This is a genomic window from Streptomyces sp. NPDC029216, assembly GCF_040648015.1.
In the GTDB taxonomy this organism is placed as follows: domain Bacteria; phylum Actinomycetota; class Actinomycetes; order Streptomycetales; family Streptomycetaceae; genus Streptomyces.
This window is the reverse complement of record NZ_JBEZWL010000008.1, coordinates 54,972-110,029: the sequence shown is the minus strand read 5'-3', so window position 1 is coordinate 110,029 and position 55,058 is coordinate 54,972. Positions and strand designations below refer to the sequence as shown.

General features: G+C 73.3%; 57 protein-coding genes and 1 pseudogene (2 of these 58 cut by a window edge). 37 read left to right on the top strand and 21 right to left on the bottom strand.

Going from position 1 to position 55,058, the window contains the following annotated elements:
* Nucleotides 1-977: the 3' end of an ATP-dependent chaperone ClpB gene (gene clpB, locus AB0F18_RS05675; protein ID WP_362055316.1), read on the top strand. 1,615 nt of this gene lie to the left of the window's left edge; the window shows 977 of its 2,592 coding nt (coding positions 1,616-2,592); the start codon falls outside the window, past its left edge; the stop codon is at nt 975-977.
* Between the two features lie 121 nt (nt 978-1,098).
* A complete protein-coding gene (locus AB0F18_RS05670) occupies nt 1,099-1,641 on the top strand; it encodes a YbjN domain-containing protein (protein ID WP_362055314.1) in 543 nt (180 codons plus the stop codon).
* Nucleotides 1,642-1,663: 22 nt separating this feature from the next.
* On the opposite strand, the gene AB0F18_RS05665 is transcribed toward AB0F18_RS05670, so the two are convergent.
* Both AB0F18_RS05665 and AB0F18_RS05660 read right to left on the bottom strand, forming a co-directional pair.
* The gene (locus AB0F18_RS05665) at nt 1,664-2,812 is read right to left on the bottom strand and encodes a hypothetical protein (protein WP_362055312.1); all 1,149 of its coding nucleotides are present in this window, start codon (nt 2,810-2,812) and stop codon (nt 1,664-1,666) included.
* 8 nt (nt 2,813-2,820) lie between these two features.
* The gene (locus AB0F18_RS05660; RefSeq protein ID WP_362055311.1) at nt 2,821-4,005 is read right to left on the bottom strand and encodes a pyridoxal phosphate-dependent aminotransferase; all 1,185 of its coding nucleotides are present in this window, start codon (nt 4,003-4,005) and stop codon (nt 2,821-2,823) included.
* A 244-nt stretch (nt 4,006-4,249) separates the two neighbouring features.
* Between AB0F18_RS05660 and AB0F18_RS05655 the strand changes: the two genes are divergently transcribed.
* The 10 genes from AB0F18_RS05655 to AB0F18_RS05610 all read left to right on the top strand — a co-directional run bounded on the left by AB0F18_RS05655 (nt 4,250) and on the right by AB0F18_RS05610 (nt 14,501).
* A complete protein-coding gene (locus AB0F18_RS05655) occupies nt 4,250-4,471 on the top strand; it encodes a hypothetical protein (protein WP_362055309.1) in 222 nt (73 codons plus the stop codon).
* 213 nt (nt 4,472-4,684) lie between these two features.
* A complete protein-coding gene (locus tag AB0F18_RS05650) occupies nt 4,685-5,203 on the top strand; it encodes a DUF2617 family protein (RefSeq protein WP_362055307.1) in 519 nt (172 codons plus the stop codon).
* A gap of 117 nt (nt 5,204-5,320) precedes the next feature.
* Nucleotides 5,321-6,961: a polyamine aminopropyltransferase gene (locus AB0F18_RS05645; RefSeq protein WP_362055305.1), complete on the top strand. Its 1,641-nt coding sequence runs from the start codon at nt 5,321-5,323 to the stop codon at nt 6,959-6,961.
* 79 nt (nt 6,962-7,040) lie between these two features.
* Nucleotides 7,041-7,937 (top strand): SRPBCC domain-containing protein, encoded by an 897-nt coding sequence (locus AB0F18_RS05640; RefSeq protein WP_362055303.1) that lies wholly within the window; start codon nt 7,041-7,043, stop codon nt 7,935-7,937.
* A gap of 80 nt (nt 7,938-8,017) precedes the next feature.
* On the top strand, nt 8,018-8,815 hold the full coding sequence (locus AB0F18_RS05635) for an aldose 1-epimerase (RefSeq protein ID WP_362055301.1): 798 nt from the start codon (nt 8,018-8,020) through the stop codon (nt 8,813-8,815).
* 20 nt (nt 8,816-8,835) lie between these two features.
* Nucleotides 8,836-9,399, top strand: coding sequence for an orotate phosphoribosyltransferase (pyrE, locus tag AB0F18_RS05630; RefSeq protein WP_362055299.1), 564 nt, complete (start codon nt 8,836-8,838; stop codon nt 9,397-9,399).
* A gap of 290 nt (nt 9,400-9,689) precedes the next feature.
* Nucleotides 9,690-10,712: a class II fructose-bisphosphate aldolase gene (fbaA, locus tag AB0F18_RS05625; RefSeq protein WP_362055297.1), complete on the top strand. Its 1,023-nt coding sequence runs from the start codon at nt 9,690-9,692 to the stop codon at nt 10,710-10,712.
* Nucleotides 10,713-10,936: 224 nt separating this feature from the next.
* On the top strand, nt 10,937-11,659 hold the full coding sequence (locus tag AB0F18_RS05620) for a ScbR family autoregulator-binding transcription factor (protein ID WP_362055295.1): 723 nt from the start codon (nt 10,937-10,939) through the stop codon (nt 11,657-11,659).
* A 79-nt stretch (nt 11,660-11,738) separates the two neighbouring features.
* Nucleotides 11,739-12,446 carry a BTAD domain-containing putative transcriptional regulator gene (locus AB0F18_RS05615; protein WP_362055293.1) on the top strand — a complete coding sequence of 236 codons (708 nt, stop codon included), beginning with the start codon at nt 11,739-11,741 and terminating at the stop codon, nt 12,444-12,446.
* Between the two features lie 105 nt (nt 12,447-12,551).
* Complete coding sequence (locus AB0F18_RS05610) at nt 12,552-14,501, top strand: helix-turn-helix domain-containing protein (protein WP_362055291.1); 1,950 nt, start codon at nt 12,552-12,554, stop codon at nt 14,499-14,501.
* Here AB0F18_RS05610 and AB0F18_RS05605 read toward each other — a convergent pair.
* Nucleotides 14,498-15,712: a transposase gene (locus tag AB0F18_RS05605; protein ID WP_362055289.1), complete on the bottom strand. Its 1,215-nt coding sequence runs from the start codon at nt 15,710-15,712 to the stop codon at nt 14,498-14,500. The two genes, AB0F18_RS05610 and AB0F18_RS05605, sit on opposite strands and share 4 nt — an antisense overlap.
* Before the next feature lie 235 nt (nt 15,713-15,947).
* Between AB0F18_RS05605 and AB0F18_RS05600 the strand changes: the two genes are divergently transcribed.
* From AB0F18_RS05600 to AB0F18_RS05580, 5 genes are all read left to right on the top strand, one after another.
* Nucleotides 15,948-17,135 (top strand): CE1758 family FMN-dependent luciferase-like monooxygenase, encoded by a 1,188-nt coding sequence (locus tag AB0F18_RS05600; protein ID WP_362055287.1) that lies wholly within the window; start codon nt 15,948-15,950, stop codon nt 17,133-17,135.
* Nucleotides 17,136-17,173: 38 nt separating this feature from the next.
* The gene (locus AB0F18_RS05595; RefSeq protein WP_362055286.1) at nt 17,174-17,587 is read left to right on the top strand and encodes a DUF3151 domain-containing protein; all 414 of its coding nucleotides are present in this window, start codon (nt 17,174-17,176) and stop codon (nt 17,585-17,587) included.
* Between the two features lie 129 nt (nt 17,588-17,716).
* Complete coding sequence (locus AB0F18_RS05590) at nt 17,717-18,565, top strand: tryptophan 2,3-dioxygenase family protein (protein WP_362055284.1); 849 nt, start codon at nt 17,717-17,719, stop codon at nt 18,563-18,565.
* Complete coding sequence (gene kynU, locus AB0F18_RS05585) at nt 18,558-19,760, top strand: kynureninase (protein ID WP_362055282.1); 1,203 nt, start codon at nt 18,558-18,560, stop codon at nt 19,758-19,760. The genes AB0F18_RS05590 and kynU overlap by 8 nt, the downstream gene beginning before the upstream one ends.
* 172 nt (nt 19,761-19,932) lie before the next feature.
* Nucleotides 19,933-20,808: an alpha/beta hydrolase gene (locus tag AB0F18_RS05580; protein WP_362055280.1), complete on the top strand. Its 876-nt coding sequence runs from the start codon at nt 19,933-19,935 to the stop codon at nt 20,806-20,808.
* Here AB0F18_RS05580 and AB0F18_RS05575 read toward each other — a convergent pair.
* Nucleotides 20,733-21,218, bottom strand: coding sequence for a hypothetical protein (locus AB0F18_RS05575; RefSeq protein WP_362055278.1), 486 nt, complete (start codon nt 21,216-21,218; stop codon nt 20,733-20,735). The genes AB0F18_RS05580 and AB0F18_RS05575 overlap by 76 nt on opposite strands.
* Nucleotides 21,219-21,482: 264 nt before the next feature.
* Between AB0F18_RS05575 and AB0F18_RS05570 the strand changes: the two are divergent.
* From AB0F18_RS05570 to AB0F18_RS05560, 3 genes and pseudogenes are all read left to right on the top strand, one after another.
* A pseudogene (locus tag AB0F18_RS05570) lies at nt 21,483-21,734 on the top strand (Scr1 family TA system antitoxin-like transcriptional regulator); the annotation flags it as partial.
* Nucleotides 21,731-21,976, top strand: coding sequence for a DUF397 domain-containing protein (locus AB0F18_RS05565; RefSeq protein ID WP_362055276.1), 246 nt, complete (start codon nt 21,731-21,733; stop codon nt 21,974-21,976). The pseudogene AB0F18_RS05570 and the gene AB0F18_RS05565, both read left to right, overlap by 4 nt.
* 20 nt (nt 21,977-21,996) lie before the next feature.
* Nucleotides 21,997-22,233, top strand: a complete 237-nt coding sequence (locus AB0F18_RS05560; RefSeq protein WP_362055274.1) for a hypothetical protein — start codon at nt 21,997-21,999, stop codon at nt 22,231-22,233.
* A 45-nt stretch (nt 22,234-22,278) separates the two neighbouring features.
* On the opposite strand, the gene AB0F18_RS05555 is transcribed toward AB0F18_RS05560, so the two are convergent.
* Both AB0F18_RS05555 and AB0F18_RS05550 read right to left on the bottom strand, forming a co-directional pair.
* Entirely contained in the window at nt 22,279-22,773 is a 495-nt protein-coding gene (locus AB0F18_RS05555) for a carboxymuconolactone decarboxylase family protein (protein WP_362055272.1), read from the bottom strand.
* Nucleotides 22,774-22,899: 126 nt separating this feature from the next.
* A complete protein-coding gene (locus AB0F18_RS05550; RefSeq protein WP_362055270.1) occupies nt 22,900-23,652 on the bottom strand; it encodes a helix-turn-helix domain-containing protein in 753 nt (250 codons plus the stop codon).
* Nucleotides 23,653-23,880: 228 nt separating this feature from the next.
* On the opposite strand from AB0F18_RS05550, the gene AB0F18_RS05545 reads away from it, so the two are divergent.
* Together AB0F18_RS05545 and AB0F18_RS05540 are read left to right on the top strand one after the other, a co-directional pair.
* Complete coding sequence (locus AB0F18_RS05545) at nt 23,881-24,552, top strand: DUF4097 family beta strand repeat-containing protein (protein ID WP_362055268.1); 672 nt, start codon at nt 23,881-23,883, stop codon at nt 24,550-24,552.
* 71 nt (nt 24,553-24,623) lie between these two features.
* Entirely contained in the window at nt 24,624-25,715 is a 1,092-nt protein-coding gene (locus tag AB0F18_RS05540) for a serine hydrolase domain-containing protein (protein WP_362055266.1), read from the top strand.
* Nucleotides 25,716-25,804: 89 nt separating this feature from the next.
* Here AB0F18_RS05540 and AB0F18_RS05535 read toward each other — a convergent pair whose 3' ends face one another.
* Entirely contained in the window at nt 25,805-27,088 is a 1,284-nt protein-coding gene (locus AB0F18_RS05535; protein ID WP_045945791.1) for an adenylosuccinate synthase, read from the bottom strand.
* A gap of 184 nt (nt 27,089-27,272) precedes the next feature.
* Here AB0F18_RS05535 and AB0F18_RS05530 point away from each other — a divergent pair, with 184 nt between their 5' ends.
* The gene (locus AB0F18_RS05530; protein WP_362055339.1) at nt 27,273-28,094 is read left to right on the top strand and encodes a diacylglycerol kinase; all 822 of its coding nucleotides are present in this window, start codon (nt 27,273-27,275) and stop codon (nt 28,092-28,094) included.
* Nucleotides 28,095-28,101: 7 nt separating this feature from the next.
* Here the strand turns inward: AB0F18_RS05530 and AB0F18_RS05525 are convergent, their stop codons facing one another.
* Entirely contained in the window at nt 28,102-28,590 is a 489-nt protein-coding gene (locus AB0F18_RS05525) for a MarR family transcriptional regulator (protein ID WP_362055264.1), read from the bottom strand.
* A gap of 63 nt (nt 28,591-28,653) precedes the next feature.
* Between AB0F18_RS05525 and AB0F18_RS05520 the strand changes: the two genes are divergently transcribed.
* On the top strand, nt 28,654-29,562 hold the full coding sequence (locus AB0F18_RS05520; RefSeq protein WP_362055262.1) for an ABC transporter ATP-binding protein: 909 nt from the start codon (nt 28,654-28,656) through the stop codon (nt 29,560-29,562).
* A complete protein-coding gene (locus AB0F18_RS05515; RefSeq protein WP_362055260.1) occupies nt 29,559-31,133 on the top strand; it encodes an ABC transporter permease in 1,575 nt (524 codons plus the stop codon). Before AB0F18_RS05520 ends, AB0F18_RS05515 begins: the two co-directional genes overlap by 4 nt.
* Before the next feature lie 36 nt (nt 31,134-31,169).
* Here AB0F18_RS05515 and AB0F18_RS05510 read toward each other — a convergent pair whose 3' ends face one another.
* The gene (locus AB0F18_RS05510; protein ID WP_362055258.1) at nt 31,170-31,784 is read right to left on the bottom strand and encodes a TetR/AcrR family transcriptional regulator C-terminal domain-containing protein; all 615 of its coding nucleotides are present in this window, start codon (nt 31,782-31,784) and stop codon (nt 31,170-31,172) included.
* A 116-nt stretch (nt 31,785-31,900) separates the two neighbouring features.
* Here AB0F18_RS05510 and AB0F18_RS05505 point away from each other — a divergent pair, with 116 nt between their 5' ends.
* A complete protein-coding gene (locus AB0F18_RS05505; RefSeq protein WP_362055256.1) occupies nt 31,901-33,019 on the top strand; it encodes a serine hydrolase domain-containing protein in 1,119 nt (372 codons plus the stop codon).
* 3 nt (nt 33,020-33,022) lie between these two features.
* On the opposite strand, the gene AB0F18_RS05500 is transcribed toward AB0F18_RS05505, so the two are convergent.
* From AB0F18_RS05500 to AB0F18_RS05470, 7 genes are all read right to left on the bottom strand, one after another.
* Complete coding sequence (locus AB0F18_RS05500) at nt 33,023-34,240, bottom strand: cytochrome P450 (RefSeq protein WP_362055254.1); 1,218 nt, start codon at nt 34,238-34,240, stop codon at nt 33,023-33,025.
* Between the two features lie 9 nt (nt 34,241-34,249).
* Entirely contained in the window at nt 34,250-34,909 is a 660-nt protein-coding gene (locus AB0F18_RS05495; protein WP_362055252.1) for a response regulator transcription factor, read from the bottom strand.
* Nucleotides 34,906-36,234, bottom strand: coding sequence for a histidine kinase (locus tag AB0F18_RS05490; RefSeq protein ID WP_362055250.1), 1,329 nt, complete (start codon nt 36,232-36,234; stop codon nt 34,906-34,908). Before AB0F18_RS05490 ends, AB0F18_RS05495 begins: the two co-directional genes overlap by 4 nt.
* An 87-nt stretch (nt 36,235-36,321) precedes the next feature.
* On the bottom strand, nt 36,322-36,993 hold the full coding sequence (locus AB0F18_RS05485) for a response regulator transcription factor (protein ID WP_362055248.1): 672 nt from the start codon (nt 36,991-36,993) through the stop codon (nt 36,322-36,324).
* Nucleotides 36,990-38,321, bottom strand: a complete 1,332-nt coding sequence (locus AB0F18_RS05480; protein WP_362055246.1) for a sensor histidine kinase — start codon at nt 38,319-38,321, stop codon at nt 36,990-36,992. Before AB0F18_RS05480 ends, AB0F18_RS05485 begins: the two co-directional genes overlap by 4 nt.
* Before the next feature lie 10 nt (nt 38,322-38,331).
* On the bottom strand, nt 38,332-39,534 hold the full coding sequence (locus AB0F18_RS05475; protein WP_362055244.1) for an acyltransferase: 1,203 nt from the start codon (nt 39,532-39,534) through the stop codon (nt 38,332-38,334).
* Nucleotides 39,527-40,462, bottom strand: a complete 936-nt coding sequence (locus AB0F18_RS05470) for an alpha/beta hydrolase (RefSeq protein WP_362055242.1) — start codon at nt 40,460-40,462, stop codon at nt 39,527-39,529. Before AB0F18_RS05470 ends, AB0F18_RS05475 begins: the two co-directional genes overlap by 8 nt.
* A 348-nt stretch (nt 40,463-40,810) precedes the next feature.
* Between AB0F18_RS05470 and AB0F18_RS05465 the strand changes: the two genes are divergently transcribed.
* Complete coding sequence (locus AB0F18_RS05465) at nt 40,811-41,290, top strand: diadenosine tetraphosphate hydrolase (protein WP_362055240.1); 480 nt, start codon at nt 40,811-40,813, stop codon at nt 41,288-41,290.
* A gap of 15 nt (nt 41,291-41,305) precedes the next feature.
* Here the strand turns inward: AB0F18_RS05465 and AB0F18_RS05460 are convergent, their stop codons facing one another.
* Together AB0F18_RS05460 and AB0F18_RS05455 are read right to left on the bottom strand one after the other, a co-directional pair.
* Nucleotides 41,306-41,935, bottom strand: a complete 630-nt coding sequence (locus AB0F18_RS05460) for a LysE family translocator (RefSeq protein WP_362055238.1) — start codon at nt 41,933-41,935, stop codon at nt 41,306-41,308.
* A gap of 37 nt (nt 41,936-41,972) precedes the next feature.
* Nucleotides 41,973-43,610, bottom strand: a complete 1,638-nt coding sequence (locus AB0F18_RS05455) for a serine/threonine-protein kinase (RefSeq protein WP_362055236.1) — start codon at nt 43,608-43,610, stop codon at nt 41,973-41,975.
* A 210-nt stretch (nt 43,611-43,820) separates the two neighbouring features.
* Here AB0F18_RS05455 and AB0F18_RS05450 point away from each other — a divergent pair, with 210 nt between their 5' ends.
* From AB0F18_RS05450 to AB0F18_RS05440, 3 genes are all read left to right on the top strand, one after another.
* Nucleotides 43,821-45,173, top strand: coding sequence for an aspartate aminotransferase family protein (locus tag AB0F18_RS05450; protein WP_362055234.1), 1,353 nt, complete (start codon nt 43,821-43,823; stop codon nt 45,171-45,173).
* Between the two features lie 108 nt (nt 45,174-45,281).
* Complete coding sequence (locus AB0F18_RS05445; protein ID WP_362055232.1) at nt 45,282-45,950, top strand: GntR family transcriptional regulator; 669 nt, start codon at nt 45,282-45,284, stop codon at nt 45,948-45,950.
* A 121-nt stretch (nt 45,951-46,071) separates the two neighbouring features.
* Complete coding sequence (locus tag AB0F18_RS05440; protein ID WP_362055230.1) at nt 46,072-46,722, top strand: hypothetical protein; 651 nt, start codon at nt 46,072-46,074, stop codon at nt 46,720-46,722.
* Nucleotides 46,723-46,740: 18 nt separating this feature from the next.
* Here AB0F18_RS05440 and AB0F18_RS05435 read toward each other — a convergent pair whose 3' ends face one another.
* Nucleotides 46,741-47,466: an SLATT domain-containing protein gene (locus AB0F18_RS05435; RefSeq protein WP_362055228.1), complete on the bottom strand. Its 726-nt coding sequence runs from the start codon at nt 47,464-47,466 to the stop codon at nt 46,741-46,743.
* 277 nt (nt 47,467-47,743) lie between these two features.
* On the opposite strand from AB0F18_RS05435, the gene AB0F18_RS05430 reads away from it, so the two are divergent.
* From AB0F18_RS05430 to AB0F18_RS05400, 7 genes are all read left to right on the top strand, one after another.
* Nucleotides 47,744-48,088, top strand: coding sequence for a YbaB/EbfC family nucleoid-associated protein (locus tag AB0F18_RS05430; protein WP_042816379.1), 345 nt, complete (start codon nt 47,744-47,746; stop codon nt 48,086-48,088).
* Nucleotides 48,089-48,147: 59 nt separating this feature from the next.
* Nucleotides 48,148-48,747: a recombination mediator RecR gene (gene recR, locus AB0F18_RS05425; protein WP_362055226.1), complete on the top strand. Its 600-nt coding sequence runs from the start codon at nt 48,148-48,150 to the stop codon at nt 48,745-48,747.
* The gene (locus AB0F18_RS05420; RefSeq protein WP_362055224.1) at nt 48,740-49,387 is read left to right on the top strand and encodes a DUF5063 domain-containing protein; all 648 of its coding nucleotides are present in this window, start codon (nt 48,740-48,742) and stop codon (nt 49,385-49,387) included. Before recR ends, AB0F18_RS05420 begins: the two co-directional genes overlap by 8 nt.
* A gap of 89 nt (nt 49,388-49,476) precedes the next feature.
* On the top strand, nt 49,477-50,751 hold the full coding sequence (locus AB0F18_RS05415; RefSeq protein WP_362055222.1) for an aspartate kinase: 1,275 nt from the start codon (nt 49,477-49,479) through the stop codon (nt 50,749-50,751).
* Nucleotides 50,748-51,824, top strand: coding sequence for an aspartate-semialdehyde dehydrogenase (locus AB0F18_RS05410; protein WP_362055220.1), 1,077 nt, complete (start codon nt 50,748-50,750; stop codon nt 51,822-51,824). Before AB0F18_RS05415 ends, AB0F18_RS05410 begins: the two co-directional genes overlap by 4 nt.
* A gap of 169 nt (nt 51,825-51,993) precedes the next feature.
* Entirely contained in the window at nt 51,994-52,779 is a 786-nt protein-coding gene (locus AB0F18_RS05405) for a SigE family RNA polymerase sigma factor (protein ID WP_362055218.1), read from the top strand.
* Entirely contained in the window at nt 52,776-53,951 is a 1,176-nt protein-coding gene (locus AB0F18_RS05400) for a hypothetical protein (RefSeq protein ID WP_362055216.1), read from the top strand. The genes AB0F18_RS05405 and AB0F18_RS05400 overlap by 4 nt, the downstream gene beginning before the upstream one ends.
* On the opposite strand, the gene AB0F18_RS05395 is transcribed toward AB0F18_RS05400, so the two are convergent.
* Together AB0F18_RS05395 and AB0F18_RS05390 are read right to left on the bottom strand one after the other, a co-directional pair.
* Nucleotides 53,929-54,741: an SURF1 family protein gene (locus tag AB0F18_RS05395; protein ID WP_362055214.1), complete on the bottom strand. Its 813-nt coding sequence runs from the start codon at nt 54,739-54,741 to the stop codon at nt 53,929-53,931. The two genes, AB0F18_RS05400 and AB0F18_RS05395, sit on opposite strands and share 23 nt — an antisense overlap.
* A gap of 55 nt (nt 54,742-54,796) precedes the next feature.
* Nucleotides 54,797-55,058 carry the end of a prolyl oligopeptidase family serine peptidase gene (locus AB0F18_RS05390; protein WP_362055212.1) on the bottom strand. 1,574 nt of this gene lie beyond the right edge of the window, so 262 of the gene's 1,836 nt are visible here — the last part of the coding sequence; its start codon lies off the right edge, out of view; the stop codon is at nt 54,797-54,799.

Here is a 55,058-nt window from a genome sequence, read left to right as displayed (position 1 = left end):
CGGACGACATCGCCGACGTGGTCGGCGCCTGGACCGGCATCCCGGCCGGCCGCCTCCTCGAAGGGGAGACCCAGAAGCTCCTGCGCATGGAGGACGAGCTGGGCCGCCGCCTGATCGGCCAGACCGAGGCCGTACGGGCCGTCGCGGACGCCGTGCGCCGCACCCGCGCCGGCATCGCCGACCCGGACCGGCCGACCGGCTCGTTCCTCTTCCTGGGCCCCACGGGCGTGGGCAAGACCGAGCTGGCCAAGGCCCTCGCGGACTTCCTCTTCGACGACGAGCGGGCCATGGTCCGCATCGACATGTCCGAGTACTCCGAGAAGCACAGCGTGGCCCGGCTCGTCGGCGCCCCGCCCGGCTACGTCGGCTACGAGGAGGGCGGTCAGCTCACCGAGGCCGTGCGCCGGCGCCCGTACAGCGTGGTGCTGCTGGACGAGGTCGAGAAGGCCCACCCCGAGGTCTTCGACATCCTGCTCCAGGTCCTCGACGACGGCCGCCTCACCGACGGCCAGGGCCGCACCGTCGACTTCCGCAACACCATCCTGATCCTGACCTCCAACCTCGGCAGCCAGTTCCTGGTGGACCCGGTCGCCTCCGCCGAGGACAAGAAGACCCGGGTCCTGGAGGTGGTCCGGGCGAGCTTCAAGCCGGAGTTCCTCAACCGCCTCGACGACCTCGTCGTCTTCTCGGCCCTCACCCGGGACGAGCTGGCGCACATCGCCGAGCTGCAGATCTCCCGCCTGGCCAAGCGCCTCGCCGACCGCCGGCTCGGCCTGGACGTCACGCCCGAGGCGCTGGCCTGGCTGGCCGACAAGGGCAACGACCCGGCGTACGGAGCCCGCCCCCTGCGCCGCCTGATCCAGACGGCCGTCGGCGACCGGCTGGCCAAGGAGATCCTGTCCGGCGAGGTCAGGGACGGCGACACGGTACGGGTCGACGTGGCCGGTGACGGCCTGCTGGTGGGCCGGGCCCTGTAGGCCCCGAGGTAAGGACCGGTCCGCCCCCGTGTCCGCCCGGAGCGGATCGGGCGTGCGGGGGTGGACACGGGGTAGGCGCGATGGTGGAGGATGGCTGTATCCGCACGAAGGGAAGTACACGGTGAGCATCGACCCGGCCTCGATTCCGAACTTCGGGGGTCAGCCCGAACCGCAGGCCACGGGACCGGCGGGCCCCGTCGTCCCCGACCAGGACCTGGTGAAGCAGCTCCTGGAACAGATGGAGCTCAAGTACGTCGTCGACGACGAGGGTGACCTCGCGGCGCCGTGGGAGGACTTCCGCACGTACTTCATGTTCCGTGGTGAGGGCGAGCAGCAGGTCTTCTCCGTCCGGACCTTCTACGACCGTCCGCACGCGATCGACGACAAGCCGCAGCTGCTCGAATCGATCGACGACTGGAACCGCCGCACCCTGTGGCCCAAGGTCTACAGCCACACGCACGACGACGGCTCTGTCCGGCTGATCGGCGAGGCGCAGATGCTGATCGGCACCGGCGTCAGCCTGGAGCACTTCGTGTCCTCCACGGTCAGCTGGGTCCGCGCGTCGATCGAGTTCGACAAGTGGCTCATCGAGCAGCTCGGCCTGGAGAAGGAGGTCGACTCCGCCGAGGACGACTCCGACTCCGACGGCGGGGGCGACGCCTAGCCGTCCCCGCCCCCCACGGCCCCTAGAGGGGTACCTTCGCGAGGAGCGTGAGGTACGCCCCGTAGCCGCACGAGAGCCCGGCCAGACCGGCGGTCACCGCGACCGCCGTGCGCGGCCGGGCTTTCGCCATGGCGGCGGCCAGCGGCAGCAGCAGCGGGAACGCGGGCAGCAGGAACCGCGGCTTGGACTCGAAGAACCCCGCCCCGCCGATCGTGATCACCAGCAGCATGGCGGTGTACGCGAGCAGCGCCAGCGGCGCCCGCTCCAGCAGCAGGAACACCGCGAACAGCACCGCCGCGGCCAGCGTGGCCACCGTCATGGCCACCGGGATCGTGACGTCCCCGCCGGTCAGCACCTTGGACACCACCTTGGCCGTGCCCGCGCCGAAGTCGAAGTGCGAGCCCCACTGCCGCTGGACGGTGAAGTACCCGAGCAGCTCGTGGCGGCGCACCCCGACGGACACGACGTACGCCGCCCAGCCCGCGGGCGCGAGCAGCCCGGCCGCCCACACCGCGGGCGCGCGGCTGCCCCTCAGGACCTCCCGCAGCGCCACCACGCTCACGGCGGCGGCCACGGCGATCCCGGTGGGCCGGGTCAGCCCGGCGAGCACCGCCAGGGAGGCCGCCCACAGCCACCGCTCCCGCAGCAGCGCGTACAGGGCCCAGGCGGCCAGCGCGCACAGCAGCGGCTCCGTGTAGCCGAGGCTCAGCACCACCGCGTGCGGCAGCGAGGCCCACAGCGCGACGAGCAGCACCCCGGCCCGCGCCCCGAGCAGCCGCTCCCCGATCCGGTACACCCCGACGGCGGCCACCGCGGAGGCCGTCCAGGCCACCGCGAGGGCGGCGACGGGGCCGCCGCCGGTGAGGTGCACCAGCACCGGGTACAGCGGGAAGAAGGCGTAGTCGCTCTGGATGGAATCGGAGGCTGGCCACATCTGGGTGCGGCCGTAGCCGTTGGTGGCGATGGAGAGGTACCAGTAGGAGTCCCAGGACCCCCCGAGCACCTTCACCGGGTTGCGCCCCTCCCACCAGGCCCCGAGGGTGATCACCAGCGCCCCGGCTCCGCGCAGGGCGGCGAACACCGCGAGGGCGAGCCCGGCCGACCAGGCCGTCTCCGGTCTTCGTGGGGCCCGCGCGGGCGCGGGCCGGGTCTGTCTCGTCGTCACGTCCATGTCGAGCCCTAGAGTGCCCGAAGACGGTCCACGGCTTCGCGGAGGACCCCCGTCTTCTTGCAGAAGGCCCAGCGGACCTGGGTCGCGCCGGCCTCGCGGTCGTCGTAGAAGACCTGGTTCGGGATGGCGACGACCCCGCAGCGCTCGGGCAGGGCGCGGCAGAAGGCCAGGCCGTCCTTCTCGCCGAGGGGGGAGATGTCGGTGGTGATGAAGTAGGTGCCCTGGGGGCGGAAGACCTGGAACCCGGCGGCGGTCAGGCCCTCGGTGAGCAGGTCGCGCTTGGCGGCGAGGTCGGCGCGGAAGTCGTCGTAGTAGGTGTCGGGGAGGGCGAGGGCCTCGGCGACGGCGTACTGGAAGGGGCCGGAGGAGACGTAGGTGAGGAACTGCTTGGCCGAGCGGACGGCCGAGACCAGTGCGGGCGGGGCGGTGATCCAGCCGACCTTCCAGCCGGTGAAGGAGAAGGTCTTGCCGGCGGAGGAGATGGTGACGGTGCGCTCGCGCATCCCGGGCAGGGAGGCCAGCGGGGTGTGGCCGCCCTCGAAGACCAGGTGCTCGTACACCTCGTCCGTGACGACGAGCAGGTCGCGCTCGACGGCCAGTTCGGCGATGGCGGCGAGCTCCTCGCGGGTGAGGACGGTGCCGGTGGGGTTGTGCGGGGTGTTGAGCAGGAGCAGGCGGGTGCGCGGGGTGACGGCGTCGCGCAGGGCGTCGAGGTCGGGCCGGAAGTGCGGGGCGCGCAGGGTCAGCGGAACGCGGACGGCGCCCGCCATGGCGATGCAGGCGGCGTAGGAGTCGTAGAACGGCTCCAGGGCGATGACCTCGTCGCCGGGTTCGAGGAGGGCGAGGAGGGCGGCGGCGATGGCCTCGGTGGCGCCCGCCGTGACCAGCACCTCCGTGTCGGGGTCGTAGGAGAGGCCGTAGAAGCGCTGCTGGTGGGCGGCGATCGCCTCGCGGAGCTCGGGGACGCCCGGGCCCGGCGGGTACTGGTTGCCCCGGCCGTCGCGGATCGCCCGGACGGCGGCCTCGGCGATCTCGGCGGGGCCGTCGGTGTCGGGGAAGCCCTGGCCCAGGTTGATGGAGCCGGTGCGGGCGGCCAGCGCCGACATCTCCGCGAAGATCGTGGTGCCGAAGGCCGCCAGGCGGCGGTTCAGGAAGGGGCGGTCGCTGCCCACGGGTGCGCTCATGGGCGCCATCCTGCGGGGAACCTCTGGAGTTGCTCAAGTGTGCTTTGGCGGGTTTGGCCTGCGGGCATCCCCCCTGCACGCGGGACGCGGGGATCCCGCCCCCCGGGGGACCGGGGATATCGGAAAGGGGCGAGCACATGGTCGTCTGGGTGATCATCGCGGTGATCGTCGGTGGGATCCTCTGGATCGCGAAGAATGCGGGCGGCGGGGGCGGCGGACTCGGGAGCGGCGGCGGGTCCGGTTCCGGCAGCTGGTGGGCCGGTGGCGGGGGCTCCTCGTCCTCCTGCGGTTCCTCGTCCTCGTGCGGTTCGTCGTCCTCCTGCGGTTCGTCCTGCGGTGGCGGCGGGTGCGGGGGCAGCTGACACTGGAGCGGGGCGGCCGCGGCCGCGTGGACACGGCGCCCGGTGGGGACAACTTCCTTCGGGCGTCTTCTTGTTCGGGCGCGTACGAAGGCGTACGGGCGGCCTGTCGTTGAACACCTGAACCGGGTAGCCCCCGAGGGGATGTAAACCCCGTCAAGTTGGGTAAAAGCGCTGTGAGTGCCGTGCCTTTCATGATTCCCTCGGTTGAGCCAGTCCTCGGAGGACCTCCCTGGACTTCCTGTGGACCCGTGCCGGTGTCCCCCCGCCCGTTGATTGCCGCTGGCGGGACCCGGCCCCTCTCCCTCGCGCGTTTGCGGAGCCGACTCATGCTCACGACCCTCCAGACCACCTACACCGACACGCGTGCCGCCGATCTCGCCTGGGCCCTGGGACGGGACCGGCTGCCCGCCCTGGCCGTACTGAACCTCCAGCTCGAGGACGCGAAGGTGGAGTTGCGCCTGCTCGGGGCCTCCCATCAGGTGCTCCTGGAGGAGGGCGAGGTGCTCTGCTCGGAGACGGTCGCCTGCATGCCCGGCAGCCGGACGCCGCTGCCGCTGGGCGTGGCCAAGCGGGTGGGGGACTGGGAGTACGAGTTCGCCGCGCGCGTCGAGACCCTCTCGCGCGGCTCCTTCGCGGGACGGGCCCAGGAACTGCTGGCCCTGGTCGCGGATCACCCGAACGGCCTGGCGGGCACCTTCCCGGGTGACCCGCACGCCTTCACCGCCATGCTCGCGCAGCGGCACGAGGGGCAGGTGCGCTGGCGGACCTGGCACGCCTACCCGCAGGAGGGCCAGCTGGTGGCCACCCGCACCCGGGTGGGGGTCCGGATGGGGGCGTCCGTCTAGCCGGCCTGTCCGATCCGCCCCGTTGCGAACTGATTACGCCAACTGGCGGGATCTATGCGGCACTTGCACCCATGTGGGTGACAGGGTGCCAGTGGGTGGTGACGTACGGTTCGCTGCATGATCGACCGTTCCGCCCCCCGCGGGGTGCTCCCGGCGGCGGAGCCGCGGGGCGTGCAGACCGTCCCGGCCGCCCTGCCCGTACCGCCCCGGACCGGCCGACTCCTCGTCCTGGCCACGGTGTTCGTCTGCGCCGCCTGCGGGCTCGTGTACGAGCTGGAGCTGCTCGCCCTCGGCTCGTACCTCATCGGCGACTCCGTCACCCAGGCGTCCGTCGTGCTGTCCGTCATGGTCTTCGCCATGGGCGTCGGCTCCCTCCTCGCCAAACGGCTCCGCACCCGCCCCGCCTTCGGCTTCGTGGCCATCGAGGCCGGGCTCGCCCTGCTCGGCGGCTTCTCCGCCATGGCCCTGTACGCGAGCTTCGCCTGGCTGGGGGAGTCCCGGCCCGCGCTCGTCGCGTTCTCCTTCGCCATCGGGGTGCTCATCGGCGCCGAGATCCCACTGCTGATGGTCCTCATCCAGCGCATCCGCAGGCAGGACGCCGGCGGGGCCGTCGCCGACCTGTTCGCCGCCGACTACGTGGGCGCCCTCGTCGGCGGGCTCGCCTTCCCCTTCCTGCTGCTGCCGGTCCTCGGCCAGCTCACCGGCGCCCTGCTCACCGGCACCGTCAACGCCCTCGCCGGCGGCGGACTCGTCCTGTGGCTGTTCCGCCGCGACCTCAGCCGGCGCTGCCGCTGGCTGCTCCTCGCGGTCAACGCGGCCGTGCTCGCCGGGCTGGCCTCCGCGACCCTGCTCGCCGACGACTTCGAGCGCGTCGCCCGCACCGCCGTCTACGGCGGGGAGGTACGGGTCGCCGTGCAGACCGGGGTGCAGGAGCTGGTGCTGACCGGCCCCTCCACCGGCTCCCCGCGCTCCCTCGACCTCTACCTCGACGGACGGCTCCGGGTCAGCGGCTACGACGAGTACCGCTACCACGAGGCCCTGGTCCACCCCGCGATGACCGGCCCGCACGCCCGCGTCCTGGTCCTCGGCGGCGGCGACGGGCTCGCCGCCCGCGAGGTGCTGCGCTACCCGGACGTCACCTCCGTCACCGTCGTCGAGCTCGACCCCGGCGTGGTCGAGCTCGCCCGCACCGACCCGATGCTCTCCGCCCTCAACGGCCGCGCCTACGAGGACCCGCGCCTGGGCGTCGTCTCCCAGGACGCCTTCCGCTGGCTGCGCGGACCCGCCGCCCGCGACCGCTTCGACGTGATCGTCTCCGACCTCCCCGATCCGGGGATCACCTCCAGCACCAAGCTGTACTCGCAGGAGTTCTACGGGCTGGCCGCGCGGGCCCTGAACCCGGGCGGGCGCATCGCCGTCCACGCGGGCCCGCTGACCACCCGGCCCCGTACGTACTGGACCGTCGAGTCCACCCTGCGCGCCGCCGGGCTGCTCACCACCCCCTACGGCGCGGGCGGCCGCCTCTCCGGCTTCGTCGCCGGTCCCGACCGGACCCTGGGGGCCACCGACGCCCCGCCGCAGGACTGGGGCTTCGTCCTCGCCGCCCGGGACCAGGTCCCCGACCTGCGGGTGGACCGCGACACGCCCGCCCTGCGCGCGGTGTCCACCCGGAGCCTGCAGGACGCCGCCCGGGACGCTGCCCGGACCCGGCTGCGCGGACTGCCGCCCTCCACGCTCCCGCACCCGCGCTACTCCTGACCTCCCTGCCGACCCCCCCCGCGCGCCGGGGGCGTCACGTCCGTGTGCAGGGGCGGCTCTCGTCGGTAGGCTCGACCGCATGGAGCATCAGGTGTTCGTTCCGGTACCGGCAGACGATCTGCGCGCCGTGCTGCGCGACCCCGCCCGGGTGGCCCGCTGCGTCCCCGGGCTCCAGCAGGACGCCGACACCGGCGCGGCCGCCGCCGGGGACACCGGGTCCGCCCCGAGGCCGCTGGCCGGGCGGCTCAGGCTGCGGGTCGGCTCCAGCACCGTCACCTACCGCGGGACCCTGTCCCTGGCCGAGCGGGACCCGGAGCACTTCACCGTGCGGGGCGAGGGCGCCGAGGTGCGCGGCGCCGGCACCGTCACGTTCTCGGTGGGGCTGCGGCTGCTCCCCCACGAGGGCGGGACCCGGCTGGAGTTCACCGGGGAGGCCACCGCCGACGGCCGGGCCGCCGCCTTCGACCCCGGGGCGCTGACCGCCGCGATCCGGCGCCTGCTCGACCGGCTCTGCGCCAACCTGGCCGAGGAGCCCGGGCCGGTCCGGCCGACGCAGGACGCGGAGGGCGGGGGAACCGGCGCGACCGGGACCGGGAGCGCGTCCGTGTTCGACGCCGAGGTGCCGCCGCCGTCCCTCGACCCCTTCCTGGACGAGGGCTTGCCGGACCTCCCGGACTTCGCCGGGCTCCCGGAGCTCGGCGAGCTCCCGCAGGGCGCCGGCCCCGGGCAGGCCGCGGGCCCCGGCGACCCCACCGCGCCCCCGAACCCCCCGGCCGAGGCCGCGCACGCCCGCCGCACGATGATCGGCCGCAGCGCCGAGGAGGTCGACCACGCACCCCCGCGCGGCCGTTACGCCCCCGTCCCGGCCCCCTCGTCCGGCAGCGGAGCCTCCGGCCTGCGCTGGATCGCCCCCGCCGCGGCCCTGGCCCTGGCCTCGGCCGTGGTCGTCGGCAGGGCGCTGCGCCGCCGCCGCTGAACCGCCCTCCGACCGTCACCGAACCGCCACCCAGCGGTCGTTGAGCGGACGCCGACCCCGATCGCCGTAGGGTCGGCCGTATGAGTACGCAACTGAGCGCCGGCGGCGCCGACATCACCGTCGACCAGGACAACGGCTGCCGGGTCGGCAGCCTGCGCGTCGACGGCATCGAGCTGCTGCGCCAGGGCCCGCGCTACGGGTCCTTCCCGATGGTCCCCTGGTGCGGGCGCACCGCGAACGGGGAGTTCCGCGACGGCGGAACCCTCCACCGGCTGCCCGTGAACCAACCCCCGCACGCCATCCACGGCCTCGGCCGCGACCTGGCCTGGCGGACCGCCGCGGTGAGCGACACCGGCGCGGCCTTCTACTTCGACCTCGCCGACCCCTGGCCCCACGCCGGCCGGGTGACGCAGACCTTCGAGCTGTCCGAGGACGCGCTGAAGATCACCATGGGCGTCGAGACGTACCAGGACTCCTTCCCGGCCCAGGTCGGCTGGCACCCCTGGTTCAACCGCGTCCTGACGGACGGCGGCGCCGAGGCGCAGATCGCCTTCGAGCCGGCCTGGCAGGAGGAGCGCGGCGCGGACCACCTCCCCACCGGCCGCCGGATCGACCCCACCCCCGGCCCCTGGGACGACTGCTTCGGGACCCCGTACGGGGTGGACGTCACCCTCACCTGGCCCGGGGACCTGGAGCTGAAGATCGCCAGCCCGGCCGAGTGGGTGGTCGTGTACGACGAGCAGCCCGAGGCCGTCTGCGTCGAGCCGCAGTCCGGCCCGCCGAACGGCCTGAACACCCTCCCGCGCCTGGTCACCCCGGTGGACCCGCTGGAGGTCTCCACGACCTGGACCTGGCGTCGGCTGCGTTCCCCGCGCTAGGGCCCAATTAAGCTCGGGGCATGACTGACGTCAACGAAGTAATGCCGGCAGGCACACGCGATGCGCTTCTGCAGCAGATCAAGAACAAGGCCGTCGTACACGGCAAGGTGACCCTCTCCTCCGGCAAGGAGGCCGACTACTACATCGACCTCCGCCGCATCACCCTCGACGGCGAGGCCGCCCCGCTGGTCGGTCAGGTCATGCTCGACCTGACCGCCGACCTCGAATTCGACTGCGTCGGCGGTCTGACCCTGGGCGCTGACCCGGTCGCGACCTCGATGCTGCACGCCTCCGCCGCGCGCGGGCAGCGCCTGGACGCCTTCGTCGTCCGCAAGGCGCAGAAGGCGCACGGTATGCAGCGCCGGATCGAGGGCACCGACGTCAAGGGCAAGCGCTGCCTGGTCGTCGAGGACACCTCCACCACCGGCGGCTCCCCGCTGACCGCCGTCGAGGCGGTCCGCGAGGCCGGCGGCGAGGTCGTCGCCGTCGCCACCATCGTGGACCGGGGCGCGGCCGACGCCATCGCCGAAGCGGGCCTGCCCTACCTCACCGGCTACCAGCTCGGGGACCTGGGCCTGGCCTGAGCCCGGTCGTCTCGGATCGTGGGCGCGAAGGAGTGGCAGCGGGGCCGGTGAACGGGCTCGCGGCAACTGGTGACGAAGGTCCCCGGAAGCCTCCGCTCCGGTCCTGACCTGCGCCTTTCCGGAAGGGCGGGGTGTTTCACGTGAAACGCCCCGCCCTTCTTGCCGTACCAGGGCCGTCACGCGGGGTGGAGTGTTCCGCCGAGTCTGGAAAGATAGGCGCGACGTCTGACGTCGCCCCCAGGTCAGGGCCCGCAATAAGCACACTCCCCGCACATCCAAGGAGCGGACAGATGCCCATCGCAACCCCCGAGGTCTACAACGAGATGCTCGACCGGGCGAAGGCAGGCAAGTTCGCCTACCCGGCGATCAACGTGACCTCGACCCAGACCCTGCACGCTGCGCTGCGCGGCTTCGCGGAGGCCGAGAGCGACGGCATCATCCAGATCTCCACCGGCGGTGCCGAGTTCCTGGGCGGCCAGTACAACAAGGACATGGTCACCGGCGCGGTCGCCCTGGCCGAGTTCGCGCACGTCGTCGCCACGAAGTACGACATCACGGTGGCGCTGCACACCGACCACTGCCCCAAGGACAAGCTGGACGGCTACGTCCGCCCGCTGCTCGACATCTCCGCCGAGCGCGTGGCCAAGGGTCTGAACCCGCTCTTCCAGTCGCACATGTGGGACGGCTCCGCCGAGACCCTGGCCGACAACCTGGCCATCGGCCAGGAGCTGCTCGCCAAGGCCGCCGCCGCGAAGATCATCCTTGAGGTCGAGATCACCCCGACCGGCGGCGAGGAGGACGGCGTCAGCCACGAGATCAACGACGAGCTGTACACCACCGTCGAGGACGCCATCCGCACCGCCGAGGCCCTGGGCCTGGGCGAGAAGGGCCGCTACCTGCTGGCCGCCTCCTTCGGCAACGTGCACGGCGTCTACAAGCCGGGCAACGTCGTCCTGCGCCCCGAACTCCTCAAGGACCTCCAGCAGGGCGTCGGCGAGAAGTACGGCAAGAGCAACCCGTTCGACTTCGTCTTCCACGGCGGCTCCGGCTCCACCGAGCAGGAGATCGCCACCGCGCTGGAGAACGGCGTCGTGAAGATGAACCTCGACACCGACACCCAGTACGCCTTCACCCGCCCGGTCGCGGACCACATGTTCCGCAACTACGACGGTGTCCTGAAGGTGGACGGCGAGGTCGGCAAGAAGTCCACCTACGACCCGCGCACCTGGGGCAAGCTGGCCGAGGCGAGCATGGCCAAGCGCGTCCTCCAGGCCTGCGCCGACCTGCGCTCCACGGGCACCAAGCTGAAGTAGTCCCCGGCTGCTCCCCAGCGCCACAGGACTCGAAGAGGGGTCCGCCGTCCGGAAACGGACCGGCGGGCCCCTCTTTCCTGTGCGTTCGTATGAGTTCGTACCGCATTCGGGGGAGGTGACATACGCCGGTGGACGGCTGGCCGCGCGATGGTGTGGAATCTAGCCGAGAGAAAACGTACCCGTGGGAATGTGAAGCCGGCGGGCCAGGAGAGGCGACGCCACATATGAGGACAGAGCGACCCCAGGTGAAGCAGGACCGGGCGGTGCGCACCCGCCGCGCCATCCTGGAGGCGGCGGCCGTGGTGTTCGAGCAGAACGGCTACGACGCGGCCAAGCTCTCGGACATCGTCAACATCGCGAAGGTCACCAAGGGCGCCCTCTACTTCCACTTCGACTCGAAGGAGGGCCTGGCCCAGGCCGTCATCCACGCGCAGAACGAGGCCCAGCCGCAGGCGCTGCCGCAGCAGTACAAGGCGCAGGAGTTCATCGACATCGGCATGGTCTTCTCGCACCAGATGCACCACGACGTGCTGATGCGGGCCAGCGCCCGGCTCACCCTGGACCAGACGGGCGACCTCGACCGGGCCACGCCCTACGAGACCTGGATCCAGCTGTGCACCGACGTGCTGGCCGAGGGCCGGCGGCGCGGGGAGCTCCTGCCGGGCGTCGACCCCGTGGTCCCCGCACGGCTGATCGTCGGCGCGTACGCCGGGCTGAACACCATGTCCCACACGCTCGGCCTGGACATGGACGCCCAGGTCGCCGAGCTCTACACGCACGTGATGCCGAACGTGGTGGTCCCGGCCGTGGCGATCCGGCTGGACACCGCCCCCGGGCGCGGCGCGAGGGCGCTGTACGGGCCGCAGGGCCTGCACGAGTGCCGGGTCGGCTGCGCGAACGGAGTGCCCCCGGCCGGGGACGGGGACGACCCGGACACCCTGGCGTAGGACCCGCCGCCCGCCGCCCTCTTCCCTAAAAGATCCTTCCGGGTATTATTTTTTTGCTCGCCTGCCCAGGGAGAACACTGTGGACATTGAGGTACTCGGCGCACCACGGGTCACCGAGAACGGTGTGCCCATCACCGCCCCCACACCGGAGTCCCGGCACGTCCTGGCGGCCCTCGCGGCCTGCCCCGACCGCCTCGTCCCCGTCCGCGTACTCGCCGACGAGCTGGCCCGCCACACCCCGCCCGAACACACCCGCGCCGCCCTGCACACCGCCGTACGCCGGCTGCGCGAGCGGTTCGGCGAGGCCCTCGGGGCCGGCTCGGTCCGTACCCCCGAGACCGTTCTGTCCGCACGCCCCGGCGGATACCTCCTCGACACCGGCGGCGGCCGCTGCGACGTCCGCGAGTTCGAGCGCGAGGCCGGCGCCGGCTACCGGGCCATGGGCCGCGGCGACTTCCAACAGGCCGCCTTAAGGCTGCGCCGCGCCCTCGACCTGTGGACCGGCCCCGCCCTCGACGGCATCGACGCCGGCACCTGGCTCCGCGGCCGCACCGCCACCCTCGACGCCGACCGGCTCTCCGTCCTCGGCCAGTGGGTCGAAGCCGAACTCGCCCTCGGCCACCACCGCGAACTGCTCCTGGAACTCGCCGGCCTGCGCGGTGCGGGCGGCCAGCGCCCCGACGGCGCCTACCTGGCGGCCCTGCGCCGCGCCGAGGCCCGCGTCGAAACCCTGCGCGCGTCCCTCCCCGCCCCCGGACTGCCCCTGGCCGGCGCCGTACGCCGCTGACCGGCCGCCCCTTGACCCGTGCTTGACCCCCCGCCGCCCGGAACCTAGGTTTCGGGACGGGACGCGGGGCCGAGAAAAACGGCTGGTCGGAGGGGGGACGGCAGGATGCGCGGGGACGACGCGGGCGCACGGGCCGTACTGGAACTGCTCGCGGAGGACGCCCCGCCGAGCCGGTACGAGGCCCTGCTCACCGAGGCACGCGCCGCGGGCGCCGACGACGCCGCCCTCGACGGGCTCACCCGCGCCCTCGAACTGGCCCGCTCGGTCCAGGCCCGCGTCAGCCGCAGCCGCCAGCGCGAAGCCGCCCTCACCGCCCTCGTGGACACCGCCCACGACCTGACCTCCCCCTACGACATCGACGGCCTGCTGCGCCTGATCACCCGCCGCGCCCGGCGCCTCCTCGGCTTCGACATGGCCTGGCTCTCCCTGAGCCGCCCCGACGGCACGGCGTACGTCCGCACCTCCGAGGGCGAGACCACCGCCCTCAACGTCGGCCTCGAACTCGGCACCGGCCAGGGCCTCGGCAGCATCGCCCAGGCCCGCCGCTCCCCGGTGTGGACCCCCGACTACCTCGCCGACCCCACCATCGCCCACGCCCCCGGCATCGACGCCGTCGTGGAGGCCGAGGACCTCCACGCGATCATCGCCGTCCCGCTGCGCCGGGGGGACTCCACGCTCGGCGCCCTCTACGGCTCCGACCGCGCCGTACGGCAGTTCACCCCGGACGAGGTGGGCATCATGCTCTCCCTCGCCGACCTGGCCGCCGTCGCCATCGAGAAGGCCCGGCTGCTGGAGCAGACCCGCGACCAGGTCACCGAGCTGGAGGCCTTCGGCTCGCGCACCAACACCGCCCTCACCCGCGTCCGCTACCTCTGGGAATGCCACGCCCGCCTCGCCGGACTCGTCCTGGACGGCGCGGGCCTGCCCACCCTCGCCCGGGCCACCGCCGACGCGCTGGACGGCGTGCTCCAGGTACGTGACCCCGGCGGGCGCCCGCTGACCGCCACCGGCGAACTGCCCGGCCTGGACGAGGAGGCCGTCACCAAGGCGGCCCTCCAGGCCCTCACCGACCGCCGCCCCGTACGCCTGCCCGGCGACCTGTGGCTGGCCCCCGTCCTGGCCGGCGCCGAGGACCTCGGGGTGCTGCTGCTCAGCGCCTCCGCCCCGCTCGCCGACGAGGACGTACGGCTGCTCCAGCTCGCCGCCCAGTCCGTGGCCTCCCTGATGCTCATCCAGCGGGGCACCGCCGCCGCCGAGGGGCCCGTCCACGACGAACTCCTCGCCGACCTCCTGGACCGGCCGCACTCCGTCGACCTGCACCTGCTGGAACGCACCCGCAGGCTCGGCATCGACCTCGACCGCCCGCACGTGGTGGTGGTCGCCCGGCCCGAGGGCGGCGAACTCGGCAAGGCCGTCGCCTGGGCCTCCTCGTACGCGTACCGGATGGGCGGCCTCAAGGGCGTCCGCCGGGGCTGCATCGTCCTCGTCCTGCCCGGCACCGACGCCTCCGCCGCCGCCCACCGGGCCTCCGGCGAACTCTCGCCGCTGCTCGGGCACGCGGTGTCCACCGGCGCCGCCGGACCCACCGGCGGCCCGGGCGAGGTGGCCCGCGTCTACGCCGAGGCGGTGCGCTGCCTCGACGCGCTGACCGCCCTCGACGGGGCCGGCGGCACCGCCTCCCTGCGCGAACTCGGCTTCCTCGGCCTGCTGCTGTCCGCCGACCACGACGTCGAGTCCTACATCGCCGGCACGATCGGCCCCGTCCTGGAGTACGACACCGACCGGCCGACCGAGCTGACCCGCACCCTGGAGGCCTACTTCGCCTCCGGCGCCAGCCCCACCCACGCCGCCGAGGCCCTGCACGTCCACCCCAACACGGTCTCCCGCCGCCTGGAGCGCATCGCCGAACTGCTGGGCCCCGACTGGCAGAAACCCGGCCGGGCGCTGGAGATCCAGATGGCGCTGCGGCTGCGGAAGACCCGCACGGTCCTCCACGACCGCCGCACCGCCGCCGACCGCTCGGGCACGTACCCGGCCCCGTACGAGACCCCCTAACCCTCCGTCCCCGTCAGGGCCCGGGCGGCGTGCGCGACCGAGGCCAGGGTGATGTGCCGGTGCCAGCCCGGCAGCGCCCGCCCCGCGAAGTCGCGCAGCCCCGCCTCCTGGCCGCTGTGCTCGGCGGCGAAGGCCACGCGGCGGCCCTGCTTCGTCAGCCGCAGCAGCGGGCCCACCGGCAGCCGTACCAGGTCCGTCACCCACAGCTGCGACGGGGCGCGGCGCGGGTCCGCCCACTCGCCGACCAGCAGCAGGTGACGGCGGCGGGCCGGTGAGGGGTCGGGCATCATCACCCGCACCGCGACCGCGAGGGTGCTGCGGTGGCGGCCGCCGCCGGCCGCCGGATCCGGGTCGGTCCACTCCACCGGCGTGCACAGCCCCTTGACCGACTGCAGGACGTCCCGCGCGCACCGGGCCCCCGCACCGTGGCCGGGCAGCGCCGGATCGGTGACGAGCAGCGGGGTGGCCGGGCTGATCCGGGCGATGACGGGCAGCCCGGCCTCGGCGAAACGGTTCATTGTGGAGCGGGTGCCGATCTGCCGGATGTCCAGCACCACCGGCCGCACCGGGCTCCCGCTGCGCCGCACGGTGGAGATCACGGCGGCCGCCGCGGCCTCCTCGTACGCGGCCCGCGCCGCGTGCTCCCCCGCGGGGTCCGCCGCGTGCCCGGCCGCGTGCTCCTCCGCCCCGTCCGTCTCCGGCAGGTACATCTCCCAGCCCACCGGGGTGGCCAGCGCGGCCGAGGCGAACCAGGTCCCGAACGCCTGCTGCCCCCGGAACATCTGCCCCTGGTGCGGGTCGAAGCGGTGGGCCACGCCCACCGAGTGCTCCCCGCCCTTGGGGATGGCCATCGGCTGCGCCACCCACGCCGTCAGCGGACTGGCCGCCTCCAGGTAGCGGGAGAGGGCGGCGCGGATCGGCTGCCAGTCCCAGGTGGAGCTGGAGATGAAGTGGTGCATGCTCTGCTCGGCCGCCCCGCCGCCGACCTGGCCGGCGATCCCGCGCATCGACTTGCGGCCCGGCAGGGCGAGCAGCCCCTGGACGTACTGGCGGCCCTTCTCGCGCTGGTCCTTGCGGCGCAGGGAGGAGAAGACGGCGGCACACAGGTCGTCGGCCGCGTCCCGGGCCGGATCCGGCCGCCCCGTCCCTCTCCCCGTTCCCGTCCCCGTCCCCGTCCCCGTGATGGTGCTCATGGTGGTGCTACTGCTCATGACCGCTTTCACGACATGCCCCCTCGGCGTGCGTCCACTGCCCTCTACCGTCCGACGAGGACCCCCTGTTGGGGGAGGTGTGCCGGTCACCGCGCTCGCCCCGGAGGTGGTGGGGTCCCCACCACCCGGCGACTTGACGGACTGCCGGCCCGGACCTGGCCGGATCACCGCAGATCGGGCACGGTCGGGACCCGCGGCGTCGGCAAGGGAGGCGTGAGAAGGCGGGAGAAGCGGCGTGCAGTTCGGCATCTTCTCGGTCGGCGAGCTCGCCCCCGACCCCCGCGCCGGCCGCATGCCGACCGAGCACGAGCGCATCCTCGCCATGACCACGCTCGCCGTGCGCGCGGAGGAGGCCGGCCTCGACGTCTTCGCCACCGGCGAGCACCACAACCCGCCGTACGTCTGCTCCTCGCCGGCCACCCTGCTCGCGTACGTGGCCGCCCGCACCCGGCGGCTGATCCTCTCCACCGCCACCACCCTGATCACCACCAACGATCCGGTGCGCGTCGCCGAGGAGTACGCGCTGCTCCAGCACCTGGCCGGCGGCCGCCTCGACCTGATCACCGGACGCGGCAACACCCCGGACGTCTACCCCTGGTTCGGCCAGGACCTCCGCCAGACCGGCGCCCTCGCCCGCGAGAACTACGCCCTGCTGCACCGCCTCTGGCGCGAGACCGACGTCGACTGGCGCGGCCGCTCCCGCGCCCGCCTGGACGGGTTCACCTCCACGCCCCGCCCGCTGGACGGCGTACCGCCCTTCGTGTGGCACGCCGCGGTGCACTCCGCGGAGACAGCCGAGCGGGCCGCCTACTACGGCGACGGCTTCTTCGCCGACAACCTCGTCGCCCCCGTCGAGCACTACGCCCGCCTCGTCGAGCTCTACCGCTCCCGGTACGCGGAGCACGGCCACGGCGCCCCCGAGCAGGCCATCGTGGGCCTCGGCGGGCAGCTGTTCGTCCGGGCCCGCTCGCAGGACGCGCTCAGCGAGTTCCGCCCGTACTTCCACCGCTCCCCGGCGTGGGCCGGGCACTGGTCCCTGGAGGAGTGCACGGCCCGGACCCCGCTGACCGTGGGCAGCCCCGACGAGGCCATCGAGAAGATCCTCGGCTTCCGGGAGGCCTACGGCCACTGCCAGCGCCAGCTCTTCGCCGTGGACCACGCCGGGATCCCGCTGAAGACGGCCCTGGAGCAGATCGACATCCTGGGCGAGCACATCGTCCCGGTACTGCGCCGGGAACTCGCCGCCACCTGCCCGCCCACCGTCCCCCCGGCCCCCTGCCACCCGGCGGCGGCCGAGCCCCCGACGGCAGCGGACCACCCGGCCCCCGCCGTCCGGGCCACCGCGGACCGCCCGGCCGCCGCCGCCACCCGGACGGCCGCACCCTCCCCGGCCGCGCCGGCGCAGCACCGGACCGGGGTGTGACGGCCCTGCCGGCCGGCCGCGTCGGACACACTGATCCCATGTCGATTCACCAGAACCTGCTCGGGGGCCCCGCCCCCACCCACCTGCCCGACGAGCCCGCGCCCCGCGAGGCCCTCGCCGCCGGCACCGCCCCGTCCGAGGTGGCCGCCGCCCACCCGACCTCCTCCCTCGCCTGGGCCGCCCTCGCCGACGAGGCCTTCGCCGCCGGCCGCACCGTCGAGTCGTACGCCTACGCCCGTACCGGCTACCACCGCGGCCTGGACGCGCTGCGCCGCGCCGGCTGGAAGGGCCACGGCCCGGTGCCGTGGGAGCACGAGCCGAACCGCGGCTTCCTGCGCGCCCTGCACGCCCTGGCCCGGGCCGCCGGGGCCATCGGCGAGAAGGACGAGTACGAGCGCTGCTCGACCTTCCTGCGCGACTCCTCCCCGACCGCGGCGGACACGCTCGCGTAACGGCCCGGCCGTATGCCCTAGAGGCGCCCCGGATCTCCTGTTTATGATGCGATGCAGGGGACCGGGGCTCCACTTACCCAGCCGGAAGGAGCGGACCGCTACCCGGAAGCACGTGTCGAGGAGACAGCGATGTCGCACGCCCTTGATGCCTCCGGAGCCGGTTCGGACACCCCGAACCTCGACTTCGACGGCACCACCCCCTACGAGGACTACGTCCAGGCGGACGTCCTCACCCACCTCCAGCACCTGCGCTCGGACGACCCCGGCGAGATGGTGTTCCTGGTGACGACCCAGGTCATGGAGCTGTGGTTCACCGTCATCGTCCACGAGTGGGAGACCGCCGCCCGCGCCCTGCGCGAGGACGACATCCCCGTCGCGATGGACGCGCTGAAACGATCCCTCAGGGAGCTGGAGGCGCTCAACCACTCCTGGCGCCCGCTGGCCCAGCTCACCCCCGCGCAGTTCAACGCCTACCGCAGCGCCCTCGGCGAGGGTTCCGGTTTCCAGTCCGCGATGTACCGCCGGATGGAGTTCCTCCTCGGCGAGAAGTCCGCGTCCATGCTGGTCCCGCACCGCGGCGCCCCGCGCGTCCACGCCGAGCTGGAGAAGGCCCTCCAGGAGCCCAGCCTCTACGACGAGACCCTGCGCCTGCTGGCCCGCCGCGGCCTGGCCGTCCCGCGCGAGGTCCTCGACCGGGACCTGTCCCAGCGCTACGAGCCCTCGGCCGCCGTCGAGGCCGTCTGGACCGGCCTCTACGCCGACCCGGCCGGCGCCCACGCCGACCTGCACCGCCTCGGCGAGGTCCTGACGGACGTGGCCGAGCTCGTCTGGCGCTGGCGCAACGACCACCTGGTCGCCACCCGCCGTGCGATGGGCGCCAAGACCGGCACGGGCGGCTCCGCCGGGGTGACCTGGCTGGAGAAGCGTGCCGCCAAGAACGTCTTCCCCGAGCTGTGGACGGCCCGCAGCCATGTCTGACGCGATGTTCAAGGACCTCCAGGACCGCGCCGCCCGCCTCGACGCCGAAGATCCCCTCGGCAAGCTCCGCGAGCGCTTCACCCTCCCCGACGGCATCGTCTACCTCGACGGGAACTCCCTCGGGGCCCTCCCGGCGGGCGTGCCCGGCGTGATGTCCGACGTCATCCACCGCCAGTGGGGCGAACTGCTCATCCGCTCCTGGGACGAGAGCCAGTGGTGGACCGCCCCCGAGCGGATCGGCGACCGCATCGCCCCCCTCGTCGGCGCCGCCCCCGGCCAGATCACCGTCGGCGACTCCACCAGCGTCAACCTCTTCAAGGCCCTGGTCGGCGCCGCCCGCCTGGCCGCGCCCGGCCGGACCGTGATGCTGGTCGACGCCGCCACCTTCCCGACGGACGGCTACATCGCCGCCTCCGCCGCCCGGATGACCGGCCTGGAGCTCGTCCCGGTCGACCCGGCGGACGCGGCCGGCGCGATGGGCGCGGACACGGCGGTCGTCCTCCTCAACCACGCCGACTACCGCACCGGCCGGCTCCACGACCTGCCCGCCCTCACCGAGGCCGCCCACGCCGCGGGCGCGCTGATCGTCTGGGACCTCTGCCACACCGCCGGCGCCCTGCCCGTCGGCCTCGACGCGCACGCCGTCGACCTCGCGGTCGGCTGTACGTACAAGTACCTCAACGGCGGCCCCGGCGCGCCGGCGTACATCTACGTGGCCGAACGCCACCAGGCGGCCTTCGACTCCCCGCTCCCCGGCTGGAACGGCCACGCCGACCCCTTCGCGATGACCCCGGACTACTCGCCCGCCCCGGGCGCGGCCCGTACGCGCGTCGGAACCCCGGACATCCTGTCCATGCTGGCCCTGGAGTCGGCCCTGGACGCCTGGCAGGACGTGGACGTCGAGGCCGTCCGCGCCAAGTCCCTCGCCCTGACCGACTTCTTCCTCGACTGCGTGGCGGCGTACGTCCCGCCGGGCGAGGTCGAGGTGGTCACCCCGGAGGACCACGCCCACCGCGGCAGCCAGGTCTCCCTCCGCGCGGCCAACGCCCGCGAGGTCATGACCGAGCTGATCTCCCGGGGCATCGTCGGCGACTTCCGCGCCCCCGACGTCCTGCGCTTCGGGTTCACCCCGCTCTACGTCGGTTTCGCCGACGCCGAGCGCGCAGCGCGCACGCTGGGTCACATTTTCGGGTGACGGGGTAGCGAAACGTCACACCACCGGGCGGGCGGGGCTGAGGCTCCGCCCGCCTCCGTGCGGGCTCGTCCCGGCGGCTAGGGGCACGTGGCAGCCTGATACGGTCCCGCTCTGCCGGAAACACCGGAACATCTGTCCCCGCTGTCACACGCGTTACCGAGAGGTCGAGCCGATGACGGACCCCGCAGCCGAACGGGACGCCGCCGAGGCCGCCTCGGCCTTCGCACACCCCCCGGTCGCACCGGACGCGAGCGCCGCGTACGGGGAACACCCCGACCAGGTCGTCGACTTCTACGCCCCGCGCGGGGAGACCTCCGGCCCGGCCCCGCTGGTCGTCGTCCTGCACGGCGGCGCGTGGCGCGCCCCGTACGACCGTCAGCACATCACCCCGTTCGCCGACTTCCTGGCCCGGCGGGGTTTCGCCGTCGCCAACGTCGAGTACCGCCGCGGCAGTTCCCTGCCCCACCAGGGCTCCGAGGGCCCGGTGGCGGGCCGCTGGCCGGAGACCTTCGACGACGTCGCCGCCGCCATGGACGCCCTGCCCGGCCTCCTCGCCCCGGCCCTGCCCTCCGCCGACCCCCGCCGCACGGTGGTCACGGGCCACTCGGCGGGCGGCCAGCTCGCCCTGTGGGCGGCCGCCCGGCACGTCCTGCCGGCCGGCTCCCCGTGGCGGCTGCCCGCCCCGCCGGAGCTGCGCGGGGTCGTGGCCCTGGCCCCCATCGCGGACTTCGAGGTCGCGGAGAAGCTCGGCGTCTGCGGCGGGGCCTCGTCCCAGCTCCTGGGCGGCCCGGCCCACTGGGACTCCCGCCGCCCCTCGGCGGACCCGGCCTCCCTCCTGCCGACGGGCATCGCCACGGCGGTCGTCCAGGGCCGCGAGGACATCGTGGTCCCGCCGGCAGTGGCGGAGTCGTACGTGGCCGCGGCGGCGAAGGCGGGCGAGATGGTCGGCCTGACGATGGTCGAGGGGGTCGGTCACTTCCCGCTGATCGACCCGGCGGCGGACGCCTGCGCGGTGGTGGCGGAGGAGATCTCGCAGCTGGCCTGGTAGAGCCCGGCGGCGCGGTGCAGCAGGAGGGCGTGCACGAACCGGTCCCCGGCCTTGGGCGGGCACCGCCAGGTCAGCGGCCAGGCTCCGTCGAGGGCCGGGACGGGGATGTACGTGGTCCGCCGCGGCCCGGCCGTGAGGCGGCGGAAGCCGGGGGGCCACATGCGGTACTGGGCGCTGCCGACCGGGATCAGGAAGTAGACGGGCCGGCGCCCGTTGGCCTGCACGACGATGGGCCCGGGGTCACCGCCCGTGAGCGTGACGAGCAGATCGGCGAGGTCCCGTCCCATGTCACCGTCCACGCGTAGGGCGTCAAACTGCACTCCGGCCTTGCGGAACGCGATGCCGGCGGGCGGGAGCCAGGTGAGGGCGGGGGTGTCGGGGGTAGCGGAGGCGTCACTTTCGGTGTTCATAGGAAAAGGGTGATGGGTCAGGTCTACCGTTTTCCAGAGCCTGGACTTGAAGGCCCGTGAGTCATGGGATCGCGCTGGGCTGCGCTTGAGACCGCTTGAGTTCGTTTGAGTTCGGGGGTGTTCGCCATGCCGAAGTCGGAAGGCAGCAAGGACGGGGAACAGGGCCAGGAGGAGGAGCGCCCGGCCACCCAGCTGATGGCCGACATCGCCCGGATCCTGCGGCTGGAGAAGGGCCTCACCCAGGAGGCCGTGGGGCGGCTGTCGACGGTCCAGGTCCTGCCCCTCGACCGGGGCCTCAAGGGGACTTACGCCGGAGACCGTGGCCCGATGAAACTCGTCGAGACGAAGGACCACGAACACGTGGTCTACATGGAGATCGAGGACGAGAGCATCCTGATCAGCAACCGGGCCAAGGTCTCTCGGCTGATCCAGCGGTATGCGAAGATCCGCGCACAGGCGCTCAGCCCTGACGAATCCCTGGGGCTCATCAAGCAGTTGGCAGGAGAACTGAAATGAGCAGCAGCACCCTGCGGTGGTTCAAGTCGAGCTACAGCGACGGCGGTGGCGGCGACTGCGTCGAAGTGGCCTACGGATGGCGCAAGTCGAGCTACAGCGACAGCGGCGGCGGCAACTGCGTCGAGGTGGCGGGGTGCCCGCACGCCGTCCACGTCCGGGACTCCAAGAACCTCGGCCCCGCCCTCACCCTGGCACCCGCGGCCTGGGCCGACTTCGCCGGCTGGGCGGCGGCGCAGGCGTAGTGCCGACCTGGGCGCTCCTCATGGAGCAGAACATCGCCAGACACCACGGGTCGGCCTGGTCGGTCAGCGTCCTGGGACACGTGGACGGGACCAGAGAAGAGGCCCTGGCCGCCCTCCGGGCACGGGCGGACGCCTTCGACCGCACCGCCACCGCCACCGCGCCCAAGCCTCCAAGCCCCCCACGACCACCGGCTACGCCACGAGAGGCCGACATCGCCGAGCGCCCTGACTGGCTCGGACGGGACGACCTGGCCTGACCTGACCCACTCGGACGGTCTCGGAGAGGGGCTGGGGGCTTGCCCTCAGTCCCACTGCTGCGCCCCGAGCGACTCCACCGGCTGCGGCTTGCCGATGACGGCCAGGGCGATGAAGAAGTTGATCTGGCCGATCGCGATGGTCAGGGTGGCCAGCGCCTTGTTGTCGTAGTGCTTCGCGGCCTCCGCGTACAGCTCGTCCGGGACGCGCTCCTTGCCCGGTGCGGACGGCTGGAGGGTGGCCTCCACCAGGGCCAGGGCGGCGCGTTCGGCGGCGTCGAAGTACGGGGAGTCCTGCCACGAGGCGACCGAGGTGATCTGCTCCTCGGGCACCCCGGCCTTCCGGAGGAAGCCGGTGTTCAGGATCGTCAGGTACGTGTTGTTGACGATCTGCCCCGCCCGCAGGTGGACGAGGCTCATCGTGCTGCGCGGCACCGACCGGTTGCCCGTGGCGCGGAAGAGGGCGGCGCTGATGTCGGCCAGCTCCGGAACGAACTCGCCGGGGTTCGGCATGCGGGAGATCGAGGTGTTCGCGTTCGCCATGGCTGCTGTCTCCTGGGGTGCGGCCTCCGCCCTGCGCGTCGGCCTTCACAGCACTGACGGATCGGCGCGCGGCGATGTGACAGCCCCGGCAGATCTTCCTCAGCCGACCCCGCCCCAGCCGCCCCCCTAACCCTCCTCCGCCCCCTCGCCCTCCCCCTCCGTCCCCGCCTCCGGCTTGGTGTGGAGGATCTCGCGGGCCTGTTCCGCCGCGCGGGTGATGCTCTCGGAGACGAAGTCGACGAACCGTGCGATGTTCTCCAGCCGGACGCCGGCCGGGGTGGCGGCGCCGAGGACGCCGACGCCCTGGCGTGCGGTCTCGGCGAGCTGGGCGGTGCCCTTCGCACTGGCGATCATCGACTGGTACCAGACGTCGTTGTCGGCGACGTACCGCTCGCGCCGGCGCTCGTCGCGTTCCCGGCGGACGAGCCCCTGGGATTCGAGGAACGCGATCGCCTTGGAGATGGACGCCGGGCTGACCTGGAGCCGCTGGACGAGTTCCGCCGCGGTGAGGCTGCCGGAGTCACTGGTGTAGAGGCAGGTCATCACCCGGGCCATCATCTTCGGCGTTCCCGTCGCGATCAGGACGGTCGTGAACGTCTCCTCGTACGCGCGCACCGCCTCGGCGTCGCGGCCGTGGGCCAGCGGGGGTGCCTCCGGTCCCCGGGGCGAGGACTGCTTGCGGCGGTGGGCGCGGTGTTCGGTGGCGCGCTGGGCCAGGTCGGCGCGGTAGCCGGTGGGGCCGCCGTTGCGCATGACCTCGCGCGTGATGGTCGAGGTCGGACGGTCGAGCCGTCTGGCGATCTCGGCGTAGGCGAGGCCGTCGGCCAGCCCCAGCGAGATCTGCTGGCGTTCGGGCTGGGTGAGTCTGCCCCCGGGCATTGCGGCCTCCTTGGTGGTCCGTGGGCCCCCAGCATAGCGTTCACCGCCGGTTCATTGCAACGTCAACACGGATTTCATTGCGTTAGATTCAGAACCGATGCAACGATTTAACGCCTCTGACCTGCGTAGATGAATCATCGACGCAATGAATCCGTTGCCAGTCCTTCGAACGCAACTTAGCGTTTCTCCTGTCAGAAACGAACGCCACGCCAAGCGCAGGAGACCACGATGCAGAAGTTCGCCACCACCGCCGCCGTCTCGACCGTCCTCGACATCCCGGCCGGACGCATCCAGCTCATCGCCGCCGACCGGGCCGACGCCACGGTCGAGGTCCGCCCCGCCGACGCCTCCAAGAGCCGGGACGTGAAGGCTGCCAAGGAGACCACCGTCGAGTTCCGCGACGGTGTCCTGCGGATCGCGGCCGCACCCGCCAAGAGCCGGATCATGGGCAGCTCCGGATTCGTCGACGTGACCGTCCAGCTGCCCGCCGGCTCGCACGTCACGGCGACGGTGGCCGTCGCCGAGTTCCGCGGCGTCGGACGCCTGGGCGACCTCGTCCTCGACGGCGCGCAGGCCCAGGTGAAGGTGGACGAGGCCGCCTCCGCCCGCCTGACCCTCCAGGCCGGTGACGTCGTCCTCGGCCGGCTGGGCGGCCCGGCGGAGATCGGCACCCAGAAGGGCGACATCACCATCGCCGAGGCCGTCCGGGGCGCGGTCGCCCTCACCACCCAGTACGGCACCATCTCGGTCGGCGCCGCCCGCGGGGTCTCCGCCACCCTCGACGCCGGCACGAGCTACGGCCGGATCCACAACGCGCTGAACAACACCGAGGGCGCCGCGGCCGCCCTGAACATCCGCGCGACCACCTCCTACGGCGACATCACCGCCCGCAGCATCTGACGACGACAGCCCCACCCGTCAACCGCGCAAGCCTCCCGTCAACCCCCCACCCCACCCGAAGGAGCACCGCCATGTCCGAGACCTCCGACCGCCACGCCCACGCCCACCGTCCCGAGCTGCAGAAGGCCGTCCAGGACATCGTCGATTCCGGCTGGGCCGGGGTGCAGCTGCGCGTGAACGACCCGCGCGGCGAATGGGTCGGCAGCGCCGGGGTGGCGGAGCTGGGCGGGAGCGCCAGGCCGCCGGTCGACGGGCACTTCCGGATCGGCAGCAACACCAAGACCTTCACCGCGACCCTCGTCCTCCTCCTCGTGGCCGACGGCCTGCTCGGACTGGACGACCCGGTCGCCGACCACCTCCCGGAGTACGAGCTGGACCGGCGGATCACCCTCCGGATGCTGCTCCAGCACACCAGTGGGCTGTTCAACTTCACCGGCGAGCACTTCGAGGACGGCACCGTCGTCCCGGGCATCGCCTGGGAGGGCCAGGAGTGGGTGGACGACATCCTGCGCACGTACCGGCCCGAGGAGCTCGTCCGCCTGGCCCTGTCCAAGCCGGCCCGCTTCGAGCCGGGAACGGACTGGAGCTACTCCAACACCAACTACGTGCTGGCCCGCCTGCTGGTCGAGAAGGTCAGCGGCCGCCCCTTCGGCGAGGAGATGCGGCGGCGGATCCTGGCCCCGCTCGGCCTGACGGGCACCGTGGTGCCGGAGGCCTCGCCGGAGATCCCCGAGCCGCACGTCCACGCGTACTACACGTACCGGAACGCGGACCAGTGGCGGACGCTCGACGTCACCCGCGCGAACCCCTCCTGGATCTCCGCCGCCGGTGACATGATCTCGACCACCCGCGACCTGCACGTGTTCATCTCCGCCCTGATGGGCGGCCGGATCCTGCCGCCCGCGCTGCTGGACGAGATGCGCACGCCGCACCCCGCGTTCGGCTACGGCCTCGGCCTGTTCGTGCAGCAGACGCAGGACGGCGCCACCATCTACACCCACAACGGCGGCATGTGGGGCTGGGCGGCCCTGATGTTCAGCTCCGCCGACGGTGCCACGACCTTCACCGCCTCCTTCACCACCGGGGACGCCGAGCTCGACATGGCGAAGGCGGGCGCGCTCTTCGTGGAGGCGCAGAACCGGCTGATCGCCGAGGTGTTCTGAAGGACGGAACGACGGAACGACGGAACGCCGGAGGGGCGGGACACGCGCTGCGTGCCCCGCCCCTCCGTCATGTCCCGCTCGGTCGAGGACTACAGGAACGAGTTGATCTCGATCGTCTCGGTGCGGCCCGGGCCGACGCCGATCGCGGAGATCGGGGCGCCCGACATCTCCTCCAGGGCCTTCACGTAGTTCTGCGCGTTCTTCGGCAGGTCGGCGAAGGTCTTGGCCTTGGTGATGTCCTCGGACCAGCCCGGCAGCGTTTCGTAGATCGGCTTCGCGTGGTGGAAGTCGGTCTGCGAGTACGGCAGCTCCTCGACGCGCTTGCCGTCGATCTCGTACGCGACGCAGACCGGGATCTCCTCCCAGCCTGTGAGCACGTCGAGCTTGGTGAGGAAGAAGTCCGTCAGGCCGTTCACACGGGTCGCGTAGCGGGCGATCGGGGCGTCGAACCAGCCGCAGCGGCGGTCGCGGCCGGTGGTCACGCCGCGCTCGCCGCCGATGCGGCGCAGCGCCTCGCCGTCCTCGTCGAACAGCTCGGTCGGGAACGGACCGGCGCCGACGCGCGTGGTGTAGGCCTTGAGGATGCCGATGACGCGGCTGATCTTCGTCGGGCCCACGCCGGTGCCGGTGCAGGCGCCGCCCGCGGTCGGGTTCGAGGAGGTGACGAAGGGGTACGTGCCGTGGTCGACGTCGAGCAGGGTGCCCTGGCCGCCCTCGAAGAGCACGACCTTGTCCTCGTCCAGCGCGTTGTTGAGGATCAGGGTGGTGTCGGCGACGTAGGGCTTGATCTGCTCCGCGTACTGGAGCATCTCCTCCACGATCGCGTCGACCTCGATGGCGCGGCGGTTGTACAGCTTGGCCAGCAGCTGGTTCTTGTTCTCCAGCGCCGCCTCGACCTTCTGGCTGAGGATCGACTCGTCGTACAGGTCCTGGACGCGGATGCCGACGCGGTTGATCTTGTCCGCGTAGGTCGGGCCGATGCCGCGGCCGGTCGTACCGATCTTGCGCTTGCCGAGGAAGCGCTCGCCGACCTTGTCGAGGGTGACGTTGTACGGCGTGATGAGGTGCGCGTTGCCGCTGATGAGCAGCTTGGAGGTGTCGATGCCGCGCTCGTTCAGGCCGCGCAGCTCGGAGAGCAGGACGGCCGGGTCGACGACGACACCGTTGCCGATGACCGGCGTGCATCCGGGGGAGAGGATGCCGGAGGGGAGGAGGTGCAGCGCGTACTTCTGGTCGCCTACGACGACCGTGTGGCCGGCGTTGTTGCCACCCTGGTAGCGCACCACATAATCAACGGATCCACCGAGCAGGTCGGTGGCCTTTCCCTTGCCCTCGTCACCCCACTGAGCTCCGAGCAGCACAAGAGCGGGCACAGGCGTACACCTCTTCCGGATGGGGCATGTCCAAGGTCAGGGGGCGTACGACGATGTACACCGCAGGCTGAGCCGTCGGACCGGTGCCCCGGAATAGACGAAGGCCCTGGCGCAATAGCGCAAGGGCCTCTTGCACAAAGATGCTACCCGAGGAAGGACCGAGGTGTCGGCTCCAGAGCCCACCATGAGCCATGCGGGCGCGCCGGTAGGCGGTCTGCTCGTGCTCGTCGACCCGGTCGCCCGCCGTCTTGACGGCGAGTCCGTGCGAATCGCGAAGGATGTGTTGTCAGCGGGGGCCGCGGCGAAAATCTGCCTCCCGGATTCGCAGGAGGAATTTGCGCGGGCGCTCGCCCGCCGGGGTCATCGGCGGCCGGTGGTGGTGGGTGACGACGGGGCGCTGGTGCGGGCCGTGGGGCTGCTGCACCGGGAGCCGGGGCCGGGGGACGACGCGGTCTCGCTGGTGCCGGTGGGACCGGCGGGGTCACTGGCGCTGGCGCGCTCGCTGGGCGTGCCGCTGTCGGCGGTGTTCGCGGCGCGGGCGGCCCTGGACGGGGTGACGCGGCCGCGGGACCTGCTGGTGGACGACTGCGGCGGGGTGGTGCTGGGCGGGCTGCGCACCGGCGCACCGGCGGCACCCGCGGTGCGGCGGGCCGGCGGGTACCGGTCCCTGCTGCGGACGCTGCTGCCCGCTCCGGCGGCGGGCGGGGGCGGGGCGGTGCAGCGGCTGCGAGTGGAGGTGGACGGGGTGGTGCTGGTGGACGAGGACCGCCCGGTGGAGGACGTGGCGGTGCGGACGCGGGCCGACGGCGGGCCGGCGCGGGTGGTGGTCCGGGTGCCGGGCGGGGTGCCGGTGACGGGGTACGGGGAGGCGGTGACGGTGTCCGTCACGGGCCCCGGCTCGGCGTTCCGCTACCGCGCCGACCACGCCCCGCCGGGCGCCCCGGTCCGCCGCCGCACATGGACCCGCCGCGCGGGGGCGTGGTCCCTGACCTTGCCGCGGGGCTGACGGGCGGCTACGGCAGGTCGAGGGTTGCCCGGTGGGTGCGCCAGCGGTCCATCAGGCCGTGCATCTCGTGCTGGAGGAACTCGAAGAACGCCGCCGTCTCCGCCACGCGCGCGCCCGCCGGGGTGTCCGTGCCGAGGCCGGCCGCGCCCTCGCGCAGGGTCTGCTCGAAGCGGGTGAGGGCCTGGTCCCGGCGGGTGAAGGTCTCGTACCAGAGCTCGTTGTGGAGCACGTAGCGGTCCCGCCGGGAGCCCGGCTCGCGCTCCCGGCTGACCATGTTGAGCTGCGCCAGGTAGGCGACGGCTCCCGACACCGCCGCCGGGCTGATCCGCAGGGCCGCGCCCAGCTCCGCCGAGGTCATCGCGCCGCCGTCGCTCACCAGCAGGCAGGAGAAGACCCGGGCGGCCATGCGCTGCATGCCCGCCTCGGTGAGCTGCGCGGCGAACCGCTCCACGAAGCGGGAGACCGCTTCCTCGTCCCGTACGTCGTCCCTCGTCACCCTCCGAACTTTACGTGATTCGCTATCTTCACAACTTTCTGAAAGCGGCGTACGTTCGGAGTCATGACGAAGGCCATCAGCGTCGCCGGACTCCACAAGTCGTTCGGCCGCACCCACGCGCTGGACGGGCTCGACCTGGACGTCGCGGCCGGCGAGGTCCACGGCTTCCTCGGCCCCAACGGCGCCGGCAAGTCCACCACCCTGCGGATCCTGCTCGGCCTGCTGCGCGCCGACGCCGGGACCGTCACCCTGCTCGGCGGCGACCCGTGGGCCGACGCCGTCGCCCTCCACCGCCGCCTCGCGTACGTCCCCGGCGACGTCACCCTCTGGCGCGACCTCACCGGCGGCGAGGTCATCGACCTCTACGGCCGGCTGCGCGGCGGCCTCGACCGGGCGCGGCGGGACGGGCTGCTGGAACGGTTCGAGCTGGACCCGACCAAGAAGGGCCGCACCTACTCCAAGGGCAACCGCCAGAAGGTCGCCCTGGTCGCCGCCTTCTCCTCCGACGCGGAGCTCCTCGTCCTCGACGAGCCCACCTCCGGCCTCGACCCGCTGATGGAGGAGGTCTTCCGGGGCTGCGTCGCCGAGGCCCGCGCCGCCGGCCGCACCGTACTGCTCAGCTCCCACCTGCTCAGCGAGGTCGAGGCCCTCTGCGACCGGGTCAGCATCGTCCGCGCCGGCCGCACCGTGGAGAGCGGCACCCTCGCCGACCTGCGCCACCTCACCCGTACGTCCATCACCGCCGAGCTCGCCGGGCCGCCGAACGGGATCGCGCACCTGCCCGGCGTCCACGACGTGGAGGTGCGCGGGCTGCGCGTCAGCCTCCAGGCCGACACCGACAAGCTGGACGCCGTCCTGCGGGCCCTCACCGCCTCGGGCGTGCGGTCGCTGACCTCGACCCCGCCCACCCTGGAGGAACTGTTCCTGCGCCACTACGCACCGGCGACGCCGGGGGAGGTGGGCGGGCGATGACCGGGCAGCTGGCCGGGACCGGGGCCCTGCTGCGGCTGGCCCTGCGCCGGGACCGGGTGACGGCCCCGGTCTGGGTGCTGGTCACCGGGCTGCTGGTGGCGAGCATGCCCCGCGCGCTCGGCAGCGTGTACGCCACCGCCGCCGAACGGGCCTCCGTCGCCGCCTCGATGAACGCCAACGGCTCGATGCGGGCCCTGTACGGGCCGGTGTTCGGCGACTCCCTCGGCGCCCTGGCGGCGTGGCGGGCCGGGGTCTACGGGGCGGTGCTCGCCGCCGCGATGAGCCTGGTCATCGTCGTCCGGCACACCCGCGAGGAAGAGGAGACGGGCCGTCAGGAGCTGCTCGGCGCCGGGGTGGTGGGCCGCAGGGCCCCGCTGACGGCGGCCCTGCTGGCCGCGGCCGCCGCCGACGCGGCCGTGGCCCTGCTCGTCGCGGCCGGCCTCGCGGGGCAGGGCGCGGCCGGGGCCCTCGCGCTCGGGCTGGGCATCGCCGGGACCGGGCTGCTCTTCGCGGGCGCGGCGGCCGTCGCCGCCCAGCTGACCGGGAGCGCCCGGGCCGCGAAGGGGCTGACGGCGGCAGCACTGGGTGCCGCGTTCGTGCTGAGGGCGGTGGGCGACGCGGGGACCCCGGGCGGGCGGTCGGCCCTGGCCTGGCTCTCGCCGCTGGGCTGGCTGACGAACGTACGGGCCTTCGCGGGCGAACGCTGGTGGGTGCTCGGGCTGTTCGCGGCCGGGGCGGCGGCGCTGGCGGGAGCCGGCTACGCGCTGGCGGGCCGCCGCGACCTGGGCACGGGCTTCCTGGCCGCCCGGCCGGGCCCCGCCGAGGGGCGTCTCGGTTCGGCGGGGGCGCTGGCCCGGCGGCTCCAGCGGGGCACCGTCCTCGGCTGGAGCGCGGGGTTCCTGACCGCCGGAGTGGTCTTCGGGGGGATGGCGGACGGCGCCGCCGAGGTGGTCGGCGGCAACGAGCGGACCCGGCAGATCATCGAACGGATGGGCGGGCAGAGCGGGCTGACCGGCGCCTTCCTCGCGGCGATGGCCGGGCTGATGGGCATGGCCGCCGCGCTCTTCGCCGTCTCCTGCGTGCTGCGGCTGCACGGCGAGGAGACCTCGCAGCGAGCCGAGCCCGTACTCGCGAACGCCGTCGGCCGGCTGCGCTGGGCCGGCGGCCACCTCGCCGTCGCCTTCGGGGGGTCGGCCCTGATCCTGCTGCTGGCGGGGCTCGGCCTGGGCCTCGGGCACGGCGGCGACACGGGCGCGACGGTGGGCGCCTGCCTGGCGCAGCTGCCGGCCGTGTGGGTGATCGGCGCGCTGACCGCCCTGCTCTACGGGGCGGTCCCCCGGTACGCGCTCGCCGGGTGGGCGGTGGCCGGGGCCGCGCTGGCCCTCGGCTGGCTCGGTCCGGCCCTCGGCCTCCCGCAGGCGGTCATGGACCTCTCGCCCTTCACCCACCTGCCGAAGCTGCCCGGACCCGGCGGCTGGGACCCGGCCCCGCTGCTGACGCTCACCGCCCTGGCGGCGGCCCTGACGGCGGCCGGCCTCGCGGCGCTGCGCCGCCGGGACCTGACGGCGTAGGGGCTGCTAGTGCGGTGAACCTTTCCGGTCACCGCACTAGGGGGTCCCGGACTCCATGGCCGCCGCCAGGCCCGCAGTGATCAGCCGGGTGCCGGCCCGGAAGGAGACGTCCCGGTCCGGGGGCCCCGCGGAGAACAGTTCCGCCAGGTGGGGCAGGCCAGACAGGTCGGGAGACAGGCCGGCCGGGGCGCCGGCGGGGTCCCCCTGCTGCTGCTCCTGGAGCGTGAACCCGGTGGCGTAGCTGAGCAGCGCATCGCCGACGGTCGCGGCGAGCGGCAGCGGGATCCCGGCGGCGCGGGTGATGCCGATGAGGCGGTCGGCCAGCGCGAGGCTGTGCGGGCCGGGGACGGCGTACCCGGCGACCAGCCGGGCGCCGTCGCGATGGGCGAGCATGGCGCGGCGCAGCGCCGCGGCCGTCCCGGCGAGGCGGTCGGCGAGCTCGGTACCGGGGACGGGCTCGGCCAGGGCCTCGGCGACGATCCGGTCCGCCAGCTCGGCGAGCAGTTCGTCCTTGTTCTTGACGTGCCAGTAGAGGGCGCCGACCCGCACGCCCAGACGGTCGGCGAGTCTGCGGGTGGACAGCTCGTCCAGCCCGGTCTCGTCGAGCAGCTCCATGGCGGCGTTGATGACGTCCGGCCGTCGTACGGGCATGCCGGGTCTCCCTGGGGTCTCGTGGTGGTGCATTGCGCCTGAACGCTGTTCAAGTTATCTTGAACAGCGTTCGGGTTGAACAGTGCTCAGGATATCGCTGACGAGGGGGAACCGTCATGACCGAGGTGCAGGCGCGCGTACAGAAGGCGATCGACCGGCTGGTGGAGTCCGGGCAGGAGACCGGCATCCAGGTCGCCGCGTACCGCAACGGGCGGCAGGTGGTCGACGCCTGGGCGGGAGTCGCCGACCCCGCGACCGGCCGGCCGATGGGCGGGGACACGCTGATCCACGCCTACTCCGCCGGCAAGGGCGTGACCGCGACCGTGGCCCACGTCCTCGTCGCGCAGGGGCTCCTCGACTACGACATGCCCCTCGCCCGCCACTGGCCGGAGTTCGCCGCGCACGGCAAGGGGCACGTCACCCTGCGGCACGCGCTCACCCACTCCGCCGGAGTGCCCCAGCTGCCCGCGGACATCACCGCCGAGCAGCTGTACGACTGGGACGCCATGTGCGCGACGGTCGCCGGGCAGGAACCGCTGTGGGAGCCGGGCACGGCCACCGGCTACCACGGCTGGACCTTCGGCTGGCTCATCGGCGAGACCGTCCGCCGCGCCACCGGGCGCACCATCTCCCAGGTGCTCCGCGAGGAGGTCGCCGGGCCGCTCGGCGTCGCGGACTCCCTGTTCCTGGCCGTCCCCGAGCAGGAGCTGCCCCGGGTCGCCACCCTCGTCGAGGGCAACTGGGAGGCCTCCCTGACGGCATTGCCCCAGGATCTGCCCTTTTTCCTGGCCATGCCGAACAGGGGGGTGTGGAGCACCGCGGAGCTCGCCAACCACCCCGCGTACCTGCGCGCCGAACTCCCCTGCGGCGGCACCTTCAGCGCGACAGCCGTCGCCCGCATGTACGCGGCCCTCATCGGTGAGGTCGACGGGGTGCGGCTGCTGGCCCCGGAGCACACGGCCCGGATCGCCGCCGTAGTGACCGGGGACGTCGACCGGATATTCGGACGCGCGGTCGCCAAGGGCCTGGGCTACTTCCTCGGCCTGCCGGAGACGGGCGGCCGGCGCACCGCCTTCGGCCACAACGGCTCCGGCGGCAGCATCGCCTTCGCCGACCCGGAGCACGGACTCGCCGTCGCCGTCCTCCACACGCGCCTGACGGGGGGTCAGGAGAACGTGGCCCCGCAGGCGGTCGCCGACGAGATCCGCGCGGCGCTGGGGATCGTTGCCCGCTAGGCCTCAGAACTCCACCAGCAGCTCCCGCAGCCCCCGGATGACGTAGCCGTCCTGCCACTGCGGCTCCCGTACGAGCCGCATCGGCGGGACCTTCTCGTCCAGCAGCGCTCCGAAGGAGGACGCCAGCTCCAGGCGGGCCAGCGGCGCGCCCAGGCAGTAGTGGATCCCGGCGCCGAAGGTCAGGTGCGGATTGTCGGACCGCCCGAGGTCCAGCGCGTCCGGGTTGTCGAAGCGCGCGGGGTCCCGGTTCGCGGACCCGAAGAGCAGGGCGACCTCGGCTCCGCGCGGGATGAGCGTGTCCCCCACCTCGATGTCGTCGAGCACCCAGCGCTCGAACAGCTGGAGGGGTGTGTCGTAGCGCATCAGTTCATCCACAGCTGTGGACAACTTTTCCGGACCGGGGGATCCGGGGAGCGCGCGCAGCCCGGCGAGCTGCCCGGGATTGCGGAAAAGGGCCCACCAGCCGTTCACGGTGGTGTTGACCGTCGCCTCGTGTCCGGCGTTCAGCAACAGGACGCAGGTGGAGATCATCTCCTGCTCGCTGAGCCGGCCCCCTTCATCGTGGGCGGCGATCAGCGCGGAGATCAAATCCGAGCCGGGGCGTCGGCGCCGCTCGGCGATCAGCTCCCGCAGATAGGCGCTGAACTCCACGCTGGCCGTCACCGCCCGGCGCGCGGTCTCCGCGCCCGGCCGCAGCTCGAACATCCCGCAGATGTCCGCCGACCAGGGCCGCAGCAGCCCCCGGTCCGCCTCCGGGATCCCGAGCAGCTCCGCGATCACCGCCACCGGCAGCGGCTCGGCGACGGCGGTCAGCAGGTCCCCGCCCCCGTCGGCCACCAGCCCGCCCACCAGCTCCCGCGCGAGCCGCTCCACGGAGGGCGCGAGCCGCTCGACGGTCCGCGGGGTGAACGCCTTGGACACCAGCCGCCGCACCCGGCCGTGCGCCGGATCCTCCAGATCCAGCAGGCCGTTGCCGTTGAGCACGTGGAAGGGCTCGTGCTCCGGCGGCGGCGCCTCCCGGCCGAACTCCTCGTGGCTGAACCGGTGCAGGTACGTCCGCCCCAGCCGCCGGTCCCGCAGCAGTGCGCTCACATCGGCGTAGTGCGGCACCAGCCACTGCCCGGTCGCCTCCGACCACACGGCCCGCCCCCGCTCCCGCAACTCCCGGTAGGCGGGGTACGGATCGGCCACGAAGCCGGCATCCCACGGATCAAAACCCATCCCCGCACCCTAAGCCGGTGTCACCAGCCGTGTCTCGTAGGCGTAGACGGCCGCCTGCGTCCGGTCCCGCAGCCCCAGCTTCACCAGGATGCGGCTCACATGCGTCTTGATCGTGGACTCCGCGACCAGCAGCCGGTCGGCTATCTCCGCGTTGGACAGCCCCTGCGCGATCAGCACCAGCACCTCCGTCTCCCGCTCCGTCAATTCCCCCACCCCCGACACGTCCGGGACCCGCGAGACCTCCGAAAGCTTCGAGAACTCCACGATCAGTCTCTTCGTCACCGAAGGGGCCAGCAACGCCTCCCCGGCCGCGACCACCCGCACCCCCTCCGCCAGCTGCCGGGCGGACGCGTCCTTCAGCAGGAACCCCGACGCCCCCGCCCGCAACGCCTGGTACACGTACTCGTCGAGGTCGAAGGTCGTCAGGACCAGCACCTTCGCGTCCGTGTCGGCCGCCACGATCTGCCGCGTCGCCTCCAGCCCGTTCATCTCCGGCATCCGGATGTCCATCAGCACCACGTCCGGCCGCAGCGCCGCCACCTGCGCGATGGCCTGCCGCCCGTCGACCGCCTCACCGACGACCTCCATGCCCTCCATCGCGTTCAGCAGGACGGAGAAGCCCTCGCGGACCATCATCTGGTCGTCGACGATCAACACCCTGATCGTCATACCGGCGCCTCCTCGGGCTGCGGCCGGCTGCGCACCGGTATGAACACGGCCACCTCGTACCCGCCGCCCGCACTCTCCCCGGCCGTCATCTCCCCCTCCAGCATCGCCACCCGCTCCCGCATCCCCGTGATCCCGTGCCCCGCCCCCGGCGAGGGCCGGACGTCCCCGACCGCCGCACCGTTGACCACCCGTATCCCCAAGCCCCCCAGCACGTACGAGACCTCCACCCCGGCCGCCGCCCCCGGGGCGTGCCGCAGCGTGTTGCTCAGGGCCTCCTGGATGATCCGGTACGCCGACAGCTCCACGCCCTGCGGCAGCTCCCGCACCGCACCCGTCACCGTCTTCTCCACGCTCAGCCCGGCCTCCCGCACATTGGCCAGCAGCCCGTCCAGGGAGGCCAGCGTCGGCTGCGGGGCGTCGGGCGCCTCGTAGTCGGCGGACCGGACCACGCCCAGCACCCGGCGCAGCTCCGTCAGCGCCGCCACCGCGTTCTCCCGGATGGTGGCGAAAGCCGCCTCCAGCTCCGGCGGCGGGTTCTTCACCCGGTACGGGGCCGCCTCCGCCTGGATCGCCACCACCGACATGTGGTGGGCGACCACGTCGTGCAGCTCGCGCGCGATGGTCGTCCGCTCCTCCAGCAGGGTCCGCCGGTCCCGCTCGACGGCAGTCACCTCCTGCTGCGCGCTGACCTCCTGCTTCGCCTCCCGCCGGGTGTTGCGGACGGTGACGGCCAGCAGCACCATCGCCGAGGTGACCGCCATCGGCGCCGGCTGCACCGAGTCCGCGGAGCCGACCAGGACCGGCAGGGCCGTCCCGAACAGCAGCGTGATGACCCACATCCACCCCGCCACCCGCGGCCGGGTCCGCAGCGCCACGAACGTCATGACGGCGAGATGGCCGACGAACGTGGCCGGTGACCACGGCCAGACCATGATCTGGTCCTGCAGGACGGCCAGCACCGCCGTGGCGGCCAGGGCCGCCCAGAACGCCCCCACGGGCCGCACCAGCGTCATCAGCACCGGCGCCGCCGCCAGCACTCCGATCACCAGGGCCTGGACCGGCGGCATTCCGTTGAAGTTGTTCGTGTTCCCCAGCAGGAACACGAAGGACGCCACCGCCGCCACCGCCGCGTGCGGCAGGTAGGCCGCCCTCGGCCGTATCCGCCGCGGCAGCAGCCGGGGCAGCCGCCCGTCCGTCCGCATCGGGGCGAGCGGACGGTAGGCGAAGGCGTCGGTGAGCAGGTCGTCACGCAGGCTCTGGATCAGGCCCGAAGCCAGCCGCAGTTCGGGAGGCCGGGGAGTCGCCCCGGGGGTCGTCTCGGTCATGTCCAAACCGTAGGCCGGGGCCCGGCTCGTCCGCGTCGCCGCTGAAGGGGATTTCCCGGGGTCCCTCTCAGGTACTACACGGGCCCGTCAGTAGCCCGTCGGACGGACCAGACCCGTCTCGTACGCGAACACCGCCGCCTGCGTACGGTCCCGCAGGCCCAGCTTCACCAGGATCCGGCCCACATGCGTCTTCACCGTCTGCTCGGCCAGCACCAGGTGCTCCGCGATCTCCGCGTTCGACAGCCCCTGCGCGATCAGCGACAGCACCTCCGTCTCCCGCTCCGTCAGGTCCTGGATCCGCGCCCTGGAGGGGGCGCGCGGAGCGCCCATCCGGGAGAACTCGGTGATCAGCCGCTTCGTGATGTTCGGCGACAGCAGGGCCTCGCCGGCGGCCACCACCCGCACCGCCTCGGCCAGCTGATCGGCCGAGGCGTCCTTGAGGAGGAACCCGGAGGCACCGGCGCGCAGCGCCTCGTACACGTACTCGTCCAGGTCGAAGGTGGTCAGCACGAGCACCTTCACCAGGCAGTCCGGGGTGCCCGTGATGACCGAGGTGGCCTCGATGCCGCCCATCCCGGGCATGCGGATGTCCATCAGGACCACGTCCGGGCCGAGTTCGGCGGCCTTGGCCACGGCGTCCGCGCCGTCGACGGCCTGGCCGACCACCTCGATGTCGGGCTGGGCGTTCAGGAGGACGGTGAAGCCCTGCCGGACCATCATCTGGTCGTCGGCGATCATCACCCTGATCGGAGAGCTCATACGTCCTTCACGTCCTTCTTCGTCCCGGCGGAGGAATGGCCGGGCGGGTCCATGGGCAGCACGGCGCTCACCTCGTACCCGCCGTCGGGCCGTGGCCCGGCGGCCAGTTCGCCCCCCAGCATGCCCGCCCGCTCCCGCATCCCGAGCAGCCCGTGCCCGGCACCCGGCGAGGGCGGCGCCGAGCGGGTCGGGGCCGAGTTGGCCACGCACAGGTGCAGTTCGCGCGGCCCGTACGCGATCCCGACCTCGACCCGGGAACCGGGGGCGTGCCGCAGGCAGTTGCTCAGTGCCTCCTGAACGATCCGGTACGCGGTCAGCTCGACGCCCGGGGTCAGCGGCCGCCGGACGCCCGCCACCTCGGTGGTGACCTCCAGCCCGGCGCCGCGCACGTTGTCCACGAGCCCGTCCAGTTCGGCGAGGGTGGGCTGCGGATGGTGCGGATTGGCCGGATCGTCGGGCTGCTCGGACCGAAGCACCCCCAGCACCCGGCGCAGTTCCGTCAGCGCCTCCAGGGCGTTCTCCCGGATGCCCGCCAGGTTCTCCTTCAGCTCCTCGGACGGGTTCTCCACCAGGTGCGGGGCGACCTGCGCCTGGATGGAGATCACCGACATGTGGTGGGCGACCACGTCGTGCAGTTCACGGGCGATGCGGCTGCGCTCCTCCAGCAGGGTCCGCCGGGCCCGCTCCTCCTCGGTCAGGGATTCCTGCGCGACGAGCTGGCTGCGGGCCAGCCGGGTCGCGCGCAGGGCGTACCCGAGGAGCCCGGCGAAGCCGAAGACGAGGAGCGCGCCGACCGCGCTGCTCTGGCTGTGCTCGGGCTTGAAGAGCACTTCGGCCGCGCCGGTGCAGGCGATGGAGACGCCGATGACCGTGGCCGTCACCTTCGGCGGCACGCGCAGGGCCACGAGCAGGATGAGCGGCGCGAAGGCGAAGGGCCCGACCGGCGTCCAGGGCCAGGTCTGGCCCTGCCCGACATGGCCGTGGATCGTCGAGGCGATGAACCCGGCGGTGAGCAGCCCGATCCACCAGGCGGCTATCGGCCGGAACATCGCCGCCAGGATGGCGAAGCCGGTGAGCAGCGACAGCACGACGATGCGCGGATCGTGCACGTCGTAGTGGTCCTGGAGCTGTGCGGACGTCAGGAACCCGAAGAGCACCGCCGAGTAGCCGATCAGGGCGTGCGGCAGGCGGGCCAGCCAGCGCGGCCGCTTCATCGGGGGGAGCGGATCCCGTGCGAGGGTGAACAGCTGCCGGGCCATCCCGTACGGGGCGGGGCCGTCCCGCTCGGGGGGCGGGACCGGGGCCGGGGACTCGCTCTGCTGTCTCACGCTGCCCAGCCTAGGCACGGGAGATCACCGGCCCGGCCGCCGGGCGCCGTCCGCCGGGGTTCCGGACGGCATCCGGTGCGGCACCGGCGGGCCGGGACCGGGGCTGCTCGTGGACGCGGAACGCGGCCCAGCAGACGGCCAGCGCGGCCGCGAACACCGGAATCCACAGCAGCCGGGCCGCTATCCAGCCCGCCGAAGCGGGCACCGTGTGCAGCCCGGGCAGATCGGTGGAGACCAGCAGCCCGAGGGCGGTGACGGCCATCATCGAGGTCTGGTGCCACAGGAACACGGTCATCGCCGACACGTTCAGCAGGGCCACCTTCGCCCAGGTCCGGGGCCGGCGCATCGCGCGGGCCAGCGGCTCGCGGACCAGCAGGGCCAGCCCGCACTGGGCCAGGCCGAACGCGACGGCGGCCAGCGTCGGCGGGTTCAGGTTCGATATCGCCGCCCCGGGCACCCCCACCATGGAGGCGGGATACCCGCCCCAGAGGACCAGTGCGGCGGTGGCGGCCGCGCCACCGACCAGCAGGAACAGCGCCGGACGCCGCCGGGCGAACGCGCCCCGGGCCCAGGCCGCCCCCAGGGTGTAGGGGACGAGCCAGCCCGCGGCGACGTTGACCCAGCCGGTCCACTGCGGCCCGTCGAAGCCGAACCGCCACACGTCGACCCCCGCCACCACGGCCAGCGGCCACACCGGGCTGAGCCGGGCCACCAGCGGGGTCGCGGCGGTGAGCGCCGCGAAGACCAGCAGGAACCACAGCGGCGACCACACCAGCTTGAGCAGCGTCCGTACGGTGTCCAGTTCGGCGCCGCCCAGCAGCAGCCCGCCCGCCACGACCGCCCACAGGGCGAGCACCGCCGCCACGGGACGGAACAGCCGGCCCAGGCGCTGACCGACCCAGGCCCCGTACGAGACCCCGCGGGCCCGCGCCGAGGCGTACCCCTGGGCCGCGACGTGGCCGCCCACCAGGAAGAACACCGCCAGGGTCTGGAACACCCAGGACACCGGGGCCAGCCAGGGCATGTGTGCCAGCGGGCTCGTGCCGCTCAGGGCGCCATCGCGGACGGTCAGGGCGGTGACCAGCCAGTGCCCGAGCACCACCCCCAGGATCGCGAAGGCCCGCAGGGCGTCCACCGACCGGTCCCGCCCCTGCGGGGTCGCGCGGTCGACGCGCTCCGCGAGCGCCGCCCAGCGGCCGAATACCTCAAACATGGGAGACCTCCGAGCCGGTGACGGGAGATGCGGGGACGGGAGCGACAGGGGCGGGCGAGGCGGCGGGTTCCGCGGGGCCCATGACGATGCGGGCCAGACTGTCGAGGGAGGTGGTGCCGGGCTTGAGGTAGTCGCTGTGGCCGGCGGTGCCCGCCGCGAAGACCCGGGCGCCGAAGGCGGGGTCCACGGGATCGGTGCCGAACCCGACCCCGCCGAAGCGGACATGGGGAACGCCCCCGATCCAGTCCTCACTGCCCCGGCCCGCCCATATCCGGGCGCCGCCGGCCGGCAGTTCGGCGGCGGAAGCCGAGCCGGTACCCGGGCTGCCGAACAGGGCGATGTCCGTCACCCGGGGGCCGGTCGCGGTACGGGCGCAGACCACCGAGCCGTAGGAGTGGCAGAGCAGCGAGATCCGGGCGTCGGCCCCGGCGAGCCCCTGCAACCGGGACAGGAACGGCCCCAGTTCGGCGGCAGCCAGGTCGGCGCGGTCGGCGGTCAGCACGGTGGTGCTGACCGTGCCCGGGGTGTCGTACCCGAGCCAGGCGACCACCGCGGACCGCGGATGCTCCTCCGCCAGCCGCCGGTGGAGGCTGAGCGCCCCGTCGCGGAAGCGCCGGTAGGTGTCCAGGGTCGTATCGGAGCCGGGCACCAGCACCGCTATGCGGTCGGCGGTGCCCAGATCGCCGAACACCTCCACGGCCCGGCCCGGGCCACGGCCGTCGAAGTCGAGGAACCGGGCTCCCTCCGCCCCCGCCGACGCCATCTCCCGCAGCTTCGCCGCCCGCCCGCTCCGGCCCGCCTCCTCGGCCATCCGGGCTGACTCGGCGAGGTTGGCGAGGTTGGCGGCATAGCGCTCCTGCGGGGTGGCGGACCCGGCGAGGGCCGCCGGCGCGGGCGCCGGCACCTGAGGGGAAGCCGCGGCGGACACGGGGACGACCACGGCCGCCGCGACGAGCCCGGCCAGCAGAGTGCGCCAGACCCGCCCGCCACGCCCACGGCTCCCGCCACGGCTCCCGGCGAGCCCACGACTTCCGCCGCCGCCAACGCCGTTACCGCTCCTGCTCCCGAGACTGCTGCTCATGGCGGTGCCCCCCGTGCTTCGCTCCGATCGGGCACTCGCCCGCTCCGGTACCGAAGTTAGGAATCCGCACCCCTGGTCGGCGTCACGCTGCGGAGCGGGCTTCGGATATGGCTCTCAGGTATGACACGCCCTACCTGAGAGCCAGCCGCCCCGAAGTCCGCCGGGCCGGGACAGCCCGTCGGCTAGGGTCCGTGAATGATCGACAACGACTGGCGGCTCGACCGCATCGGCAGCGCGCGGCGGGGTCAGAACCCCACGGTCCTGCGCCGCCTCGACGCCGGATTCGCCGCGATCGGGGACCGGCAGTTCCTCCCCGGCTACTCCGTCCTGCTGGCCGACGACCCCGCCGTGACCCGCCTCTCCGACCTCCCGCCGGCCCGCCGGACCGCGTACCTCACCGACCTGGAACGGTTCGCCGAGGCCGTCGAGCGCGCCTGCGCGCGCCTCGACCCGGCCTTCCGCCGCGTGAACATCGAGATCCTGGGCAACACCGACCCGTACCTGCACGCCCACATCTGGCCCCGCTACGACTGGGAGCCCGCCGACCTCGTCCGGATGCCGGTCTGGCTCTACCGGGACGCGGAGTACTGGCGCGGCGACCGGCACGCCCTGGCACCCCGCCACGACCCGATACGCGCCGCCATCACGGAGGAGCTGGACCGCCTCACCGGATAGCCCCCGCCCCGCCCGCTACGAGGCGGACGTCGCCACCCGCACCCCGAAGCCGATCAGGACCACACCCGTCACCCGGTCCATCGCCCGGCGGACGCGCGGCCGGGCGAAGAAGCGCCGGGCGCGCGCGAGCACGTAGACGTACGCGCCCAGCCAGGCCAGCGTCAGCAGGACGTGGACCAGGACCAGCAGCGCCATCCCCGCCGCCGGGGGCAGAGCCGGCGGCGCGAGGGTGGGGAGCAGGCCGGTGTAGAACACGGCGATCTTCGGGTTGAGGGCGTTGCTGACCAGCCCGGTCCGCCACGCGCCGCCCCGGTCGCCCGGGGCCCCGTCCGGGGCGCCGTCCTCCGCGGCCTGAGCCCCGGCCCCCGGCCGGCGCAGCGACTGGACGCCGAGGAAGCACAGGTACGCCGCTCCCGCGAGCTTGACCAGCAGGTACACCTCCGCCGAGGCGGCGAGCAGCGCGGCGAGCCCGGCGACGGTCAGGACGCCCCAGAGCAGCAGCCCGGCGGCGATCCCGCCGACCGTGCGCAGCCCGTCGGCCCGTCCGCGTGAGACGGCCCGCCGGGTGACGACGGCCATGTCCGGCCCGGGGACGAGGGTCAGCAGGGCGAGGACGCCGGTCGCCGCGGCGAGTTGCGTGAGCACGCGGCCCAGTCTGCCACCGGGCCCAGCACTCGCCGCTCTAGTCCCGGTAGTACGTGAGAGGGGCACTGGCCGACCCGTCCAGCTCGCGGCGCAGGCTGCCGTCCGGCAGCAGGCGCAGCCGGCTCCAGCGGCCGGCGGTGCAGGTGGGCTGGGCGCCGGAGGTGACGGTGGAGGAGTCGAGCTCCACGGGGTCGGGGGCGCTGCGCAGGGTGGCCCGCCAGGAGCAGGAGTAGGCCGGGTCCTCGACGCTCAGGGACATGACGGGGTCGCCCACCGCACCCGGGGTGAGGACGAGGTGCCAGCTGGAGGAGCCGGAGGTGGCGCGCCAGCTGCCCGCGTAGCCGGCGGGGAGCATGCCCGCCGGGCCGACCGGGGTTCCGCTTCCGGGGCTGCCCGTGGTCGGGGAGGTGCCCGGCGGAGCCGAGGCCGGGGGCTGGGTGCGCTCCTGCGGGGCGGCCGTCCGGCCGGAGTTCATGACCGCGTACACGGTGCCGCCCGCCGCGATCGCGACGACGAGCGCTATCGAGACGAGGAAGGCCTTCGATGCGGCGGGCGGCCCGGGCGCGGGTGCGGCCGGCTGGTGGTACTGCTGCCGGTAGCCGGGCGGCGGCCCGTAGAGGTGCGCGGGAGCCACCATCGTGCCGGGGACGACCCCAGCCCCGCCCACACCAGCCCCGCCGGCCCCGGAGCCGCCGGACCCGGGCACGCCGGCGCTCGCCGCGTGAGGCGGGTGCGGCGGCCCCTGCGCCGGGCCGGTGTCCTCGCGGTCGAGGAGCTGTACCGCCTGCCGCCCGAGCTGCGCCACGAGCGACGCCGGGAGCCACGGTTCCAGGGCCCGCCCGTCCGCCACGGTGTCCCCCGCGCCGACCCGGGCCAGCACCGCCGCCGGATCCGGACGCGCGGCGGGGTCCTTGCTCAGGCATTCCGCGATGAGCCCCCGCAGCTCGGCCGGCACGCCGTCCAGTTCGGGTTCCGCTTCGACGATGCGCAGCAGCAGCCCGGCCGTCCCGCCGGGCCGTTCCGCGTCGCCGAACGGCAGCCGCCCCGTGGCCGCGTACGCCAGGACGGCGCCGAGGCAGAACACGTCGCAGGCCAGAGTGACCGTTTCGCCACGCACCTGCTCCGGCGCCATGAAGCCGGGCGACCCGACGAGTTCCCCGGTGCGGGTCATTCCGCCGGTGAGGTCCTCCAGGGGGCGGGCGATGCCGAAGTCGATGACGCGGGGGCCGTCGATGGTGAGCAGGACGTTGGAGGGCTTCAGGTCGCGGTGGATGAGTCCGGCGCGGTGGATGTCCCGTAGGGCGTGCGCGAGCCCGGCGGCGAGGATCCGTACCGTGCGGACGGGGAGGGGGCCGAAGTCGTGGGCCACGACCTGGCGCAGGCTGGGCCCCGCGACGTAGCCGGTGGCGATCCAGGGGATCCCGGCCTCGGTGTCGGCGTCGAGGACGGGAGCGGTCCAGGCGCCGCCGACGCGCCGGGCGGCGGCGACCTCGTGCCGGAACCGGGAGCGGAACTCCTCGCGGGCGGCCAGGCCGGGGTGGACGAGCTTGACCGCGACGGTGCGGCCCCGGTCGGAGCGGGCGAGGTAGACCTGGCCCATGCCGCCGGCGCCCAGCCGGGACAGGAGGCGGTACGGGCCGATGTGGTGCGGGTCGGACGGGTGGAGCTGTTCCATCGCCGGGTTGTTCCCTTCCCCCTGGGGTGGCCGACGGGGCGAGCGTAGTCGCGGCCGGGGGTGCGGGGGAGAGGTTGTGGTGGCCGCGACGTCGAGGGGTGTGCCCGTACGGGTTGGGGACGGTGCCCATACAGACTGCCGAGGGTGGCCCCCCACCCCCATACAGTCCGCCGATATCCCTTCCCACCTGCGCACTTCTAGCGTGACGCCATGACCCCTCATGTCACCGGCGCGTCCGTCAAGGCCGCCGACCGCGCTCACGTCTTCCACTCGTGGTCCGCCCAGGCCCTGATCGACCCGCTGGCCGTCGCCGGGGCCGAGGGCTCGTACTTCTGGGACTACGACGGGAACCGCTTCCTCGACTTCTCCTCCCAGCTCGTCAACACCAACATCGGCCACCAGCACCCCAAGGTGGTCGCGGCCGTGCAGGAGCAGGCCGCCAGGCTCTGCACCCTGGCGCCCGGTTTCGCCGTCGACGTCCGCTCCGAGGCCGCACGCCTCATCGCCGAGCGCACCCCCGGCGACCTCGACAAGATCTTCTTCACCAACGGCGGCGCCGAGGCCGTGGAGAACGCCGTCCGCATGGCCCGGCTGCACACCGGCCGCCCCAAGGTGCTCTCCACCTACCGCTCGTACCACGGGGCCACCGCAGCCGCGATCAACCTGACCGGTGATCCGCGCCGCTGGCCCTCGGACACCGCCTCCGCCGGTGTCGTGCACTTCTGGGGCCCGTTCCTCTACCGCTCGCCCTTCCACGCGACCACCGAGGCCGAGGAGTGCGAGCGCGCCCTCGCGCACCTCGCCGACACCCTCGCCTTCGAGGGTCCGCAGTCCGTCGCCGCGGTCATCCTGGAGTCGGTGCCCGGCACCGCCGGGATCATGACCCCGCCGCCCGGCTACCTCGCCGGGGTGCGCGAGCTGTGCGACCGCTACGGCATCGTCTTCATCCTCGACGAGGTCATGTCCGGCTTCGGCCGCACCGGCAAGTGGTTCGCCGCCGACCACTGGGACGTCACCCCGGACCTGATCACCTTCGCCAAGGGCGTGAACAGCGGTTACGTGCCGCTCGGCGGCGTCGCCATCTCCGGCGCCATCGCCGAGACCTTCGCCACCCGCCCCTACCCGGGCGGACTGACGTACTCCGGCCACCCGCTGGCCTGCGCCGCCGCCGTCGCGACGATCAACGCGATGGAGGAGGAGGGCATCGTCGAGAACGCCGCCCGCATCGGCGCCGAGGTCATCGGCCCCGGGCTCGCCGAGATCGCCGAGCGGCACCCGTCGGTCGGGGAGGTCCGGGGGCTCGGCGCCTTCTGGGCGGTGGAGCTCGTACGGGACGGGGAGACGCGCGAGCCGCTCGTCCCGTACAACGCCGCCGGTGCCGACAACGCGCCCATGGCCGAGTTCGCGGCGGCCTGCAAGGCGTCCGGTCTGTGGCCGTTCGTCAACATGAACCGGACGCACGTCGTCCCCCCGTGCACCGTCACGGAAGCCGAGGCCAAGGAGGGTCTGACCCTCCTCGACGAGGCCCTGACGGTCGCCGACCGGCACACCACGGGGGCCTGATCATCCGCATATCGGTTGGTATCTCCGCATAGCGGAGGGGAACCGATCGGTTTCGGCCGCGCTGCCTGGCCTAAGGTGTCCGGAGTTCTACCGAGGAGACGGGCGCCTATGTCAGGCAGCGGCGGAGGTGTCACCCGCAACACCCTGCGACAGCAGATCGCGGACGCGCTGCGTGACGAGGTGCTCGCGGGCAGGCTGCCCCCGGGCACCGAGTTCACCGTCAAGCAGATCGCCGAGCAGTACGAGGTCTCCGCGACCCCCGTGCGCGAGGCGCTGGTCGACCTCGCCGCGCAGGGCCTGCTGGAGTCGGTGCAGCACCGGGGCTTCCGGGTCCGCGTCTACACGGTCGACGACTACCGGGGCATGATCGAGGCCCGGATGCTGATACTCGACGGGATCTTCCGCCGGCTCGTCGAGTGCGGGACCGCGCCCGGCTCGGCCGAGCTGCTGGTGTCCGTGCGCCGCCGCGCGGAGGAGGCGCGGCGGGCCGCGCGCAGCGGTTCGCTCGAAGTGCTGATCGGCTACGACCTGCGGTTCTGGCGGGAGCTCAGCGGGCTGGTCGGCAACACGTACATCACCGAGTTCCTGCACCGGATCCGCGTGCAGTGCTGGGTCTTCTCCGTGCCGCACCTCCAGGCCGCCCCGGAGCTGGGGAACGCGCTGTGGGACGGGCACGGCGAGCTGGTCGACGCGGTCACGCTGGCCGACGCCGAGTCCGTACGCCGCATCGTGCGCGCGTACAACCAGCACGGGCTGGACTGGGCCGCGACCCTCTGAGGGCCCCTGGGGTCCCGTTCACCGCCGGGTGGCGTCGCGCCAGGTTCTGCGCACCCCTTCGCGGAGCGTGTCCGGCGCATTACGCTGGCCCGATCGGCGGCAACGACTGATCGGAGCCCGCGTGGCCTGTGACCTGTGGCTGGTCCCCCTTGTCGACGTGCTGTGCCACAGCCCCGACAACCCCTTCGCGGAGGAGATCGCCGCGTACGACAAGGCGCTGGGCGAGGCGGGTCTGCCGTCGGTGCCCGTGTTCGCCTACATGCCGGGCCTGAGCGGTGACGTGGCCCCGGTGGCCGGTTTCGACTACGACGCCCTGCACTTCCTGCGGCGGGCGTACCTGCTGCAGATCTGCGGGCTGCCGGTGACGCCGGTGGACGAGCTGGGCGGGGACTACGAGCAGCTGCTGGAGATGTTCGAGCCCACCGCGCAGCAGTCGCACCTGGTGTGGCACTACGACCACGCCGGGGCCTACGTCCCGGTGGACTTCCCGGTGCCGCTGGCCAACGAGGAGCTGCTGGCCGGGGGCGGGCCGCTGGGGTCGGCGCAGGGGCTGCTGCGGGAGCTGGCCTTCGTCGCCCCCGCGATCGGGATAGACCCGGCGAATCCCCCCGCCCCGCCGGCGCCGCCGGGCGGGCCGACGGCGTTGGAGGAGCCGGCGGGGCCGATGCCGTACGACGCGAGCCCGTTCGCGCGGGAGCGGCACGTATGGCTGGGCCTCCACGCGGCGGCCACCCGGAGCCTGGGCCAAGGCTCGATGATCATCTTCAGCTGACCCCGCCCGGCACCCCCCTCAGCGGGGCTGCTCCGGGGGACGCTGGCGGGGCATGTTCGGGCGGGTGCCCGGGGGGAGCGGGAAACGGGCCGGGGGCACCCCCGGGTCCGGGCGGGCCGGCGCGCCGGCGAGGGACTGCATGGCCAGCGGCGTCGGCCCCGCCCGGAATTCCACCATCCAGTCGGCCGTCTCCGAGCGCACCAGTTCCGTGACGTCCTCGGAGAACCGCCGCAGCACCGTCAGGCAGCGCTCGGCGGCCTCGCTGGCGGTGCCCTCCGTGGGCCCCAGCACCTCCCGGACGTTCTCCGAGGCCCAGTCGAACTGGAGCGTCTGGAGCCGCCGCTGCACCGCCTGCGCCGTGGCCACGTCCCGCATCCACCCCGACGTCAGCCCGAAGAACCGGTCACAGGCCAGGCAGGCCGCGGCCAGCAGCAGCGAGAGGTATCCGTACGAGGCCACGCCCGGAGCGGAGCCGGTCAGCTCCAGCAGCGGCATCGCGGCCCCCGTGACGGCGCCCACGGCCGCGCCCGCCCGCAGGGTCCGCGCGCCGCGCCGCTTCCAGGCCCGGTCCGACAGGTACCACTCGGCGGTGCGCAGCGCATCGGCCTCGACCCGCCGGTAGAGCTCGTCGAGCCGCTCGGCGGGCTCGCCCCAGTCCCCGAGAGGGAACGGCCGCCCGGTCAGGTCGCCGTCCTCTGCGGGATCCCGGGGTGGCCCCTCGGGCTGCATCTCCGGCTGACTCACCCGGGCACTCCCTCTGCCTGCACTGACGTGTCGTGGTGCGCGTGTGCGCAATGGTGCGCATGCTCTTCCTACCTTCGAATGACACGCGATGGGCGGCGAATCCCCGGTTTTCCGCCCGCAAGGAGGTCTCCAACAGGGACGTGCGCGTCCCGTCTCTCACCCGAAAGAGTTGGTCCTCCCGGCGTAGGGCGCGGCGCCCGGGGAGCACGTAGGCTCGGATTGACCGAGCGTTCCCGACGGCCGCAGCCAGGCCGATGCGCAGATGGAGTGTGTACCCGTGATTCCCGGTGGTGGCCAGCCCAACATGCAGCAGCTGCTCCAGCAGGCCCAGAAGATGCAGCGCGACCTCGCGACGGCCCAGGAGGAGCTGGCCAGGACCGAGGTCGAGGGCCAGGCCGGCGGCGGCCTGGTGAAGGCGACCGTCACCGGTTCCGGTGACCTGCGGGCCCTGGTCATCGACCCGAAGGCCGTGGACCCGGAGGACACCGAGACCCTCGCCGACCTGGTCGTCGCGGCGGTCCAGGCGGCCAACGAGAACGCCCAGGCGCTCCAGCAGCAGAAGCTGGGACCGCTGGCCCAGGGCCTGGGCGGCGGCAGCGGCATCCCCGGCCTCCCCTTCTAGCCACGCACCCCTCCCCGTCACCAGCACGCACAGCACCAGAACCGAAAGAAGGCAGTCCGTTGTACGAAGGCGTGGTCCAGGACCTGATCGACGAACTGGGCAGGCTGCCCGGCGTCGGGCCCAAGAGCGCGCAGCGGATCGCCTTCCACATCCTGCAGGCCGAACCCACCGACGTCCGCCGCCTCGCGCACGCGCTGCTGGAGGTCAAGGAGAAGGTCCGGTTCTGCGCGGTCTGCGGGAACGTGGCGCAGGAGGAGCGGTGCGGCATCTGCCGCGATCCGCGCCGCGACCCCACGGTCATCTGTGTGGTCGAGGAGCCGAAGGACGTCGTCGCGATCGAGCGGACCCGCGAGTTCCGGGGCAAGTACCACGTCCTCGGCGGCGCGATCAGCCCGATCGAGGGCGTCGGCCCGGACGACCTGCGCATCCGCGAGCTGCTGGCGCGCCTCGCGGACGGCACGGTCACCGAGCTGATCCTCGCGACCGACCCGAACCTGGAGGGCGAGGCGACCGCCACCTACCTCGCCCGCATGATCAAGCCCATGGGCCTGAAGGTCACCCGCCTGGCCAGCGGGCTCCCCGTCGGGGGAGACCTGGAGTATGCGGACGAGGTCACGCTCGGGCGGGCCTTTGAAGGAAGGCGACTTCTTGATGTCTGACGCAACGCTGCACGCCCTGGGACAGGATCCGGACGACTTCGCCGCCTCGATCGCGGACCAGATCGAGTCCTTCCTCGTCGCGGTCACCGAGGTGGCCAAGGGCGAGGACCCGGACAGCGCCGTCCCCTTCCTCCTCCTGGAGGTGTCCCAGCTGCTGCTGGCGGGCGGCCGGCTGGGCGCGTACCAGGACGTCCTTCCCGAGGAGCGCTACGAGCCCGACCTGGGCCCGGAGCCGGACGTGGACGACCTGCGCGAGCGGTTCGCCCTCATGCTGGAGCCGGTCGACGTCTACTCCGAGGTCTTCGACCCGTACGAGCCGCGCAAGACCCCGGTGGCGCACCGCATCTCCGACGACCTGGCCGACGTGGTCGCCGACCTGCGGCACGGCCTCATCCACCACCAGGCGGGGCGGATCACCGAGGCGCTGTGGTGGTGGCAGTTCTCGTACTTCACCAATTGGGGCCCGACGGCCTCGGCCACCCTGCGCGCCCTCCAGTCGCTGATCGCGCACGTCCGCCTCGACCAGCCGCTCGCGGCCCTCGACGGCCTGGACACGGACGAGGACCTGACCGAGGAGGACCTCGTGGAGCAGGCCGGGCAGGTCATGGAGGAGGAACTCGGGCGTCTCGGCCGTAAATAGTCCCATCTCATGATGTGGTACGTGGCGGTCGGATCCCGGCCGCTCGTTAGACTGCACCCGCAATGAGACGGACCGAGCGAGGAGCGCACGTGGGCCTTGTCGTGCAGAAGTACGGAGGCTCCTCCGTAGCCGATGCCGAGGGCATCAAGCGCGTCGCCAAGCGGATCGTGGATGCCAAGAAGAACGGCCACCAGGTGGTCGTCGTGGTTTCCGCGATGGGCGACACGACGGACGAGCTGATCGATCTCGCCGAACAGGTATCGCCGATGCCTGCGGGGCGCGAATTCGACATGCTGCTGACCGCCGGAGAGCGGATCTCCATGGCCCTGCTGGCCATGGCTATCAAAAACCTGGGCCACGAGGCCCAGTCGTTCACCGGCAGCCAGGCAGGCGTGATCACCGACTCGGTCCACAACAAAGCGCGCATCATCGATGTGACGCCGGGCCGTATCCGCACCGCGCTGGACGAGGGCAACATCGCCATCGTCGCCGGCTTCCAGGGTGTGTCCGCGGACTCCAAGGACATCACCACCCTCGGCCGCGGCGGTTCGGACACCACCGCCGTGGCGCTGGCCGCGGCGCTGGACGCCGAGGTGTGCGAGATCTACACCGATGTCGACGGCGTCTTCACCGCGGACCCCCGCGTCGTGAAGAAGGCCCGGAAGATCGACTGGATCTCCTCCGAGGACATGCTGGAGCTCGCGGCCTCCGGCTCCAAGGTGCTGCTGCACCGCTGCGTCGAGTACGCCCGCCGCTACAACATCCCGATCCACGTCCGTTCGTCCTTCTCCGGACTGCCGGGCACCTGGGTCAGCAACGAGAATCCGCAAGGGGACGCGCAGGTGGAGCACGCCATCATCTCCGGAGTCGCTCACGACGTCTCCGAAGCCAAGATCACGGTCGTCGGCGTCCCGGACAAGCCGGGCGAGGCCGCGGCGATCTTCCGCGCCATCGCGGACGCCGAGATCAACATCGACATGATCGTCCAGAACGTGTCGGCGGCCTCCACGGGCCTGACGGACATCTCCTTCACCCTCCCCAAGACCGAGGGCCACAAGGCCATCGACGCCCTGGAGAAGGCGAAGGCGCAGATCGGCTTCGACTCCCTGCGCTACGACGACCAGATCGGCAAGATCTCCCTGGTCGGGGCGGGCATGAAGACGAACCCGGGCGTCACCGCCTCCTTCTTCCAGGCGCTGTCCGACGCGGGCGTCAACATCGAGCTGATCTCCACCTCCGAGATCCGCATCTCGGTCGTGACCCGCCAGGACGACGTCAACGCCGCCGTCATCGCCGTCCACACGGCCTTCGGCCTCGACTCCGACAGCGACGAGGCCGTCGTCTACGGAGGCACCGGACGATGAGTCCGCACCGGTCGGCCCCGGCCCCGGCGCTCGCCGTGGTCGGGGCGACCGGGGCGGTCGGATCGATCCTGCTCCAGATCCTGTCCCAGCGGGCGGACGTCTGGGGCGGCATACGCCTGATCGCCTCCCCGCGCTCGGCCGGCCGCGTGCTGGCCGTCCGCGGTGAGGAGACCGAGGTGATCGCCCTCAGCGAGGACGCCTTCGAGGGCCTCGGCGCGGGCGACGTCGTGCTCTTCCTGACCCCGGCCGAGGTCTCGGCGCGCTGGGCCCCCGTCGCCACCGCGCGCGGGGCCGTCGTGGTGGACCAGTCCGCCGCCTTCCGGGAGGACCCCGAGGTGCCGCTGGTGGTGCCCGAGGTGAACGCCCCCGCCGTACGCAACCGGCCGCGCGGGATCATCGCGGGCCCGGACTGCGTGACCGCCGCGATGATCGCCACCCTGGGCGCGCTGCACGCCGAGTACGGGCTGGCCGAGCTGGCCGTCTCCTCGTACCAGGCAGCGAGCCGGGCGGGCCGGGCCGGCGCGGAGGTGCTGCGCCGGCAGCTGTCGCTGGTGGCCGGCAGCCCGCTGGGGGAGCAGCCCGGGGACGTGCGCCGGGCCGTGGGCGAGGACACCGGGCCCTTCGCGGCCCCGCTCGCGCTGAACGTGGTGCCCTGGTCCGGTGAGCTGCGTGCGGACGGCTGGTCCTCGCACGAGCTGGCCGTACGGGCGGAGACCCGGCGGATCCTGGGCCTGGAGTCGCTGCCCGTCTCCGTGACCTGCGTCCAGGTGCCGGTGGTGACCGGGCATTCCCTGACGGTGCGCGCCCGCTTCGAGCGGGAGGTGGCCGCGGCGCACGCCCGGGAGATCCTGGAGGCGGCGCCCGGGGTGGTCCTCGTGGACGATCCGGCGGCGGGGGAGTGGCCGACACCGGCGGACGCGGCCGGGACGGACCCGGCCTGGGTGGGCCGGCTGAGGGGGTCGCTGGACGACGCCAGGGCCCTGGAGTTCTTCGTGTGTGCGGACAATCTCCGCAAGGGCGCCGCACTGAATGCCGCTCAGATCTCGGAACTGATCGCGGGTGAATTCGCGTAATTCGCTTTGTAGGATCGGTGGCGATCCCTTGATCAAGGTGATGGCCCGACTGCCGCCTGGATAAATGGGGCAATCGGGAAGAGCGGGTACGCATGAAGGCAATGGGGAAATTGCTGAATACTCTGCCTCGCGCGTACAACCCTGGCGGGGGGACGCGTGTCCAACGGGCGTGGCAGAGGCACTCTTGGACTTCGCCGTCGTACCGGCGCGCACGGGCATCGTCCCCCCGCGCCGGCGGACCGGCACATACGGCGGCTTTCCTGTGATCGTGCCCGTCCCGCCGGCCGGCGCACCGGTCGCCCCTCCGCTCGCCGGGGTGGTCCCGGGCGGCCGCGTGCCCTCGCCCCGCGATAGCGCGGAGGCGGTGGGGGGCACGGCAGCCGAAGGCGCCGCCGGGGTGACCGTCGAGGCCGCTCCCGGGGCTGTTCCCGAGGCCGCCGACGCGCCGCCGGTGGTGGCCGGGACCACCGTCGACCACCTCACCGAGACCTATCAGGCCCACTACCGCTCGCTCCTCGGCCTGGCCGCCCTGCTCCTCGACGACACCGCCTCCTGCGAGGACGTGGTCCAGGAGGCCTTCATCCGCGTCCACTCCGCCCGCAACCGGGTCCGCGACCGCGACAAGACCCTGGCCTATCTCCGCCAGACCGTCGTGAACCTCTCGCGTTCGGCGCTGCGCCGCCGCATCCTCGGCCTCAAGCTGCTGTCGAAGCCGATGCCGGACATGGCCAGCGCGGAGGAGGGGGCGTACGACCAGCTGGAGCGGGACGACCTCATCAAGGCCATGCGCGGACTCCAGCGCCGCCAGCGCGAGGTGCTGGTGCTGCGCTATTTCGCGGACATGACGGAAGCCCAGGTCGCCGAGACGCTCGGGATATCGCTCGGCTCGGTCAAGGCGTACGGATCGCGGGGCATTGCCGCGCTGAGGGTGGCGATGGAGGCTGCGCAGTCATGAGGGACGACCACAGGAACCCGTCGGGCTCCGCCGCACCTGCCCCCGCCGCAGCGGCCACGGCCGACGAGCAGGCGCTGCGCAGTCTGTTCGCCGGGGCCGTGCAGGGGCTGGAACCTTCCGAAGGCGCCCTGGAACGGCTGCGCCACGCGGTGCCGGTGCGCCGGGCCCGCAAACGGCAGGCCCTCGTCGGGGCGGCCGTGGCGGTGGTCCTGGGCGGCACCGTGATCCCGGTGGCGCTGCACCTGGACGACGAGGAAGACAAGGGCGCCACCGCCGGACACTCGGCGATAGCGGGCCACGGCGAGGCACAGGGCACCCACTCCGGCGAGCCGCACCCCAGCGGCCCCGACAGCGGGGCCCGGCCGCAGCCCGCGAGATCCCCCGGCAAGGGGCAGACGGCGGGCGCCACGGGCGACCGCACCTCCCCGCACCCCGGCGGTTCCCCGTCCGGCGGCGTGTCGGCGGGCCCCTCGGGCGACGGAGCCCCCGTGGCCGCCGTCGGCAACGGCCCCCAGCCCCCGGCAGGGGCGGCCGCCGCGACCCCCGGGTGCACCGCCGGCCAGCTCGGGGTGGCGGGCAGCGCCGGCGCTCCGGGGGCCGACGGCAAGGTGTACGGCAGCTTCAAGGTCACCAACGTCTCCGCCCAGGGCTGCACGGTCACCGGTCCGGACACCGTGACGGCCGCCTCGGTGGCCCAGGGCCCGCGGCCCGCGACGACTCCCGGGGTGACGGTGACGGGCCACACGGCGGGGGACCCGGCGAGCGGGCTTCCCGACCCGTCGGCGGAGGCACCGGCGCTGCTGCTCCAGCCGAAGCAGACGTACGAGGTGCTCTTCGCCTGGGTGCCCTCCGCGCAGTCCTGCCCGGCGGCGACCCCCAGCCCGACGGCCTCGCCGCAGCAGCAGGAGGGCACGGTGCAGCGCCCGGCCGGGCAGGCCGACGGCGGCCCGGCGAAAACGCCCGCCGACGGAGCGGCGAGCGTCCCCGCAGGCACCGGTGACACGGCCGGCGGCACACAGCCGCCGGGCGGCACGGCCGACCCGGACCCGGCCGGAGTGGCGGTCTCCCACGCCCCGGCCGCCACGGGAGCCCCCGTCACCCAGGCCACCATCCCGCAGGCCTGCGGGGGCACGGTCTACCGGACGGGCCTCATTCCGCAGCCGACGCCGTAGCCGGGGCCGCCGCGGCGGGGGCATCCGCCGGGTCCCCGGCGGGCAGCAGGCCCGCCTCGGCGTCGCGCAGGGTCTCCAGCTCGCGCCGGTAGAGCCGGAACCACATGAACAGCACGAAGGCGACGAAGACGAACCACTCACCGGTGTAGCCGAGGTTCTGGAAGGCCTTCAGGTCGAGGCCGGTGTTGCTCGGTGCCTTCGCGGGGACGGGGACCATCCCGTCCGTCGGCGTCCGCACCGTCAGCCAGGCGTCGTAGAGCGGGTCCTGCACCAGGTTGACCAGGGTGGCCGACCCGATCACCCCGAGCTGGCCCGGCGGCAGCCCGCCCTGGGCGTGCACGCCCTTGGTGCCGGAGTTCTCCGAGGCCTGCAGGGCCCCCGTGACCTCGACCCGCCCGGCCGGCGGGGCCGGAGCCTTCGCCAGGTCCGCGGTACCCGGCAGCCAGCCCCGGACCACCGGGACGGTCTTGCCGGAGTCGGTCCGCAGCAGGGTCAGGACGTAGAAGCCGCGCTTGCCGTCGAGGTCCCGCTCGGGGACCAGCAGCTGCTGCCCGTACACGCCGGCTGCGGAGGCCAGCCGCCCGGAGGTCCTGGTGTCCACCGGCAGCAGCGAGTCCAGCGGCGCCGCCACCTCGTCGGAGGGTCGCTCGGTGCCCGCCTCGCGGTGGCTGCCGACGCGGTCCTCGAACCGGCCGAGCTGCCAGGTCCCCATGAACAGGCAGAAGGGGATGGAGAGCGCGACGAAGACGTTGATCCCCCACCAGCGCGGGGTCAGGAGAAACCGGTGCACCCCACCAACGGTACGGGGGGTGCACCGGGAGCCCGGTGCCGGGTCGGGCGCCGGGTCAGCGCGGCAGGCCCTGCGGCAGGTGCTTCAGGGCGAACTCCAGCTCCATCCGGACCTGCTTGATCCGCTCCTCCACGACCAGCGAGCCGTGCCCCGCGTCATAGCGGTACACCTCGTGGACCGCGCCGCGCGCCACGAGCCGGTCGACGTAGTTGTCGATCTGCCGGATCGGGCAGCGCGGGTCGTTCACGCCCGCCGCGATGTGCACCGGCGCTTTCACCGCGTCCACGTACGTCAGCGGGGAGGAGGCCTCGAAGCGG

Excerpts from the sequence above, each read along its gene's own strand:
- AB0F18_RS05640 (WP_362055303.1), top strand. The coding sequence starts at position 7,041 with ATGGAGCATCAGGTGTTCGTTCCGGTACCGGCAGACGATCTGCGCGCC.
- fbaA (WP_362055297.1), top strand. The coding sequence starts at position 9,690 with ATGCCCATCGCAACCCCCGAGGTCTACAACGAGATGCTCGACCGGGCG.
- AB0F18_RS05555 (WP_362055272.1), bottom strand. The coding sequence starts at position 22,773 with ATGGCGAACGCGAACACCTCGATCTCCCGCATGCCGAACCCCGGCGAG.
- AB0F18_RS05420 (WP_362055224.1), top strand. The coding sequence starts at position 48,740 with ATGTCTGACGCAACGCTGCACGCCCTGGGACAGGATCCGGACGACTTC.
- AB0F18_RS05465 (WP_362055240.1), top strand. The coding sequence starts at position 40,811 with ATGATCGACAACGACTGGCGGCTCGACCGCATCGGCAGCGCGCGGCGG.
- kynU (WP_362055282.1), top strand. The coding sequence starts at position 18,558 with ATGTCTGACGCGATGTTCAAGGACCTCCAGGACCGCGCCGCCCGCCTC.
- AB0F18_RS05530 (WP_362055339.1), top strand. The coding sequence starts at position 27,273 with ATGAGCCATGCGGGCGCGCCGGTAGGCGGTCTGCTCGTGCTCGTCGAC.
- AB0F18_RS05645 (WP_362055305.1), top strand. The coding sequence starts at position 5,321 with ATGATCGACCGTTCCGCCCCCCGCGGGGTGCTCCCGGCGGCGGAGCCG.
- AB0F18_RS05560 (WP_362055274.1), top strand. The coding sequence starts at position 21,997 with ATGGAGCAGAACATCGCCAGACACCACGGGTCGGCCTGGTCGGTCAGC.
- AB0F18_RS05515 (WP_362055260.1), top strand. The coding sequence starts at position 29,559 with ATGACCGGGCAGCTGGCCGGGACCGGGGCCCTGCTGCGGCTGGCCCTG.
- AB0F18_RS05445 (WP_362055232.1), top strand. The coding sequence starts at position 45,282 with ATGTCAGGCAGCGGCGGAGGTGTCACCCGCAACACCCTGCGACAGCAG.
- AB0F18_RS05575 (WP_362055278.1), bottom strand. The coding sequence starts at position 21,218 with ATGAACACCGAAAGTGACGCCTCCGCTACCCCCGACACCCCCGCCCTC.
- AB0F18_RS05650 (WP_362055307.1), top strand. The coding sequence starts at position 4,685 with ATGCTCACGACCCTCCAGACCACCTACACCGACACGCGTGCCGCCGAT.
- AB0F18_RS05400 (WP_362055216.1), top strand. The coding sequence starts at position 52,776 with ATGAGGGACGACCACAGGAACCCGTCGGGCTCCGCCGCACCTGCCCCC.
- AB0F18_RS05590 (WP_362055284.1), top strand. The coding sequence starts at position 17,717 with ATGTCGCACGCCCTTGATGCCTCCGGAGCCGGTTCGGACACCCCGAAC.
- AB0F18_RS05550 (WP_362055270.1), bottom strand. The coding sequence starts at position 23,652 with ATGCCCGGGGGCAGACTCACCCAGCCCGAACGCCAGCAGATCTCGCTG.
- AB0F18_RS05510 (WP_362055258.1), bottom strand. The coding sequence starts at position 31,784 with ATGCCCGTACGACGGCCGGACGTCATCAACGCCGCCATGGAGCTGCTC.
- AB0F18_RS05665 (WP_362055312.1), bottom strand. The coding sequence starts at position 2,812 with ATGGACGTGACGACGAGACAGACCCGGCCCGCGCCCGCGCGGGCCCCA.
- AB0F18_RS05485 (WP_362055248.1), bottom strand. The coding sequence starts at position 36,993 with ATGAGCTCTCCGATCAGGGTGATGATCGCCGACGACCAGATGATGGTC.
- AB0F18_RS05635 (WP_362055301.1), top strand. The coding sequence starts at position 8,018 with ATGAGTACGCAACTGAGCGCCGGCGGCGCCGACATCACCGTCGACCAG.
- AB0F18_RS05450 (WP_362055234.1), top strand. The coding sequence starts at position 43,821 with ATGACCCCTCATGTCACCGGCGCGTCCGTCAAGGCCGCCGACCGCGCT.
- AB0F18_RS05410 (WP_362055220.1), top strand. The coding sequence starts at position 50,748 with ATGAGTCCGCACCGGTCGGCCCCGGCCCCGGCGCTCGCCGTGGTCGGG.
- AB0F18_RS05605 (WP_362055289.1), bottom strand. The coding sequence starts at position 15,712 with ATGAGCAGTAGCACCACCATGAGCACCATCACGGGGACGGGGACGGGG.
- pyrE (WP_362055299.1), top strand. The coding sequence starts at position 8,836 with ATGACTGACGTCAACGAAGTAATGCCGGCAGGCACACGCGATGCGCTT.
- AB0F18_RS05660 (WP_362055311.1), bottom strand. The coding sequence starts at position 4,005 with ATGGCGCCCATGAGCGCACCCGTGGGCAGCGACCGCCCCTTCCTGAAC.
- AB0F18_RS05500 (WP_362055254.1), bottom strand. The coding sequence starts at position 34,240 with ATGGGTTTTGATCCGTGGGATGCCGGCTTCGTGGCCGATCCGTACCCC.
- AB0F18_RS05490 (WP_362055250.1), bottom strand. The coding sequence starts at position 36,234 with ATGACCGAGACGACCCCCGGGGCGACTCCCCGGCCTCCCGAACTGCGG.
- AB0F18_RS05610 (WP_362055291.1), top strand. The coding sequence starts at position 12,552 with ATGCGCGGGGACGACGCGGGCGCACGGGCCGTACTGGAACTGCTCGCG.
- AB0F18_RS05565 (WP_362055276.1), top strand. The coding sequence starts at position 21,731 with ATGAGCAGCAGCACCCTGCGGTGGTTCAAGTCGAGCTACAGCGACGGC.
- AB0F18_RS05520 (WP_362055262.1), top strand. The coding sequence starts at position 28,654 with ATGACGAAGGCCATCAGCGTCGCCGGACTCCACAAGTCGTTCGGCCGC.
- AB0F18_RS05475 (WP_362055244.1), bottom strand. The coding sequence starts at position 39,534 with ATGTTTGAGGTATTCGGCCGCTGGGCGGCGCTCGCGGAGCGCGTCGAC.
- AB0F18_RS05595 (WP_362055286.1), top strand. The coding sequence starts at position 17,174 with ATGTCGATTCACCAGAACCTGCTCGGGGGCCCCGCCCCCACCCACCTG.
- AB0F18_RS05545 (WP_362055268.1), top strand. The coding sequence starts at position 23,881 with ATGCAGAAGTTCGCCACCACCGCCGCCGTCTCGACCGTCCTCGACATC.
- AB0F18_RS05495 (WP_362055252.1), bottom strand. The coding sequence starts at position 34,909 with ATGACGATCAGGGTGTTGATCGTCGACGACCAGATGATGGTCCGCGAG.
- AB0F18_RS05620 (WP_362055295.1), top strand. The coding sequence starts at position 10,937 with ATGAGGACAGAGCGACCCCAGGTGAAGCAGGACCGGGCGGTGCGCACC.
- AB0F18_RS05505 (WP_362055256.1), top strand. The coding sequence starts at position 31,901 with ATGACCGAGGTGCAGGCGCGCGTACAGAAGGCGATCGACCGGCTGGTG.
- AB0F18_RS05540 (WP_362055266.1), top strand. The coding sequence starts at position 24,624 with ATGTCCGAGACCTCCGACCGCCACGCCCACGCCCACCGTCCCGAGCTG.
- AB0F18_RS05580 (WP_362055280.1), top strand. The coding sequence starts at position 19,933 with ATGACGGACCCCGCAGCCGAACGGGACGCCGCCGAGGCCGCCTCGGCC.
- AB0F18_RS05455 (WP_362055236.1), bottom strand. The coding sequence starts at position 43,610 with ATGGAACAGCTCCACCCGTCCGACCCGCACCACATCGGCCCGTACCGC.